At 33.7% G+C, this 47,687-nt stretch carries 48 protein-coding genes, 3 tRNA genes and 2 pseudogenes; 10 read left to right on the top strand and 43 right to left on the bottom strand.

The genetic code is table 11. The features are described from left to right. Positions 1–776: transposase (locus H8911_RS04085; RefSeq protein ID WP_186998789.1), on the top strand; the 776-nt coding region annotated here is incomplete at its 5' end. Positions 777–851: 75 nt separating this feature from the next. On the opposite strand, the gene nagA is transcribed toward H8911_RS04085, so the two are convergent. After that, positions 852–1,991, bottom strand: a complete 1,140-nt coding sequence (gene nagA, locus H8911_RS04080) for an N-acetylglucosamine-6-phosphate deacetylase (RefSeq protein WP_117924209.1) — start codon at positions 1,989–1,991, stop codon at positions 852–854. Between the two features lie 160 nt (positions 1,992–2,151). On the opposite strand from nagA, the gene H8911_RS04075 reads away from it, so the two are divergent. Then, entirely contained in the window at positions 2,152–3,345 is a 1,194-nt protein-coding gene (locus tag H8911_RS04075) for an FprA family A-type flavoprotein (RefSeq protein WP_186998788.1), read from the top strand. A gap of 14 nt (positions 3,346–3,359) precedes the next feature. On the opposite strand, the gene H8911_RS04070 is transcribed toward H8911_RS04075, so the two are convergent. From H8911_RS04070 to H8911_RS04015, 12 genes are all read right to left on the bottom strand, one after another. Next, positions 3,360–4,667, bottom strand: a complete 1,308-nt coding sequence (locus H8911_RS04070; RefSeq protein WP_117924213.1) for an RsmF rRNA methyltransferase first C-terminal domain-containing protein — start codon at positions 4,665–4,667, stop codon at positions 3,360–3,362. After that, positions 4,664–5,851 carry a M23 family metallopeptidase gene (locus H8911_RS04065; RefSeq protein WP_186998787.1) on the bottom strand — a complete coding sequence of 396 codons (1,188 nt, stop codon included), beginning with the start codon at positions 5,849–5,851 and terminating at the stop codon, positions 4,664–4,666. The genes H8911_RS04070 and H8911_RS04065 overlap by 4 nt, the downstream gene beginning before the upstream one ends. 39 nt (positions 5,852–5,890) lie before the next feature. Further along, positions 5,891–7,024 carry an O-antigen ligase family protein gene (locus H8911_RS04060; RefSeq protein ID WP_186998786.1) on the bottom strand — a complete coding sequence of 378 codons (1,134 nt, stop codon included), beginning with the start codon at positions 7,022–7,024 and terminating at the stop codon, positions 5,891–5,893. A gap of 52 nt (positions 7,025–7,076) precedes the next feature. Then, positions 7,077–7,151 (bottom strand) — tRNA-Thr (locus H8911_RS04055). Positions 7,152–7,184: 33 nt separating this feature from the next. Further along, positions 7,185–8,462, bottom strand: coding sequence for a hypothetical protein (locus tag H8911_RS04050; protein ID WP_186998785.1), 1,278 nt, complete (start codon positions 8,460–8,462; stop codon positions 7,185–7,187). 36 nt (positions 8,463–8,498) lie between these two features. Continuing rightward, on the bottom strand, positions 8,499–9,278 hold the full coding sequence (locus H8911_RS04045) for a SagB/ThcOx family dehydrogenase (protein ID WP_186998784.1): 780 nt from the start codon (positions 9,276–9,278) through the stop codon (positions 8,499–8,501). Positions 9,279–9,290: 12 nt separating this feature from the next. Further along, a complete protein-coding gene (locus tag H8911_RS04040; RefSeq protein WP_117924223.1) occupies positions 9,291–10,760 on the bottom strand; it encodes an ATP-binding protein in 1,470 nt (489 codons plus the stop codon). Next, positions 10,757–12,025 (bottom strand): vWA domain-containing protein, encoded by a 1,269-nt coding sequence (locus tag H8911_RS04035; protein ID WP_186998783.1) that lies wholly within the window; start codon positions 12,023–12,025, stop codon positions 10,757–10,759. Before H8911_RS04035 ends, H8911_RS04040 begins: the two co-directional genes overlap by 4 nt. Further along, on the bottom strand, positions 12,025–12,930 hold the full coding sequence (locus H8911_RS04030) for a leucine-rich repeat domain-containing protein (protein ID WP_186998782.1): 906 nt from the start codon (positions 12,928–12,930) through the stop codon (positions 12,025–12,027). The genes H8911_RS04035 and H8911_RS04030 overlap by 1 nt, the downstream gene beginning before the upstream one ends. 62 nt (positions 12,931–12,992) lie before the next feature. Next, positions 12,993–13,076, bottom strand: a tRNA-Leu gene (locus H8911_RS04025). A gap of 72 nt (positions 13,077–13,148) precedes the next feature. Beyond that, positions 13,149–13,397, bottom strand: coding sequence for a hypothetical protein (locus H8911_RS04020; protein ID WP_118115047.1), 249 nt, complete (start codon positions 13,395–13,397; stop codon positions 13,149–13,151). Between the two features lie 189 nt (positions 13,398–13,586). After that, positions 13,587–14,183: an L-threonylcarbamoyladenylate synthase gene (locus H8911_RS04015; protein WP_199593107.1), complete on the bottom strand. Its 597-nt coding sequence runs from the start codon at positions 14,181–14,183 to the stop codon at positions 13,587–13,589. A 71-nt stretch (positions 14,184–14,254) separates the two neighbouring features. Here H8911_RS04015 and mnmE point away from each other — a divergent pair, with 71 nt between their 5' ends. After that, the gene (gene mnmE, locus H8911_RS04010; protein WP_186998781.1) at positions 14,255–15,583 is read left to right on the top strand and encodes a tRNA uridine-5-carboxymethylaminomethyl(34) synthesis GTPase MnmE; all 1,329 of its coding nucleotides are present in this window, start codon (positions 14,255–14,257) and stop codon (positions 15,581–15,583) included. Between the two features lie 16 nt (positions 15,584–15,599). Here the strand turns inward: mnmE and H8911_RS04005 are convergent, their stop codons facing one another. From H8911_RS04005 to H8911_RS03980, 6 genes are read right to left on the bottom strand one after another with little or no spacing between them, the layout of a single operon-like run. Further along, entirely contained in the window at positions 15,600–16,673 is a 1,074-nt protein-coding gene (locus H8911_RS04005) for a M24 family metallopeptidase (protein WP_186998780.1), read from the bottom strand. A 10-nt stretch (positions 16,674–16,683) separates the two neighbouring features. Beyond that, on the bottom strand, positions 16,684–17,916 hold the full coding sequence (locus H8911_RS04000; protein ID WP_186998779.1) for a sensor histidine kinase: 1,233 nt from the start codon (positions 17,914–17,916) through the stop codon (positions 16,684–16,686). After that, the gene (locus H8911_RS03995; RefSeq protein ID WP_186998778.1) at positions 17,909–18,586 is read right to left on the bottom strand and encodes a response regulator transcription factor; all 678 of its coding nucleotides are present in this window, start codon (positions 18,584–18,586) and stop codon (positions 17,909–17,911) included. The genes H8911_RS04000 and H8911_RS03995 overlap by 8 nt, the downstream gene beginning before the upstream one ends. A gap of 23 nt (positions 18,587–18,609) precedes the next feature. Then, positions 18,610–19,278, bottom strand: coding sequence for a response regulator transcription factor (locus H8911_RS03990; RefSeq protein ID WP_186998777.1), 669 nt, complete (start codon positions 19,276–19,278; stop codon positions 18,610–18,612). 1 nt (position 19,279) lies between these two features. Continuing rightward, the gene (locus H8911_RS03985) at positions 19,280–19,801 is read right to left on the bottom strand and encodes a GTP pyrophosphokinase (RefSeq protein ID WP_186998776.1); all 522 of its coding nucleotides are present in this window, start codon (positions 19,799–19,801) and stop codon (positions 19,280–19,282) included. A gap of 59 nt (positions 19,802–19,860) precedes the next feature. After that, the gene (locus H8911_RS03980) at positions 19,861–21,414 is read right to left on the bottom strand and encodes an aryl-sulfate sulfotransferase (protein ID WP_186998775.1); all 1,554 of its coding nucleotides are present in this window, start codon (positions 21,412–21,414) and stop codon (positions 19,861–19,863) included. Positions 21,415–21,657: 243 nt separating this feature from the next. Between H8911_RS03980 and H8911_RS03975 the strand changes: the two genes are divergently transcribed. From H8911_RS03975 to H8911_RS03960, 4 genes are all read left to right on the top strand, one after another. Then, the gene (locus tag H8911_RS03975; RefSeq protein WP_186998774.1) at positions 21,658–22,143 is read left to right on the top strand and encodes an LURP-one-related/scramblase family protein; all 486 of its coding nucleotides are present in this window, start codon (positions 21,658–21,660) and stop codon (positions 22,141–22,143) included. 79 nt (positions 22,144–22,222) lie between these two features. Then, positions 22,223–22,609: an Hsp20/alpha crystallin family protein gene (locus H8911_RS03970; RefSeq protein ID WP_117924250.1), complete on the top strand. Its 387-nt coding sequence runs from the start codon at positions 22,223–22,225 to the stop codon at positions 22,607–22,609. A gap of 63 nt (positions 22,610–22,672) precedes the next feature. Continuing rightward, complete coding sequence (gene pepD / locus H8911_RS03965) at positions 22,673–24,079, top strand: beta-Ala-His dipeptidase (RefSeq protein ID WP_186998773.1); 1,407 nt, start codon at positions 22,673–22,675, stop codon at positions 24,077–24,079. A gap of 49 nt (positions 24,080–24,128) precedes the next feature. Further along, positions 24,129–24,203, top strand: a tRNA-Glu gene (locus H8911_RS03960). Positions 24,204–24,551: 348 nt separating this feature from the next. Here H8911_RS03960 and H8911_RS03955 read toward each other — a convergent pair. From H8911_RS03955 to H8911_RS03920, 8 genes are all read right to left on the bottom strand, one after another. After that, positions 24,552–25,214 carry a hypothetical protein gene (locus tag H8911_RS03955; RefSeq protein ID WP_186998772.1) on the bottom strand — a complete coding sequence of 221 codons (663 nt, stop codon included), beginning with the start codon at positions 25,212–25,214 and terminating at the stop codon, positions 24,552–24,554. Positions 25,215–25,218: 4 nt separating this feature from the next. After that, positions 25,219–25,539: a nucleotide pyrophosphohydrolase gene (locus H8911_RS03950; protein ID WP_003864113.1), complete on the bottom strand. Its 321-nt coding sequence runs from the start codon at positions 25,537–25,539 to the stop codon at positions 25,219–25,221. Beyond that, a complete protein-coding gene (locus H8911_RS03945) occupies positions 25,523–26,410 on the bottom strand; it encodes an AraC family transcriptional regulator (RefSeq protein WP_117924256.1) in 888 nt (295 codons plus the stop codon). Before H8911_RS03945 ends, H8911_RS03950 begins: the two co-directional genes overlap by 17 nt. A gap of 294 nt (positions 26,411–26,704) precedes the next feature. Then, entirely contained in the window at positions 26,705–27,094 is a 390-nt protein-coding gene (locus H8911_RS03940) for a YolD-like family protein (protein WP_117924258.1), read from the bottom strand. Beyond that, positions 27,094–28,530, bottom strand: coding sequence for a Y-family DNA polymerase (locus tag H8911_RS03935; RefSeq protein WP_186998771.1), 1,437 nt, complete (start codon positions 28,528–28,530; stop codon positions 27,094–27,096). The genes H8911_RS03940 and H8911_RS03935 overlap by 1 nt, the downstream gene beginning before the upstream one ends. Then, positions 28,527–28,691, bottom strand: a complete 165-nt coding sequence (locus H8911_RS03930) for a hypothetical protein (RefSeq protein ID WP_158567584.1) — start codon at positions 28,689–28,691, stop codon at positions 28,527–28,529. The genes H8911_RS03935 and H8911_RS03930 overlap by 4 nt, the downstream gene beginning before the upstream one ends. Continuing rightward, positions 28,692–29,171, bottom strand: coding sequence for a GNAT family N-acetyltransferase (locus H8911_RS03925; RefSeq protein WP_117924262.1), 480 nt, complete (start codon positions 29,169–29,171; stop codon positions 28,692–28,694). It abuts the gene before it with no gap. Positions 29,172–29,209: 38 nt separating this feature from the next. Next, positions 29,210–31,777, bottom strand: coding sequence for an ABC transporter ATP-binding protein/permease (locus H8911_RS03920; RefSeq protein WP_186998770.1), 2,568 nt, complete (start codon positions 31,775–31,777; stop codon positions 29,210–29,212). A gap of 96 nt (positions 31,778–31,873) precedes the next feature. Between H8911_RS03920 and H8911_RS03915 the strand changes: the two genes are divergently transcribed. After that, on the top strand, positions 31,874–32,383 hold the full coding sequence (locus H8911_RS03915; protein WP_117924266.1) for a TetR/AcrR family transcriptional regulator: 510 nt from the start codon (positions 31,874–31,876) through the stop codon (positions 32,381–32,383). Here H8911_RS03915 and H8911_RS12660 read toward each other — a convergent pair. The 13 genes and pseudogenes from H8911_RS12660 to H8911_RS03850 all read right to left on the bottom strand — a co-directional run bounded on the left by H8911_RS12660 (position 32,380) and on the right by H8911_RS03850 (position 41,566). Next, a pseudogene (locus H8911_RS12660) lies at positions 32,380–32,901 on the bottom strand (ABC-2 transporter permease). The gene H8911_RS03915 and the pseudogene H8911_RS12660 sit on opposite strands and share 4 nt — an antisense overlap. A 445-nt stretch (positions 32,902–33,346) precedes the next feature. Further along, positions 33,347–33,613 carry a helix-turn-helix domain-containing protein gene (locus H8911_RS03900; protein ID WP_186998767.1) on the bottom strand — a complete coding sequence of 89 codons (267 nt, stop codon included), beginning with the start codon at positions 33,611–33,613 and terminating at the stop codon, positions 33,347–33,349. A 176-nt stretch (positions 33,614–33,789) separates the two neighbouring features. Then, on the bottom strand, positions 33,790–34,083 hold the full coding sequence (locus tag H8911_RS03895) for a hypothetical protein (protein ID WP_186998766.1): 294 nt from the start codon (positions 34,081–34,083) through the stop codon (positions 33,790–33,792). 45 nt (positions 34,084–34,128) lie between these two features. Continuing rightward, positions 34,129–35,019 carry a MerR family transcriptional regulator gene (locus H8911_RS03890; RefSeq protein WP_117926803.1) on the bottom strand — a complete coding sequence of 297 codons (891 nt, stop codon included), beginning with the start codon at positions 35,017–35,019 and terminating at the stop codon, positions 34,129–34,131. 568 nt (positions 35,020–35,587) lie between these two features. Next, a complete protein-coding gene (locus H8911_RS03885) occupies positions 35,588–35,911 on the bottom strand; it encodes an LPS biosynthesis protein (RefSeq protein ID WP_186998765.1) in 324 nt (107 codons plus the stop codon). Positions 35,912–36,475: 564 nt separating this feature from the next. Beyond that, entirely contained in the window at positions 36,476–36,610 is a 135-nt protein-coding gene (locus H8911_RS12655; protein ID WP_255466279.1) for a hypothetical protein, read from the bottom strand. Positions 36,611–36,642: 32 nt separating this feature from the next. Continuing rightward, positions 36,643–37,044, bottom strand: a complete 402-nt coding sequence (locus H8911_RS03880; RefSeq protein ID WP_186998764.1) for an arsenate reductase ArsC — start codon at positions 37,042–37,044, stop codon at positions 36,643–36,645. After that, the gene (gene arsB, locus H8911_RS03875) at positions 37,041–38,087 is read right to left on the bottom strand and encodes an ACR3 family arsenite efflux transporter (RefSeq protein WP_117925658.1); all 1,047 of its coding nucleotides are present in this window, start codon (positions 38,085–38,087) and stop codon (positions 37,041–37,043) included. The genes H8911_RS03880 and arsB overlap by 4 nt, the downstream gene beginning before the upstream one ends. Continuing rightward, positions 38,087–38,479 (bottom strand): thioredoxin family protein, encoded by a 393-nt coding sequence (locus H8911_RS03870; RefSeq protein ID WP_117925659.1) that lies wholly within the window; start codon positions 38,477–38,479, stop codon positions 38,087–38,089. The genes arsB and H8911_RS03870 overlap by 1 nt, the downstream gene beginning before the upstream one ends. 15 nt (positions 38,480–38,494) lie before the next feature. After that, positions 38,495–39,508 (bottom strand): permease, encoded by a 1,014-nt coding sequence (locus H8911_RS03865; RefSeq protein ID WP_186998763.1) that lies wholly within the window; start codon positions 39,506–39,508, stop codon positions 38,495–38,497. A gap of 90 nt (positions 39,509–39,598) precedes the next feature. Then, entirely contained in the window at positions 39,599–39,910 is a 312-nt protein-coding gene (locus H8911_RS03860; RefSeq protein WP_186998762.1) for an ArsR/SmtB family transcription factor, read from the bottom strand. Positions 39,911–40,340: 430 nt separating this feature from the next. Next, entirely contained in the window at positions 40,341–41,054 is a 714-nt protein-coding gene (locus H8911_RS03855; RefSeq protein WP_186998761.1) for an amidohydrolase family protein, read from the bottom strand. Continuing rightward, entirely contained in the window at positions 41,051–41,566 is a 516-nt protein-coding gene (locus H8911_RS03850; protein ID WP_186998760.1) for an ECF transporter S component, read from the bottom strand. Before H8911_RS03850 ends, H8911_RS03855 begins: the two co-directional genes overlap by 4 nt. A gap of 208 nt (positions 41,567–41,774) precedes the next feature. On the opposite strand from H8911_RS03850, the gene H8911_RS03845 reads away from it, so the two are divergent. Both H8911_RS03845 and H8911_RS12905 read left to right on the top strand, forming a co-directional pair. Next, positions 41,775–42,032, top strand: a complete 258-nt coding sequence (locus tag H8911_RS03845; protein WP_186998759.1) for an N-acetylmuramoyl-L-alanine amidase family protein — start codon at positions 41,775–41,777, stop codon at positions 42,030–42,032. Beyond that, entirely contained in the window at positions 42,013–42,207 is a 195-nt protein-coding gene (locus H8911_RS12905; protein ID WP_186998790.1) for a hypothetical protein, read from the top strand. Before H8911_RS03845 ends, H8911_RS12905 begins: the two co-directional genes overlap by 20 nt. Before the next feature lie 14 nt (positions 42,208–42,221). On the opposite strand, the gene H8911_RS03835 is transcribed toward H8911_RS12905, so the two are convergent. The 3 genes and pseudogenes from H8911_RS03835 to ptsP all read right to left on the bottom strand — a co-directional run bounded on the left by H8911_RS03835 (position 42,222) and on the right by ptsP (position 47,459). Then, the gene (locus H8911_RS03835; RefSeq protein ID WP_222620940.1) at positions 42,222–43,985 is read right to left on the bottom strand and encodes an ABC transporter ATP-binding protein; all 1,764 of its coding nucleotides are present in this window, start codon (positions 43,983–43,985) and stop codon (positions 42,222–42,224) included. After that, on the bottom strand, positions 43,966–45,705 hold the full coding sequence (locus H8911_RS03830; protein ID WP_186998758.1) for an ABC transporter ATP-binding protein: 1,740 nt from the start codon (positions 45,703–45,705) through the stop codon (positions 43,966–43,968). The genes H8911_RS03835 and H8911_RS03830 overlap by 20 nt, the downstream gene beginning before the upstream one ends. A gap of 49 nt (positions 45,706–45,754) precedes the next feature. Continuing rightward, positions 45,755–47,459, bottom strand: a pseudogene (gene ptsP / locus H8911_RS03825) (phosphoenolpyruvate--protein phosphotransferase). Positions 47,460–47,687: the final 228 nt, after the last annotated feature.

Raw genomic sequence — 47,687 nt, 5'->3', positions numbered from 1 at the left:
AGGAGAAATGTTTTGCGTACTCGCATCAAACTTTCTGCGATAAGAATTCGTTCGTACTGGCAGTTACAACAGTTCCTGGAAATGTACATGATAGTGTTAGTTTTTTTGATGCCTATGAAGAATTGATCAATGGAAAATATGGATACCTGATAAAGAATGTTTCGTTAGATGCCGGATACATGACACCTGCAATATGCAGAGCCATTGTACAAAATGATCAGATTCCTTATATGCCATATAAAAGACCAATGACCAAAAAAGATTTCTTTAAAAAATACGAATATGTCTATGATGAAGAATACGACTGTTATCTATGTCCAAATGATAAGATCCTAATGTATACAACTACTACAAGAAATGGATACAGACAATATAAATCTGATCCAAAAGACTGCAAGGATTGTCCTCTTAGAAACAAATGTACAAAGAGTAAGAACATGACAAAAGTTATTGAACGTCACCTATGGGAAGAGTATAGAGAATATGCCGACGAGATCCGTCATACTATGGAATGGAAAGAAATTTATCCACAGAGAAAAGAAACCATTGAACGAGTATTTGCGGACTGTAAAGAAAACAATGGACTACGTTTCACAAGGTTAAAAGGCTTGAAGAAAAACCAACAGAATGCTTGGTTGATTTTTGCGTGTCATAATCTGAAGAAAATGTCCCTTTGGAGAGGAAAAAATAGAAGAAAACCATCGAAATCTTCTATATATCCTTCAAAATATACAAAAAAAGACAATTTCATTTCGAAAATTGCCTATATACAATAAAAAGCCTATGCCCTTACGAAAAGGTATAGGCTTTTGTCAACAATCTGAAAGCACATTAAATGTGCTTTTATTATATTAGAATGCTTTTTGACCTTTTACATATGTCATTTCAACAGAATAGTCATCATTTAATACAACTAAATCTGCATCTTTTCCAGTTTGAATCGATCCTTTACGATCATCTACATTCAACATACGAGCCGGGTTCAATGTACAAGCATTGATAGCTGTTTGCCAAGGAACCATTGCTTTTTCTACTAAAATACGAAGTCCATCGTTGACATGCAATGTAGATCCCGCAAGACCTTTCGTATCTGTTAAGTGTGCACTTCCATCTGGATATAATTCGATCTCATTTCCACCAAACAATACTTTTGTACCAACAGGTAGTCCCTTAACCATTAATGAGTCAGTGATCATAATACAGTGGTTTGCTCCTTTAGCTGTAAAGAAGTCGTTTAATGCTTCATAAGTTGAGTGGTTTCCATCACAGATGATTTCACCATATACATCTCTATAACGCATTGCAGCACCAACTAATCCTGGTTCACGGTGATGGAATTTAGTCATACCATTGAATACGTGAGTCATTGAGTTTGCACCATTCGCAATGGCTAAACGAGCCTGTTCAAAAGTGGCTCCTGAGTGACCTTGACTACACACAATTCCATTTGCGCGTAAGAATTTAGTTAATTCATAGTTATCATCGTGTTCACAAGCCATAGTCACGATTTTAATTAAATTATTAGAAGCTGCCAAGTAACGTTTGAATTGTTCAAGATCTGGTTTTACACAATACTGTTCAGGTTGTGCTCCCTTATATACTTGATCCAAATAAGGTCCTTCAAAGTGAATACCTAAAATTTCTGCACCTTCATACCCTTCTTCAACAACTTTCGCAACATTTTTAACCGCATTTGTCAAAACTTCTTCAGACTGTGTGATTGTTGTTGGAAGAATACCTGTAACCCCTTCTTTAACAATATTTTTCATCCAGTTACGAAGGCCTTCTTCATTCGCATCATTAGTATCAAATCCATAAGCACCATGTGTGTGTACATCGATAAATCCTGGGATAATTCGTTTATCTCCATAATCCTCATCCACTTCTTTTTCGCCATATGGATAGATATTAACAATCTTTCCTTCTTCTACTTCAACTTGGGCTGCCAACCATGTATTTACGACCCAAATTCTTTTACTTTGAATAATCATATCGACAATTCCTCCTAACTATTATTATACTCTTTATAAAAGAAAACACTTACACTTTTTAGTTGACTTTTTATAATTTTTATTCAAAAAATATAAAAGATGCAAATGAATAGACATATTCTCTAAATAATTATACAATAAAAAAAAGAGGTGAACAAAAATGAAAAGAGCTAAAAAAATTATAGATAACGTGTACTGGGTTGGGGTTAGAGACTTAAATAACCGCCACTTCCATGGTGATTTATATCCAATTGATGAAGGTTGTACATATAATGCCTACTTAGTTGTAGATGATGAAGTCACACTTTTTGATACAGTTGAAGAAGAATTCACAGAAGAACTATTGGAAAGAGTTGAATCTGTACTTCAAGGAAGAGAAATTGACAATATTGTTGTTCAACATACAGAACCAGATCATTCGGGTGGATTTAAAAAAGTATATGCCAAATATCCAAACGCAAAAGTTTACGCATCTATTTCTGGAAAGAAGAATATGATTGAACAATACTTTGATCAAGTTCCATATCAGGTCGTAAAGACAAATGATACAATCAACACAGGAAAATATGACTTTGTCTTTGTCGAAATGCAAATGATTCACTGGCCAGACAACATGTTGACATATTGTCCACAGTTAAAAACTGTATTCTCAAACGATGCCTTTGGACAGCACATTGTAAACTTTAATCTAACCGATGAAGGATTGGATAAAGCATATTGTTTAAAACAAGCCAAAGAATACTTTGCGAATATTGTTTTACCATATACAACACCTGTGCAGGCTAAATTAAATCTAATTCTAGGCATGAATTTAGACATTGAATATATCATGCCGGCACATGGTATTATCTGGAAAGACTATATTGCAGATATTATTGAAACATATAAAGATATCGCAACACAAAAAGCCGCAAACAAAGCTGTTATTGTATATGAATCCGTATGGAAACATACGCAACAGATTGCTGAAAGCTTAGCCGAAGGATTCAGCGATGCCGATATGGATGTAAAAGTCTATCAATTATCGGATACAAAATCTAGTATTGTGATGCGCGAAATCATGGATGCCAAAGTTGTATGTATTGGATCTGGAACCTACAACAATGTCATGGCACCAAGTGTAGCCGCTTTCCTTGAACACATTCGTCCATGTAAATTTAAGAACAAAAAAGGGTTGGCCTTTGCTGCATACGGATGGTTTAACCAAGTTGCCAAAGAAATCGATACAAGAATGCAACAATCTGGAATCGAATCATGTCACGATGTGATCAATCAATGTTACACACCAAGTGACGATCAATTAGAAGACTATTTTAATGTCGCAAAAGAAATCGCAAAAAAATGCCGGGAATAAATTTCCTGGCATTTTTAGTCTATATTTACACGTGAATTTGGCAATAAACGAAGTCCTTTAGGAATCTTGTTTTTAATTTGTTTTCCATCACTCTTGCCAAAGCCAAACGGATGTCCCTTAAAACATACAGCCACATACCCTTTTTCGCATTCCTTTTGTAAAACTTCACCATGCATAAAAAGGTCCATTTCTTCTAGAGTTACATCCACTTTTCTTTTATAGTCAAAATCTGCAACCATATAAAAAGAATGACATGGCTCAAAACGATTCTTAATGACATCCCCCAAATATACGCCTTGACGTAATACTTTTATCTTTTTAAAATCCACAAACGGAACATCCATACCATATACTCTATCCTTATCTATATAGTAATAGTTTGGTAATGTATTCAATTGTTCCTTTAAAAATTTCTGAGTCACATTATCTATTTTTTTTGATTTTAGAACTGGAAGTTTACCTGCAACACCTGATTGTTTCTTGAATTTCGCAATGAAATGACCCTCGCCACCATCCATCGGAAAGATACGACGCACATTCAAGTCTTTTAACCCTTTTCTTCCCCACGAAACTTCAGGATCCATCAAGACCATATCCTCATGTTTTTCTAAAAAATCTAAGACAACATCTTCATCTTCTTCTAAAGCATATGTACAGGTTGAATACACCAAAGTACCGCCCGGTTTCAACATGGAATAGGCATGTTCTAATATTTCTTTTTGACGAGTCGCACAAAGTTCAATATTTTCAATGCTCCAATTATTTAGGGCAATATCATGCTTTTTGATCATCCCCTCACCACTACAAGGGGCGTCCACTAAAATCTTGTCAAAACAAGCATCAAACACCTTCGTAAGCTTATCTACACTTGTATTAGTTACTGCCACATTTTTCACACCCATACGCTCAATATTAGACAAAAGGATCTGGGCACGCTTCGCATCAATTTCATTTGATACTAAATAGCCACTTTTTAAATGTGATGCGATCTGCGTACTCTTTCCACCTGGTGCTGCACATAAATCCAATACATAATCATCTTCTTGTACATCTAAAATTTCAACAGCACTTGAAGCACTTGGTTCTTGCAGATAAAAACAGCCACAAATATGGAAAGGATGATTTCCCAACGGCTTATCTACATAATAGCTTTCCTTACAGAACTGACTCGGATTATCCAAATAATCAAATTCATTCAATTCTGCCTTCTTTAAATTAATACGCATACCACGATATAAAGGTTTCGATAAAGATTCAATATAGGCATTATATTCATCTTTTAATAATTCTTGCATGCGAGAAAAATACATTTCTTGACTCATACACCCTCCAAAACGGTCTCAGGATCAATGCGACAAGCATAGCCTGAGCATGTTGCAGCCTCACTATAGCCACATCCAAAAGAAAAATCAGCACCGCTGTTTCTAAAATATTCTACGATTGAATTGAGATCCTGTTTTAATTCAAATACCTCTACATGCGTATGAGGCCCCGTTGAATTGCCACTGTTCCCACTTTTCGCTATAACTGTACCTTGACTGACTTGCTGGCCACTTGTCACATAGATTTCATTGGATAAATGCGCATAACTAATCGCATAAAGTCTATCATTTACGGCAACCACCATACAAATGGTATTTCCACCACCATTTGGCCATCCACACCAGTTTCCTAAATATCCATTGTTCGAATCCACTGGTGCATGGGCATACAATATGATACCATTGGCAACCGCTAACACATCACTATACATGGCACTTGCGATATCCAAACCTAAATGAAGACCTCCATCCGGATAGGACCAGCATCCAGCACTGATTGTACCATTTTCAACCGGATTTTGCCAAAAAGAACTATATGAATCAATTTCATAATTTCCATCCACCAAACAAGACATACCATTTTGTTGCCACGATTCATAACCACCAAAATCAGGCAAATGCTCAGTTCCTGAAATCATAGAATCTTCATTATGTTGCCCAGATTCATTGATTTGTGCTAAATGTGAAAATCGTTTTAATAAACGACTTTGACAATTCGATAATCTTTCAAGATATTCATCATATAACAATAACGTATTTTTATTCTTATCGAACTGTTTTTTATATTTCAAATATTCTAATTCAACATTTCTATATTCATCAAAGTACAACGTCATATTCTTTTGAATCTTATATGGATACAAGATAGAGTTGTTTCTTTGAATCGCTTGTAATTCCAAGCCATATTCCATTTTTTTCAATTCATAATAATTCTTTTTTTGTTTATACCTACGTTCAAGTTCATCCACAAACTTTTCTTGTTTATCCATTTCAATCCGTAAATCCGTTTTTTTAGATGTAACATCCATCGCAATATCCCTACATTTTAAAGATAAAAAACTAGCCCTATCTTCATGAATTGTATCGACTTTGGATTCTATATTTGAAATTAAAACTTCATAACTTGGCACAATCATCGATTGTAAACCAATAAAAAAACAGACAAAAAGTGATATACATTTCATAAAACTCCTTCTACTGTCTGTCTTCTAAAATTATTGTATTTATTTTTCTAAGTACATGCAAGCACTATTTAAAATGATAAAACATAAAGTTCCTGTTGTGACAATATTTAATGTACAATCCAACAATCCATATATCAACACAATCGCAATAAAACACATCATCATGCCAAATAGTGCAGGATTTTCTTTTCTTGTATTCGAAGTAAAGATTTCCTTATTTAGCACAAATGTATATGCCAAAAGCACTACTGTTCCAACAACTCCATACGACAAAATGGAATCAATATAAATATTATGGGCATGAGGTGCCTTATGACCATGTACTAATGGATAAAACTTCTGATATGTCTGCGGACCCCATCCAAAGAATGGATACATTGAAATACACATAAATGCTGTCTTCCAAATCTTAATACGAGAGGCAAAAGTTGACATATCACTGATTCTTGGAATCAATGTTGGTTTTAAAAATACTAAACCACATATACCAAGTTCGAATACAATGGATGTGATAAACAGTTTTTTCCATCGCACACAATAAAGAAAGATAGGAAAAATCACCACAAATGGTAATAATGCCGTTCTAGATCCCGTTAAATATAGAACAAAGAAATTAAACAGTGCAATTATAAAATAACAAATCTTACAAAGAATATTGTCGTTTTTCACAAAACGATACATACACATCACGCATACAAAATCAATGACCATCGCATAGATATTCGCATTCATAAATGTCGAAGTAATTCTTCGTTTTGGTGAATTGAAGATATGAAATTCTAAAAATGTTCGTCCATTCGCAAGGGAAATCTGATTAAACTGATACAAACCGTAGATAGCCGCAAATACCGACAAAATAATAATAAGATCACACATCTTTTCAAATGTACTTTTTGTGATACTTCTACGATAATAGGCTCCATATAAACCAATCAACACAAATAACCATGTATTGCCAAAACCTGTCCAGTTCGAATGGAAGATGGAAACTATAAATTCCAATACGTTAAAGCTGTAAAAGAGAATTGCGCCCGTTTGATTCTTTATGGCATCCACCATTTTATGTCGGCATAATGCTTGTATTAAAACGCATGCGATTCCTACACTTGCGATTTGATAGGGCAAAAACAGAAAGGCAGTTGCCAATAAAATCATTTTTTCATCTAAATTCATAGATTCTCCCTTCAAAAAAATAAGCTGGTTGAACCAGCTTAATTTCAAAACATGGTGCCGACTATCGGATTTGAACCAATGACCTACGCGTTACGAGTGCGTTGCACTACCACTGTGCTAAGTCGGCATAAAGACTACCCTATTAGAATAGTCTTATTTTTTAAGATTGTAAAGCAGAAATCTGTTGTTGATAATATGTAATTTGTTGCTGCAAAGAAGACAACATCTGATTATTTGTATCAATCTGAGATTGAATATCTGCAGTATCTTCTCCATTTTGTTGCGCATATGCCAAATCAGACTCTAGACTCTGTGCATATTGTGCATACGTATTGTAGTCTTGCTGCAAACTATTCAAGCTTGTTTGATATTCTTTAACCTTCTTTTCATTCTCTGCTTTTTTAGCTTCTTCTTCCTGACGAGCCTTTTCCTCGGCAGCCGCCTTTAATTCACCCTGTTCTTTACATAGATCAATAAAGTCTTTGCCTGTCTTTGATTTTGATAAAGTATCCACTTCATCTTTTAAATTTTTAGATAATGAACTATATGTAGACTGCATATCGGCTACAGCCATCTTTTCTTCATCCGATTTTGATTCCCAACCATTTAATAAACCAACAATTTGTTGATAAGCAGGAAGTTTAACTTCTTCTTTATCATGATGAAGCTGCTTCATATCTTTCAACAAAGCCTTATATGTTTTGCCAGTCTGTTCTTTAAAATATTCATTGATTGAAGTCTTTTGTTTATCCAAAAGCTTTTGATAATCTTTATCCAAATCTAGAAGCTCTAATTTCTCAGCATCTGACATCATATTATCTCCATACTCATCCGCATAAGACACTAATTTATCATATGTTTTTTGTTGCGTTTCAGAAACAATATTTTGTGGATCATACACCAAAACCTTATATGCATATCCACCTAAGGCAACCAAGCCTACTAAGATTACGCATAACACAATTTTTGTAATCTTCTTCAACGGTTTCTTTTCTTTGACTTGTTTATTCTTAGACTTCTTTTCTTTTGGTTTATGTTCCTTTTTTTCTTTCTTTTCGTTTGGATTCTTTTCCTTTTGGATAACTACCTCTTCATTTTCGTCACCCTCATTTGACATATTCTTTAACATCGCATGCACAAGATCTAATGCCTCATTGGATTGTTCCTTTTCAATCGAAGAAGTTGTAAAATCATCATCCATGTCTTTTAAATCATCTTCATGCTCCTGATAAAACTGTTCTTCTTCCTCAATTGTTTTTTGACCACGCTCTTTACGAAGCATATCTAAAGCTGAAGACATTGTCTTTTCAGCCTGTCTTCTTTCTGCTTCAGACATCTGATGAACCACTTTAGGCTTTTTTAATTCATCGTTATATTCTGTTTTTTTATCTAAAAGTGCTTTTGAATAAGCATCTATATTCTTATCATTTTTACTCATAATATATTTTCCTTAGTTCGAATCTATTTTAACACATTATAAGCCTTCTTTTTCAACAAATTCATAAAAAGATTTTTCTTCCACAAAATCCTCTTTATTCACCTTCCCAATCGGCTGCGCATAAATAATGAATTCATTTTCGCCTTCCAATTCAAACATTTCATCACAAATCCTTGTCACACACGCTCCAATTCCACAAGTTCCTAAACCAATACTTGTGCTTGCCAAATATATATTTTCTCCAACATGGCCTAAATCCACTAAAGCTATTCGATGCGCAAGATATCCATAGCGCCATTCGGTACGATATGGAATATAGCTGAAATAGAAAATCACATTGGCTTTTAAGGCCCATAATTGATCACATAAGGAAGATGCCAAAACATCACTTATCTTTTCAATTGGATTTAAAAACTCAATACGATGTTCCATAGGCAAATAATGATAGGTTCCAGAGATTAACCCTTCTACATTTTGACATACAAAATACAATTCAAAACCATGTCTAGCTCCTCCAGAAGGTACAGTACGCAAGGTCGCATATTTCTTCCCACGAATTTGTTTCACACCTTGGCAAGTCCACAACATATAAGATAGTTCCAACAAAGACATAGGTTCTTGCGTATATACACGACTACTATGGCGTGTATTTATGATATTTAAAAAGTTAGAACAAATGGATAACGCATCAAAATTTTTAGGAAGTTCTATCGATTCCGTTCGCATTGCATCCTTTACCAATGGGGGGTGTGGAAGTTTTTTATCTTGGTCCGATTCAAATTCTTCCATATCATATTTCAAGTCTGAATAATCCATACTCTTCTCCTTTTAATGCGCTAACTCATCCAATAATCTTGCCTTTTGTGTTCCTATCAACAAGACTTGTTTGTACTTTTCATATACATCAATCGTATGTGAACTTAAATATAAAGCCATTTCAGCTGACATTGTTAGATTGGTCACAAATATTGTCATTTCCTGACCATCCTTAAATGCACTTTCCATAAATTCAAACGCATTTTCAATCTCCAGCTTCAATTGACTATCCAACTTTTCCATTTTTTCCTTTTGTTCAAAGAAAGGCTTTGTACAAGAATCAAAACGTGACTTTGGATCTAAACTTTCATCCACCATTACTTTTTGTATGTTATTTAACACAAATTCATGTTCATGTTTTTGTGAAATACTTAATAATTCTGCCTGCAATTTATCACGATAATTTGCCATAAATACCTTTGTATGGTCCAAATAAGAAGAATCCATATCTTTGCGATATTCTTTCAAGAAACTAAACCAAAGATCTGTACAATGTTTTTCAAAAGAATATAAATTCACTTGTCGTAGTAAACCATCCATCACCAAATTAACAACAGAGACTCTTTCATCAAAATCGGCATTAAACAATCGAGCGTAGATTGTACTCGATACATTTCCGTTTAAGATATCATCAATGCCATAATCATCCTGATATTTTTTATACACCAAATAATAGGCGAAAACATCTTCGGCAATATCTTCATGATGCAGATATTCATAAATCGTATCTTGAGAGATTTCTAGATGCATCTTTTCATAGGTATAGAGTAAATAAGATAGATCTTCCCAGCCTCTTGCCGTCACAAATTCCATACCATCTACACTTGTTGAAACAGTATAGAAATGATTGGGCTTTAATTCCAAATAGCTTAAGATCATCGGATGTATATGTTTTGAAATCGCATACTCTTTCCATACATAGTAATCCGTTTCAACATGAATATAACGAATACGATCCATTGTCACGACATCAAAATCACGAACCGATTTATTATATTCACTCGGATTTCCTGCTGCTACAATGATCCAGCCACAAGGAACCTTCTGATTTCCAAAGGTTTTATTCTGTAGAAACTGCAACATAGTAGGTGCTAATGTTTCCGATACACAATTGATTTCATCAATAAATAAGATACCCTCTTTTAATCCTGTATCTTCCATTTTTGAATAAACACTCGCAATGATCTCACTCATTGTGTATTCCGTAATCGAGTATGTCTTTCCTTGAAATTCCTTTTCTTGAATAAAAGGAAGGCCCACAGCACTTTGACGTGTATGATGCGTAATTGTATAGCTGACAAGTCCAATTTGACATTCCTTTGCGATTTGTTCCATAATCTGTGTTTTACCAATACCAGGAGGACCAATCAACAATAAAGGTCGTTGATTCTTCGCTTCAATCTCATATTCACCAAACGAATTCTTCGATAAATATGCCTGTACAGTATTTTTTATTTCATTTTTTGCCTGTAATATATTCATAACTTTTCTTCCAATCTATATTGAATTGCCCATGAAGGCACTTTACTTTGATCATAATCCTCTAAATAAATAAAGGCTGTTTTATAGGCCGGACTCTTTTTGGGATAGATTCCCTTGCCATCGGTAAAATAAAGCAGGCCACAAAGATTTTGAAAAACTTTTTGATCTATCAAATCATTCACATAGCTAAATACCGGTCTAAAATCGGTATTGCCTTTACCCACTAGAGTAAATGAATTCAATAATTGATCCATCTCATTTTGATTTGAGATAACATCGTCTTTGCGGATTCTGTCATCACATTGAATAATATGCACCTTGCACGATTTATAAAACATATTTGAAGTGCTTAAAATACTATATGTATTGGATATAAAACGCTTCGCAAGATTTTCATCAATAGAATAACTCGTATCGAGTACAATCACAAACTCATAGATTTTTTTGACTTCTTTTGTCTCTAAAGGCTCAATCAATGGCATGTTCTTATAGATCGACATTCCATATGTGTAATAGGACAAATCAAATTCATCCAAATCTATTTGCATTTCTTCTTTCACAATACTAAATCGTTTTAAAAACTGTGAAAAAGAGTATTTCGATTTCTTTGCCTGTAAACTCGACACAAGAAAGGCATCCCCATCCTCATTATCCTTCCCTTTTTGTTTATGATCAAACAATGTTTGTTTGGCAACACTTTGCCACTTTTTTTGAACAGTAGAAGATTGAGGTACGTTCTCATCCTGCTCTTTAGGCCATGCAGCATGATCATCCACCACAAATTCATAATATAAATCTTGAATATCACCACGTGTACAAAGCCATTCATAAACTGTAATGCAACTCAGCCCATCTAAACTTTCAATTTCACGATATACATCTTTTCGAACATATGACAAGATTCGCGAAACGCTTTTTTTATGCATCGAATCCAATGTATACTCCACGATAATATCGCAAGCTACATTCCAAATAAATTCAACACGATTTTTTTTAAGCCAAATATGACTATATAAACAATGCAGAACACTATGTAAAAAACTACGATTTAAAAACACTGCATTCTTCTGAAATAAATCAATAATCTTTAATGGATTATAGTAAAAATACACGCCATTTGTCGCACATATAGCTACACGCTCATCTTCCTTCAACACCAACGTATTTAAAGCTGTTAAAAAATGTGGCATATCCATATAGAGTTCGGATCGAACTAATTCTAAGATATGAATCGCCTTTTCCTTTTCCCATTCACTTTGTCGCATTAAAAATCCTCAAAAGAATATGTCGATGATGATTTAAACATCTTATTCTTTAATTCCATCAATAGAGTACGAGTTTCTAAATCCTTTTCCATAAAAATCAATCGATCTAGATCGGATTGACCAAGACATTCTTTTTTTAACAATTTTTCTACCATAGCACATATATCTTTATATACATGTAAATAAGAAGTCAAATCATGTGCCCTTAAATAAGGAATGTATTGTTCAGATCCCATCATAAAGCGAAGAATCGCTACATGAAAGATGCAAGATTCACTTTCTTCAGCGCATAGCTTTTCAAAACAAGCATCATATCCGTCAAAATCGATTTTCCCCTCTTTAAAACATTGACGCATACGAAAACCTTCCCCTTCAATATTCAGGGCAAAGATATGAGCAGGGCCCACTTCATCATAACCCCCATTGTATTCTGGATAGAATATAGAACTATCTAAAAAGTGAACTTCTACATCCCATGTGATTTGCGTTAAGATTTGTTTCAGGAAAGTAACATCAAAAATTGAACAATCATAATAAATATGATTGAGTCTTAAACAATTCATAAACACATCGCTACCTATACTCATTAAAGAAAAAGGTAAATATATTTCTTTTAGCTTCCGACAATTGTAGAACGCATAATTCCCAAGTTTTTTTAAAGTACTCGGAAACTTAACACTTTCTACATCAACCCCACTACATTCATGATAATTCGAAGGAATGTCACAACTTAAAATAGCTTTCGATAAATCGACTTTTTTTGAAGAAAAACAATAATTTCCAATTTCATGAACAACATATCCATCAATGGATTCTGGTATTTCTATCTTGGGACTTAATGAATACACTCGATTGATACGAATGGAATCTTCATTTATTTTCTCATAATATACACAAACATTCATAGAAAAATTATAACATAAAACAAAAAAAGACAACTACCGAAGTAATTGTCTAAATTTACAAGTGGTGCGGGTGAAGGGACTCGAACCCCCACGCCGAAGGCGCCAGATCCTAAGTCTGGTGCGTCTGCCAATTTCGCCACACCCGCATTTCCAACGCGCTCACTTATAATACACTAACATAAAATAAAATGCAAGTGTTTTTTTAAATTTGTGGCTTTTTAATGTAGTACAGTTGGCTTATGCATCATTTCAATCTCTTCTTGGATATAGGCTTCCACTTTTTCTAAAAGCTCATCTGTAACCTCAATGTCACCTATCATAAAAGGACCATCTCCCATTTCAGATTCCTTCACAAATTTAATTTGCGGAAGCTGCGGCATCCGATGGTTTCCAAGTTCCTTTTCGATTTTTTCCAATTGTTTAAGTATAGGCTCGGCAATTTGTCTAATCATTTCTTCTTCTGTCATACATAGTATTATAATCAACACCCCTCATTTTGACAAGTTTTAACATATGTTTAAATTTAAACCCAAAACATTGAATCTTATCCAATTCAGAGTAACATACTAGATGAACTGCTAGAAGCATACTACTTCTAGATGTGTTCGTATGCACCCTGGCCTATGCCCTACAACATAGGTTCTGGGTGTTTTTTTCTATAATACGGATTCTAGTTCTTCTAAAGAAATAGGTCCAGGTCTTAAGATTTGTAACTTTTCTTTTGTACAGTCAACAATCGTACTTGCCTGTAACGCTTTACACGTTCCAAGTACAATACCATCAATTTTTGGAAGCTGTTCATACACATCATCACTTGTAAGTGCTGTTTTTTCTCCAGACTGATTGGCACTTGTGACCAAGATTGGACAATTCAACTCATCAATCACATCTAATATAAATTTTTCATCTGGAATACGAATCGCAATTGTACTTAAGCCATTTGTGTATACTGAATCAACACTGTCCTTTACATTCACAACGAGCGTCAATGCACCCGGTAAAAACTTAGCCGCAATCTTTTCAATTCTTTCATCCACTAACGCAACTTGCTTCATTTGTTCTACATTTGAAACCATCATTGGGATTGGTTTCGTTTCTGGACGATGTTTTGCGCGTTTCAATCGTTCTAAATCTTCTAAATTCCCATATTTTACTCCAACTCCATATACTGTATCTGTAGGAAGAGCAATAATTTTATGTTCATTAAATGCACACGCTACTTCGTGTACTTGATTTTTAGTATATTCTTTCATGTTTACACCTCTGTCTAAGACATTATACATCTTTTATGATAAAATACACTAAGAAAGAAAGGATGTTAACAATGTTTGAAAATACAATTGCAGCCATCTCCACTTCTTTGCAGGATGGTGCCATTTCCATCATTCGTTTAAGTGGTGACAAGGCTATTGAAATCACGCAAAAAATATTTGACCGTAATATCATAAATGCGAAAAGTCATACCGTTCATTATGGTTTTATTATAGATACCGATAAAAATCCTGTTGATGAAGTTTTAATTTCTATCTTTAGAGCTCCAAAAACATATACACGCGAAGACATTGTCGAAATCAATTGTCATGGTGGTACTTTTATTACTCGTAAAATCTTATCGATGGTATTAAGTGCTGGAGCAGATCTGGCAAAACCGGGAGAATTTACGCAACGTGCCTTCTATCATGGAAGAATTGATTTATCGCAGGCGGAAGCCGTTCAAGATATGATTGAAGCAAGCAACAATACCGCAGCGAGTATGGCCATTCATGGAATTAAAGGAAGTGTAAAAAAGCTACTACAGCCTTTGATTGATGATTTAATGGATATCATTGCGCAGATCGAAGTGAATATTGATTATCCTGAATATGAAGATGTAGAACAATTAACGACGAATGATTTACTTCCAAAAACTAACGAATGGTTAACCAAGATCGATCGTATTCTTGCTCGTGTACAGACGGGGCAAATGTTAAAAAAAGGTATTGATACCATTATTGTGGGTAAGCCAAATGTTGGTAAATCCAGCTTATTAAACGCACTTCTTGAAGAAGATAAAGCCATCGTTACAGATATTGCGGGGACCACAAGAGACTTGGTGGAGGGGCAAATTCATATTGGCAGTGTACAATTGAATTTAATTGATACAGCTGGTATTCATGAATCCAGGGATAAGATTGAACAGATTGGCATTGAAAAAAGTCAGGAAAGATTAAAAGATGCCAAATTGGTTCTTTTAGTTTTCGATGGTTCAAAAGAGTGGGATGAAGAAGATAAACAATTATTAGAACTGACAAAAGATAAGATGCGTTTAATTATCTATAATAAGTTAGATAAAACTGAAGCTGATAAAGATGGCATTTGGATTTCAGCTGCCAATAAAGAGATTCAACCTTTAATTGATGCCTTGGAAAACTTGTATCATGAAGATTTATTAAAGGAAGATCCACTACTTTCAAATGAGCGTCAAATTGGTTTATTGAATCAAGCCAAAGAAGATATGTTACGTGCCAAAGAAGCCATGGATATGATGGTAGAACCTGATTTAATTGAGATTGACATTCAGGCTGCTCATGATCATTTGAAAGAAATCTTAGGTGAAGTTCATAGAGAAGACTTGTTGGATACATTATTTTCTAAATTCTGTTTAGGTAAATAGTAAAATGCGATGATTATTAACCAATCATCGCATATTTTTTATCTAGTTTATTTAATACAATACAACCATCTTCAGTAACAAGTACTAAGTCTTCAACACGAACACCCATCTTTTCTGGTAAGTAGATACCTGGTTCAATCGAGAAAATCATGCCTGGTTTTACAGTTTCTGTATTGGTTGAACTTACATCCCCAAATTCATGATCCGTTTGACCAATGAAATGTCCTAGGCGATGTGTAAAGTATTCGCCATAACCAAAGCTAGAAATATAATTACGAGCCGTTAAATCGATATCGCATAGACGAACGCCTGGACGAATAATTTCTTCCGCTTTTTCATTGGCAACACGTACAATATCATGAATCTTTTTATATTCGTCACTTGCTTCTTTACAGAAATAAGTACGTGTCATATCCGAACAATAACGATCTTTTCTTCCCCCAATATCAATGACAATACTCTCACCTGCATTTAACACAGAATCATCTGGCATATGGTGAGGATCTGCACCATTAGCTCCAAAAGAACAAATAGGTGAGAATGATACGTCTTGACATCCTAGCAATTTATATTGTTCAAGAATAAAAGCTTCCACTTGTTTTTCAGTCATACCTTCTTCAATAAAATCTCTTGTACGTTCCATCACAACATCATTGATCTGTGAGTTTTCAATCATACATTCAATTTCTTTTTCATCCTTAATGGCACGAGTATCATCTACATATTTTGATCCAAGAACAACTTTTAATCCTTCGCACTTTTCCATTAAAGGAATCAAGAAACGTGCTGTCCAATCTTTATCAACACCTAGCGTTTCACTGGAATTAATAACACTAGCTAAAAGTGAAGTGGAATCGTCTGTATCACTAAACCAAATTTCTTCACAATCCTTTTGTTCAACCGTAAATAATGTATTTAAAAATAATACTTTTCTTCCTTCATCATTCAAGTATAGCGCAAACAATCTTTCTCCTGGACCTACATCAACACCTGTTAAATAATAAATGCTGCATGGTTCACTAACTAAGATTTGTTTAAGCCCATCCGCCTTCATTTTTGCGATCACTTGATCGACTCTTTTTTGAAACATAATTATCCTCCTAGAAATTCAAAGTAAATTCTGTACCTTGTTTTTCATCACTTGTCACATTTAATTTGATTTTATGACTTTGCGCAATTTGACTTGCGATGGATAAGCCTAAACCGGCTCCCCCTTGATACTTTCTTGACTTATCAACACGATAGAAGCGTTCAAATACATGTTTTAAATCTTCTGGTGGAATGTAGCTATCTGTATTACGAATTGTAATGACGGGTTTATTTTGTATCTTACATAATTTAAAATAAATCTTTCCGCCTGAAGGTGTATATTTGATCGCATTGTCCAAGAAAATTAATATCAATTGTCTTAACTGTGACTCATTACCATGTACCTCTATATTCTCTTCCACTTCATCGATTAAATCAATACCTTTTTCAAACGCAATGGATTCAAACGGTAAAACACAATGAAAACATATATCACTAAGCGAACAATTCTGCATTGAAATTTCAATTCGATTCGCATCATTCTTGGCAAGAAACAGCATATCCTCTACAAGTTTTCGCATGCGGTTCGCTTCGCTTTGAATCGATTCTATCCATTGTTTTTGTGAAGAAATGGTTTCTGTCGAATGATTGGTTAATACATCACTATCCGCTAAAATAACCGTTAATGGCGTTTTTAATTCATGACTGGCATCGGCCACAAATTGTTTCTGTTTATCCCATGCCTGTTCGACTGGTTTTAGTGCCCATTTACTTAAAATACAACTTAGTATAAAGAATACCAGTAATACACTCGATCCAATTTGAATAGATATAATCAACATTCTTTGAAAAGAAGACTGCATATGAGATACATCCACAAAGGCTACGGCATAACCTGAAGGAATAATTGTGTTTTCATCCACTTGATAGTTGGTAATTTTTTCTTTTTTATACGCAAACCCTTGTCTTTTCAAAATTCCGATATCGTCTTTATTTTTTACACTCTCAATTAAGCTTTGCGCATCTTCTGCATAAATATTCCATACTGAACGGCTTGTGATCATATATTCATAATTTGAATCCGTATAAATCACGAAGGAATTCCCATTAAAATTTCGACTGTTTCCAAATGAAATCGAAAAATCTTTATCCTTTAATCGTAAAGCCATTTCTAAACTTCGCTCAACATCCTTTTTATCATGAATATAGTTTGAGCAACAAACTATACCAAATACAGATAGTAAAATCACACTGACAAAGGACATTAAAATCAAAATGAATTTAGTCTGTAGTTTTTTAAGCATCACAAACCTCTAGTCGATATCCAACTTTTCGAATCACCTTAATTGAAACTTTGCTTTTTAAAAATTTTAGTTTCTTTCTTAAAAAAGAGATATAAACCTCTACATTATTGTCCATCGCATCACTTTCACTACCCCATACCGAAACAATTAAATCATCTTTAGAAGTAATCATTTCAGGATGTGACATTAAATGTTTCATGATTTCAAATTCTTTATATCCTAAATGAATATGTTGACTTGCACAATACAACTCACAAGTATCAAGTTGTAACGCTAAATCATCATACTTCAATTCATGTACAATGACTTCTCCTTTACGTCTTGTCAGTGCATTAATTCGAGCAACAAGTTCTGCAGCCGAAAATGGTTTAGTCATATAATCATCGGCCCCTACATTTAGGCCTTTCACTTTATCTGGAATTTCATCCAATGCCGACAACAACAAAGTTGGAGTTTCAATCTTATTGGCACGCATTTTCTGTACAATCTCAAAACCATTCATAACAGGGAGCATAATATCTAAAATAGCTACATCATAATATCCACTAAGGGCTAAATCTAAACCTTCTTGTCCATCATAAGCCATAGTTACTTGCCATTTTTGTTCTTCTAAAATTTGTGCAATCGCATACGCAATGTTTTTTTCATCATCCACAACTAATATATTCATAGTGCACGCCCTTTCTTCTTTTTTTATATATTAACACACAGTTCTATATTTTCTTTACTCATTTTTATAGATACACAAGATTGCAATGCCGATAACTTTCGATTTAAATAGGATATATGAAGTGAAACCGTATTCTGATTCACATCTACACAATTGTTCCAAACTTTTTCAATCACAAGCCAAACAGCTACTCGATTCGATTCACTTCGAATCAATAAAGAAAGAATACTACATTCCAACTTAGTCAATTGATATTTTGTATTCTTACACGCAAGTGTTTCTTCTTTCTTATTCAATAGAATATCTTGATATTGTAAATAAGAATCGTCTATCACATTTTCTTTTAACATCACTTTGACTCTTGCAATCAATTCCTTTGTCGAAAAGGGTTTGGATAGATAATCGTTGGCACCAAAATCAAAACCTGTAACTTTATTATCCACTTCATTTAACGCACTTAAAAGTAATACCAGAATATCATTTTTTTGTTTACAAATCTGATTTAGCACTTCATAACCATTCTTTTCAAGCATCATAATATCCAAAATCAATCCATCATAAATTTCTTGGAAAATCAAACGAATGGCACTATTCCCATCAAAACACACATCGCAATTATAGCCCGCATCTTCTAAGACGGCTTGTAGTGCTTTAGCCAAATTCACTTCATCATCCGCTACCAATAATCGCATATTATCCCTCGACTCTATCTTTGATTGTCTGAAATGATAAGTCTAAAGAAGCAATTTCATCGGCACATCGTTTTAATTCACTACATATCAAATCTTCATCTTCAATATGTTTCTTATAATGAATTTGATGTTCTAGATTTGCCCAAAAATCTAATGCAATCGTTCGTACTTGGATTTCAACTAAACATCCATCCACTTCACAAATCACATGTAGACTGCGATACCCACTGGGTTTGGGTTGGCTTAAATAGTCTCTTACTTCCACCACTTTAAAGCATGAATGAATCCAATCCTTTACTTCATAGATTTCATCCACAAACGAACAAATGATGCGAACTCCAATAATATCATGAAGCAAAGAATATTCATTGCCTATCTTTTTCATAACACTTTCTGATGACTTAATTCTAGAAGTCGTATATTGTATACAAGCTAATACACTCGAATGAATTGTATTTAAAACCTTATCCAAAACATTTTTAAACGTATCATAGTCAGATCCATAAAATTCTTTATATGTCATACCATAAACATACTAAACAACACTTAAAATTTGCTTAAAAAAAGTTAGAGAATTACTCTCTAACTAAAATAATATCCTTTATAGTCATAAAAATAAATTCGATAAATAAAACGATCATTTTTCTTTATACTGAACTGTTGTTCAAGATTTCCATCCGTATCGTAAATGGATAATAGTCCTGCAATTCCTGAATTTACGACAATATGATCACCTAAATTTTGTGCACTCGATACATAGGCGCTAAACGGAACTTCAAATGAATTGGCCAATGTATATGTCCCTTCATTTTCATCCACTAAATATTGATAGTAATAGGATGTCGTGCCTTCTGTAATACTTGTTTGAATTCCATCATTGACAGTCCAATCATAATCTTTTCTTGTCTTAGAATATCCAAAATTATTATCAAACATGTATAGATAATATTGACCAGATTCTAATGCATCATCTTCCATATATGTTACGGTATGTTGTCCTCCACTCGTCAAGAAGTCCCCTACTTTTGTATATAAATACTTTGTATAGTCTGTATCTTTCCAGAAATCTTCATTGCCTATGATATAGCCAATACTTGGATTTGTGCTTATATCATTAATTTTAAAGATCGAACTTGTTTCTCGAGAAGAAAGAATAACACTATCATCACTTAAGTATTGAAGTGTATTGATATGCAGCCAATCCCATTTTGAACCTTCTTTATGATCCGTACTCTCTTTGTAGCTTTTAAACAAATCTTCTAAATCTAATACTTCACTTACTTCTTCGCTATCTACATCCAATTTAATAATACAATCTTCTACACTATTCTTTTCCTCATTTGTAGCTAATAAAATCAAATTTCCATCCTGATCAAATTGATAATCGTGATGAACCATATAATTACCCAAATTATAAATGTGTTCAATCATACCTAAATGATTGATGGCAGCCATTCTATGTGTAGATACACTCATATATAAGATTTGATTTTGCATCAACATACGATGAGAACGATATCCAATAATTGGAATTTCCCCACGCAAAACGCCATTTGTATCATACACATAGACAAAGTCTTGATCATCCGCATCATTTCCTAATAGTGTATATAAAGCATTGCCTAAATCTTGTTTAGAACCAGACACTTGTTTAAGTTGTATATCTTCATCACCTAAAAGTGATCCCATTGTATAGTTTGTACTTACACTTTGACTTGTTCCATCCTTATAGGTGGCTGTAATTGTGATTGTATTTGTACAATTTGGAATCAAACCAATCAATTGAAACTCATGTTCCTTTTGATATTCTTTAGCCTGATAAGCCGTAGCTGTAAAATCCGTGTAATCGCTGCAACTCACTGTATATGTAATTTTAGCCACTTTGGATGTATTAAAATAAACATACATCGATTGTGTATTGGTTGAAAAAGGATTGTATTTCATAAATATATTTTGAAGTGTATAGTTCCCATTTCCTTTTTCATTTTCTAAATCCGATAATGCTTGTTCTTGAAACTCCATCGTATAAATTTTATTGACTGTGACTGTAGATTGACTATCTTTATAAATTCCATATCCAATCGTGAGTCCAATAATCAGCACAAAAATCAATATATTTCCAAGTTTTTTCTTCATAAATAATCCACCTCGAAAATATTGTATTATGTTTTTCTTAAGTTTTACTTAAGTTTTCTTAAGATTTTAATGGAAATTTCTGTCAAAAAAAAGAAATAGGCTTGATTATTTTAAGGGCATGAAAAGTATAATCGCCTATTTCGTAAGTGAGTATACTGATTCAAACTTAAATAAACCTTAAAAGATGTGAAGATACAAATTAAGAATTCTAGAAAATGTTATAATTTATGTGGTGATGATACTATGAAACTATTATTTAAACAAAGATTCTTTTCCTGGTTTGACAGCTATGATATTTATGATGAGTCAGGTCAAATCATATATCAAGTTGAAGGAAGGCTTTCTTGGGGACATAAGCTAGTCATTTATGATCAAAATGGAAATGAAGTGGGTACTGTATTAGAAAAGGTAATAACTCTTCTTCCTAAATTTGAAATCTATAAGAATAATGAATATATTGGATGTCTATCGAAAGAATTATCTTTCTTTACTCCACATTATAATATTGACTACAACGGATGGCATATTGATGGAACTCTTACTGAATGGAATTATACAATTGTGGATGAAAACTATGATACTGTAGCGATTATTCGTAAAGAAATATTTAATTTAAAAGATACCTATGTCATTGATGTTAAAGACCCAGAAAATGCATTGGATGCGCTTATGTTTGTCTTGACTATTGATGCAGAAAAATGTTCTAGAAACAAGCGACAAAATTATTAGCACTCACCTCTTGACTGTGCCAAATAATTGTACTATGATACTAGCAGTTAAAAGATATAAGTGCTAAGGAGGATTCAATATGCGCTATTACCCTAATTATTTTGATGACTTTTTCAATGATACTAAAAAACAAGATACAAGTACTGTATTAAGAACAGATATTTATGAAAAGGATGGATATTATCAAATCTGCATGGAGGTTTGTGGGATTCAAAAAGAAAATATTCAAATTGAACTAAAAGATGGCTACTTAAAGATCACAGCTACTCGTAATATCAACAAAGAAGATACGCGTGTACTTCGTCAAGAAAGATTTACTGGAACTTATTCTCGTTCTTTCTATATTGGTGAAGGCTATAAACAAGAGGATATCAAAGCTAGTTTTGACAATGGTGAATTATTTATCTTATTACCTACAAAACCAGTGAAGCGTGAAGAAGAAACAAGATATATCAATATTCAATAGTGAGAGACTTGCGTCTCTCATTTTTTGGATTATACTATTTTTAATCAAGTGGAGGTACAAACAATGAGTGTATTAGATGAAAATGTTGCGATCTTCAAATATTTTGAAGAAATCTCAAAGATTCCTCATGGATCATTTCATGAAGAAAAAATCGCAGACTATGTAGAAAATTTTGCGAAGGAACATGATTTTAAATATGTTCGTGATGACATGAATAATGTGATTATTTATAAAGAGGCTACACCAGGCTACGAAGATCACGATACAGTTATGTTGCAGGCACATATGGATATGGTATGCGAAAAGAATAAGGATGTCGACTTTGACTTTGAAACCGATGCTTTAAATTTATATGTTGAAGATGGCTGGTTAAAAGCAAAAGGAACAACATTAGGTGCCGATGATGGATTTGGCGTTAGCTACATGTTGGCCATTCTTAGTGATGATACTCTAAAACATCCAAACTTAGAATGCGTATTTACTGTACAAGAAGAAGTAGGTCTATTAGGATCTATCCATTTAAAGAAAGAATACTTCCAAGCCAAGAAAATGATCGGTTTAGATGGTGGTGGTGAAGTTAGTACTTGTACCACTACAAGTGGTGGTCGCTATGCCTATGTCGATAAAACATGCACGTTTGAAGAAGTTGACAAACCAACCTACAAACTTACTGTCAAAGGATTAGATGGAGGGCATTCAGGTGCTTGCATTGATCAAGAGAAGGGTAACTCCATTAAAATCTTATTTAGAGTTCTGCAAACATTAAAAGATATTCAAATCGTATCTGTGAATGGTGGACTTAAAGAGAATGCGATTCCTAGAGAAGCAGAGGCAACTTTCGTTTCAGACATCAAGCCAAATATAGATTCTATCGTAAAAGATTTAAAAACAGAATTTGAATTTAGTGATAGTAAACTCGATATTCAATTGGAAGAAACAGACAAAGCCACTAAAGCTTTTACTTCAAAAGATTCAAACGAATTGATCACACTATACTACTTACTACCAAATGGTTTACAACATAAATCTATGGCTATCGAAGGATTAACTCTAGCTTCACTTAACTTAGGTAAGCTAAGAACAGAAGACAATGTTGTAAAATGTGCATTCTGCATCCGTTCCCCATTAGAATCTATGAAGGATGAATTAGGAAATAAAATCAAAATTATTGCACAGTTATGTCATGCTTCTGAACATGAAGATACAAACTTCTGTGGTTGGAACTATGAAGCTAACAGTTCATTAAGAGAAAAATTAAAAGAAATCTTAAAAAAACAAGGTGTAGAAATGGAAACGGAAGCATCACACGGCGGTATGGAAACGGGTATTCTAAAAGGATTGATTCCAGATTTAGATATCATCACATACGGTCCTATTGCCCAAGGTTGTCATACACCAGAAGAAAAATTAAACCTAGAATCTTTTCAAAAAGCCTATAAAAACTTATGCGATTTAATTGCAGAATTGTAAGAGAAGTCTATACTTCTCTTTTATTTTGTGCTATAATACTTAAGCACATGGCGCGTTCGGCAAGCGGTTAAGCCACAGCCCTCTCAAGGCTGTATCACGGGTTCAAATCCCGTACGCGCTACCATTAAACAATTACTCCTTTACATAAAGGAGTTTTTATTTTATGTACAAATCGTGTAAGATATATTAAGAATATACCAGGATTTATACAGTTATATGTTTGGTAATATATTAGAACTTTTAGGAAGACTTTTAGTACTTAGTGTATTCATGAAATTACTTTACGCTATGTACTTAAAATACAGAGATTGGTAAATCTTAGAAAGGACTAATCTTTATAATGTTATAAAAATTAACTTAATTTTTATAGCGATTGGAATCGCCAAATTTATTTACGCCATGTATTTAAAACACAAACAAAATTAAGTCTAGCAATAGGATTTTTTACTTTAACAAAAAGAAAAAGCACATCCTAAGATGCACTCTCTTCAATCTTACGCTTTTCTAGATACTTGATTTTTTCATCATGAACCCATTCCATAATGACACGATAATTAGTCATTAAGAAATCTCTCCATTCTGGTTGAACAATAACTCTTCTTTTAAGACCTCTATCATTTTCAATAATATATGGAAGTCTATATTTCTCATTATAATCTTTGATTGTTTCTATAATATCTTTAGGACGATTCCAAATTGGATTATTACCACCTACATCCACCAAAAAGCTCGATAGCAAACGATATGGTGTCTGCATGATCAATAGTTTCTTATATTCCTTTAAATCTTCATCATGTTGTTTCACACAAATAATAATTTCTTGTTTCGAACAATTTTCAGGCAAATACTTTTGGATACTTAAAATCGCATTTTCCAATGCGTTTGTACGCTTTTGATGAATCAACGGACCCAAATGATATCCTTTTTCTACCACATCCTCATAGGCTAAAGAAATCATTTCATCCAAGATTTCATCAAATTCAATTGTATCCTTATAAATCATTAAATTTAACACTGCCTCTAACCAATAGAAAGAATAAGAAGAACTTGTAAATTCTAGAATCTTCTCAAAATAATCCAATCGTAGTTCAAAACTATATAAATCTAAGAATTGTAATCGCTCGACATCTAACATACCCTTATTTTATCAGTTCTGTGTACTTTTTAGAAGATGCTTTACACTTTTCTACCGGATATTTCTTCTTATTTTGTTCTAATTTCATCAACAAAATCTCTTCCATATCCACGCCCAATTTATTGGCCATCAAAATACAATAATTCATCACATCGGCAAGTTCTTCACAAACATGTTGCTTATCATATTCATTGTTCCATTGAAAACATTCCAACAACTCTCCTGCCTCAATACTAATCGATTTAGCTAAATTTTCCGGGTTATGAAATTGATCCCAATCTCTTTCCTCATTAAATTTTAAGATTTCTTCAACTGCCCTTTTCATCTTGCCCCTCCATTATTCGATACTTCTTTGGCGATATGCCATACACCTTTTTAAACGTCTGAATAAAATGTGTCACATTATTAAAACCTACAATCTCTGATATTTCCGTTACATTCAGCGTGGCATCTTTTAAAAGATTTGTTGCCTTCTGCAACCGATACTGAATTAAATACTCATATGGTGTTATATTTAACATCTTATTGAAACAACGATTACACTGCGCAATACTCATCATCCCTGCGTCCGCAATATCTTTTAAAGATAACTCATCGGCGTAATGCGTATGAATATATACAAGCATCACTTGTACTCGTTCTTGTCTTTCGACATCTTTTTTGTTTGGAATAAAATCGATTTCAGATAAACTCTTCACCAATTGTCTCCAAATCATTGTGATCAAAATAGAAACATCATATTCAAACATATCCGAACCATTTAAATAAATATTATAAATATCATACAAACATTTAATAATCTGATTCTTTTCCTTGATTCCATAACATCTTAAAAAATCCATACGCGTATAAGGCCATACATACTTATATTTCATTCGACTCTCTTTAAAGAAAAAAAGTAATTCTTCAGGAAAAGTAAGTGTCACATATTCTCCATCCTCACTCATATCGCTCGACATATGCAAAGCACCCTTATTAATAAACAATGCCTCTTTTTCTTTGAGCTCATACTCTATTCCATTCACCTGATAACTCACATAGCCCTTAGTACATAGCACAAACTGCAAGTCTTCATGCCAATGCAAAGACTTAAAGCCACTGCCAATCGGTAAATCACTATATTTTCTAACAACACAGATATTTATGGGAAATAATTCATCCGAATATCCGTTTATAATGTGTAATTTATTCTCCATAAATTAAATATAATACAAAAATGATAATATATCTATATTTTTTGACTATTTATCATAAGACAAAGCTCTATACTGTAATTATAATTATAAATGTATTCAGAAAATTTCTATCTGATACTCATGTTCGATATCCCATAATAAAAGATATCATCTTTCCAGTAACAAGTATTCTATTTAAAACGATTGAAAGGCATAAACTTCACAAGACAACAATACAATTGTTTTAAATTAGGAATGCAATCTCTATGAAACAGCCAATGGCTGTTTTTTTATTTGGAAAGAAAAAAGAACAAGTCAATGTTCCAATATTTCAATATCTACAATATCCTCTATTTGTATCTGAATATTCTCTTTAAAAAATAGAGTCTTATTTAATTCATCTATACGCTTAAAAGACAAAACGCTCTCCATGTACTGACCACCACTTTTTGTCTTATCCTTCTCAAAATAAGTGATTCTGCATTTCGATTTCAAATTTATCAATTCAATGATTTTCTCATTGATTCTAAGCTTTTCTTCATTCGATAAAATGCGTTTTGTCTGAGTTATTCTTTGTTGCTCTAATATCGCCTCTTTATGACCTGTTAAAGCTGCAAAAGGTGCAAATTGAGCGGCACGATCTGACATAGACATCTTTGGATATTTACTTTTAGGGCGATTCATTGTATACCATCTTTCATCCATTATGCCTTATGCCCTCCAATCTGCGCATTTCTTTCTTTTGCCTTAGCTCCCTTTTCAAAATCCGTTCCCTTTAAGATTGAATTTTTGCCATACTTATTCTTTATTTTTAAAGTCACCTTTTGAAGATCGTTTTCCTTCTTTAATTCTTCTTCATCCACATTTGAAAATAAATCAATCTGTTCAAAGCCACGATTCTTTTCATCTATCACTTCAACAGCCGCCACATTGATTCTTCGCACCAATAAACTAGAATCCACATACCGATCAAATACATCCAATATATTTTGAATTAGAATTGAATTCGCATTTGTCTTTTGAGGCAAATGAACAATTTTATTTAAGCTTTTCGGCAAGACTCTCCCATAAAAATCAACCATCGTTTCGCCCGTATAATCCTCATTTACTTCATAACCAATAGTAAGAACCACTTTATTTGTCACCAAATGCTTATCCACCAAACTTAAAGCTAAAGATTCCACCATTTCCTTTACTAAAATCTTAGCCTTTTCTTTTTCATACCCACAAGATAAGACTTGTCCCGAACCTATACTATTCTTTTCTGGCTTATATGCCTTGATATCTTCAATCGTACAAGGTTCATATCCCCACGCATGATCAATCAATAGTTCGGCATTTACACCAAATGTCTTAAACAAAACATCCTCATGTTCCAAGCTAAAGGCACAAAGCTTTCCCATTGTATCAATACCTAGTTTATGCAATCTTTTCTCATACCCTTTTCCAACACGCCAAAAATCAGTCAATGGCTTATGATTCCACAACAATTTACGATACCTATATTCATTTAAAGCCGCAACACGAACCCCATTCTCATCTGGATTTTTATGTTTGGCCACAATATCCATCGCCACCTTGGCAAGATATAAATTCGTACCAATACCTGCAGTAGCCGTGATGCCTGTTGTCTCATAAATATCTAAAATCATTTTCATTGCGAACTCTTTGGGTGTTAAATGATACGTATTTAAATATGGCGTCGCATCAATAAACACTTCATCAATGGAATATACATGAATATCTTGGCTTGAAACATATTTCAAATAGATATTATAAATTTGTGTACTGATATCCAAATAGTATTTCATTCTTGGAGGTGCAATTAAAAAATCGACTTCAAATCTAGGATTCTGTTTTAAAATTTCATCATCTGCTGATTTACCATCAAAACGCAAAAGCCCCTTTTTCCTTTTTGCATTCACATCTCTTACCTTTTTATTCACCTCAAACAAACGACACCTTCCTCCAATTCCATACTGTTTCAAAGAAGGCGATACAGCCAAACATATTGTCTTTTCTGTTCTAGAAGTATCTGCCACTACAAGATTAGTTTTTAATGGATCCAATTCTCTAGATACACATTCGCAAGAAGCATAGAAAGACTTTAAATCGATAGCCAAATAAATTTTTGACTTCATGAACGCGTAATCTTTTTAAGAAGACCATTTAATTCATCCAAACCAGAAGTCACTTCATTCAATTGACCTCTTAACGTAGGAATCATCTGTTTCAACTCTTCTTTTGCGGCTTTTTTTGCTTTTTTCTTCTGATATTTCTTTACCTTTTGAATTATTTTCATCTAAAACTCCAATCGCATTTGATACCAAACTACACCACCATGAACACTTGAGGATACACCCTCATTTTTAAACCCAAACTTACTATAGTAAGGCACCAATCTATCTTTACAAGTTAACACTAATCCTTTTCGGTTCTCTTGTCTAGCCAAATCAATCATTGCACACATGATCTTCGCGGCATAACCATTTTTTTGATAATCTGGTAATGTATTTAATCCAAATATCATTTGCCAGTCACCATCTTCATCATGCATCGAAGCATCACTATACATTTCATCCGTTAAATCTCTTTGGTTTGTACAAAAACCATCGATAAAACTAATCAATTGATTTTTTTCGAACAATAAAAGAAAATGGTTCGCATATACATTTAATCTTTCTTGAATCTCTTTTGAAGTCGCTGCTTCATTGGGTGGAAAACAAGTTGCTTCTACCTTAGATAATATTTCTGCATCTCCAATCGTTCCTTTTCTAATCATGAAATCACCTCGCAGGTATTATACCAAAAAAGAAGTGATTACTCACTTCTTAATGCCTCTACAGGATCTTTTTTACTCGCAATCTTGGATGGAATCAAACCTGCAAGAATCGTTAATACTAAATCAATGAAAATCAAGAATATAGCTCCATTGACTGGTAATTTGGCAATATGCGCAACACCAGTCATATTCTCAACGACCACACTAATTGGAACATTCAATACAAGTGTAATTAATATGCCTAATACACCACTAATCAATCCAATAATAAATGTTTCTGCATTAAATACACGCGTAATATCTTTTTTACTAGCACCAATTGAGCGTAAGATACCAATCTCTTTTGTACGCTCCAATACCGAAATATACGTAATTATACCAATCATGATGCTTGATACAATCAGAGATACAGATACAAAGGCAATCAAGATATAACTAATGATATTCACAACACTTGTTACTGAACTTAACATTGTCCCGATAAAATCGTTGTATGTGATCACATTACTCTTTGTCTGTTTCTTATTATAAGAAGTAATCAAATCACTCAGCTTTTCTTTTCCATCAAAACTTGACGCATACAAAGAAATCTTTGTCGGAGTTGAATAATCTACAACGCCAAGTTTTGTCAAATTCGAATCATATGTCGCATTGATATTCTCATTATACGTATTCATATAATTCATCAATTCTTCTTGCGACATACTTGAAAGCTGCATCATCTGCTCATTTGTAAGATTTGACATACTAATCTTTTGGCCTGAGGCAAATTCAGTCTGCGTAAAAATATTGATATTTGGATTTGCCTTTTGTTCTTTTACAATTTGAGAATTCTCCGTCTTAGAAGTTACATACTCTTCCATAGCCTTTGTATAATACACACCACCCATTGTTGGTTGTGATACAGTTGAATCGCTTGGTTTAATAATTCCAACCACCTTGATTTCAGGACTCTTCGAAACAACATCCTTCATATACGATTCATTTTCACTTTGGTTGATCCATAAACCATTTACCTTTTGATATAAATCGCTATTTAGAACCAATCTAAACTTCAAATTTAAGATATCATCCACACTATACGATTCTAGGTTTGTCTTTGAAATCTTATCCGTCTCTCCATTTAAAATCTTTTGATAATTCTTAACCAATTCATCCTGATCCAATAATCCTAAAGAATAAAGTGCATAATCGGTAATCTCATTATTTTCATCGACCTCTAAAACCACCTCATTATAGTTTGTTGGCCACTTACCTTCGACAAGCTGATATTCATCATCTCGAAGCTTTTTCGATTCGGGTAAAGAAAGCCATACTTGATCATTGGTCATAGCACTTGAATCCACAAATTGAGATTGCAGGGACATCATATCCGACATGCCTAATTTATCCAACAAACCATTTGGCGATACTTGCACTAAGCCAGAATCTGTATTCTCATTATAAACTTGTAAATTTAAATTATAATCATACTCAATTGCCTTCGCCGTCTTTCTAAATTCTTTACCCTTACCACTTTCAATATAGGATTTAAAAGCCGATAGATTATTCTTCTTTGAACTCGATAAAGATTCTAATACATCCTCTACATAAGGACGAGAATAGATTTTAGAATCCTTATGTTCCTCTGTCTTTTTCTTCATGCCCATCATCGTTGTCATCAATGTAGACACATCACTCGAACTCGATTGAATCTCAATCGGATAACTGGCCATTGTATCATTTTCCATTTGATCAATATACGACTGCATACCATGCGACAATGACATAATCAAAGCAATTCCAATAATTCCAATGCTTCCGGCAAAAGAGGTTAAAAAAGTACGTGCTTTTTTTGTCATTAAATTATTTAAACTTAATGAGCAAGCCATTTTAAAAGACATGCCAGGTCTTTTTAACACACTCGTATCCACATTTGTTTCTGTTTCATTAAAAGGATTGGAATCCGAAACTAAAGTGCCATCCTTTAAACGAATGATTCGGCTTGAATATTCATCGGCCAATTGCGGATTGTGTGTAACCATAATGACAAGCTTATCTTTAGAGATTTCCTTTAAGATCTCCATAATCTGCACACTTGTGGCACTATCCAAAGCACCAGTTGGCTCATCTGCCAAAATAATATCCGGATTATTGACAATGGCACGGGCAATCGCAACACGCTGCATTTGTCCACCCGACATCTGGGTTGGCTTTTTATGAATTTGATCCGAAAGTCCAACCTTATTTAAAGCCTCTATAGCTCTTTTTCTTCTTTCCTCTTTATTGACTCCCGTTAGTGTTAAAGCCAATTCTACATTACTTAAAACACTCTGATGCATGATTAGATTATAGGATTGAAACACAAAACCAACCTGATGATTACGATACGTATCCCAGTCTTTATCACTATAGTCCTTTGTACTTTTTCCATTAATAATCAAATCACCCGAAGTATAATGATCCAAACCACCAATAATATTTAGAAACGTAGTCTTGCCACATCCACTCTGTCCAAGTATTGAAACAAATTCATGTTCACGAAAAGAAAGTGATACACCTTTTAATGCATGTACAATTTCATCTCCTGAAACATAATCTTTTATAATATTTTTACATTGAAGCATAAAATCCCTCCGCTTGAGTTAATTATAAAAAAATATCTCTTGATTTTTCAATCGACTGATTTTAACATATTGTTACGAAAGCAACAGGTGTTGATTATGAACAGAAAAATACAAATGACAAAAAAATTCATTCGTCTAGCTTTATTTGAATGTCTAAAAGAAAAAGACATCAATAAGATTACCATTTCTAGCTTATGTGAAAAGGCCGATATCAATCGTTCCACCTTTTATAAGTATTATGGAAGTCAATATGATGTCATTAAAGAAATGGAGCAAGAAGTCATTCAATTGATCAATGAACAATTAAATGATCAACCAAAAGAAACTTCTTTTATCCAATTACTCCAATTTTTAAAATTTAATAAAGAAACCATCAAAATCTTTTTTGAATGCAATGTCGACAATGAATTTCCTAAACAAGTTCTAGCACTCGATTCCATCAACAATCAGCTTGAACAAGTCTCTCAAAACAATCCATACATCAAAAACTACATTCTTTTTGGATCTCTAGCCACCATTCAACAATGGATCGATGCAGGATGTATTGAATCTTGTGAAGAAATTGCGAATATCATCAACAGTATTGTAGATAAATTAGTACGTTAATCAAGAATTCGCTTATTGTATACACGAATTGAAATCCTCATAGAAATAAAGTATAGAATAAAACTTGTAATCAATAAACCCACACTAAACATAATAGGATCTAATGTGTTCAATAACGATTCAATCGATTGAAAGAACTTAGGAATAAATTGATTTAAGAAAGCGAATAAGAAAGTACATCCAAACACAACTACAAACAATACAATTCTTCCTTTTTCGTTGCCTTCCTTTAATTGAAAAGGCAAAGATAAAGCTAACAACAACTCTTCCTTTTTCGTTGCCTTCCTTTAATTGAAAAGGCAAAGATAAAGCTAACAACAACAAATCTGTTGATAAAATTATAAGTGTTTCCATAAAGCACTTTTACGGAAACAACCTAATATTGTGACAAACACAAAACCAATTCCCGTAATAATCAAAGAAAACAAATATTTTTCTTTCACATAATCCGATTTAGAAATAGGCAAAGTAAACAAAGTCTTTAAGCCGTGATTGGCTTCATCATACGAAAAAACTATTCTAATTCAAATGTCATCGTTAAACTATAACGTGCATATAGAAACTAAGCCGTGCATTTAGCGAGACAGAACACAAATCGTTAAAGTAAGAACGGATAATACTCACTTGAAACGGTGAAACTAAAAACAGGTAACACAGTCTAGAATTAGACTACAAAGACTCCTTCTCGTGTTTGTTTAGAGTATTCTCTGAGTAAACATAAAAAAACAAAGAAACATATAAAGTCTCTTTGTTCTATGCATTCGAGATGTAATCACAGATGTTCTTAGATACAGGTGCTTTCAATGAAGGTCTTCTCTTTTTACAACTTGGACAAACCATCCTCACAGAAACCTCCAAAACACTCCCCATAGTTAAATAGAAGGCATAAAAAAAGTGGGTAAATTGATGAGGTTTACCCGTTACTAGTTTTGTCTATACATCGACAAACTGGGATTTATTAATTTAATACTTATTCCATTTGCATTTTGTCCCATCCTCATTTCTTTGAAGCATTTCAACCTCTCCACCGCCGTGAAGCAAAACTATCAACGGAATATCCAAAACATTTGAAATCACTTCCAATTCTTTTACTGTTGGTTTTTTTTCGCCTTTTTCATAAGATTGCACAGATACAATATCAGTTTTAAGAAGTTGTGCTAACTGTAGTGTAGTTAAACCTTTTCGCTCCCTATTTTCTTTGATACATTGTCCTATTTTTTTTATGTTCATAAAATACCTTCTTTAATCATATATCAACTTCAAATTCTAATTTATCTAGCTAAATAATATCATACACCTTAGTTTTTAAACATTTGCTATATTAACCAATTTAGCTAGAATTACAATTCTCTTATTGTTATCTCTTGTATCACAAGTAACCAATGTCATTAATTGATCATCTTTATTTACTGAAACACCAGTTTTATATAATCCTCTATTAATGAAATCTGATATAAAGGCATTAATCTGATTATCAAGTTATATGCAGTAACTACATAGACAAAAATTGCTACACCTGCAAATATCATAGCATCTTTCTTTGCACCATTATCATAACACTCCCTTGCATTCGTCAAAAAGGTTAATCCCATAAAAACAAACATAATTGGCAGTGTTATATCAGTAGACACTATGTTCATCAGTCCAAGAGAACCGAAAATAATCGTTAAAACACTAAATATTACTTTCTTGGTACGCATAAGTACTTCTCCTTCCAACTTCTGTTTCTTTTTAGATACACTAATTTATTCGAGATTTTTTATAACTAAGTTGTAATTGCTATCATAATGCAGTCCAAGTTCTCTACACATTCTATCGTTTACCTTATCTAAGGCTTTTTTGTATTCTGCGTACTGTGGAGATAGCACCATCAAATTAGGAATGAATATGTCGTTATATCCTTTATCTTGGAACTCTTTCTGCATTTTTCTCTGGGCAATAAATGACGGATGATATTTCATAATGCCAGTTTTCATTTTAGCACCTTTCTTTACCATTTCTTTTAATTTTTCATATTCGCTTTCACTCATATCACGATAATAAGCTATCATCTCATCTGCAGTTCTTGTTTCCGGTGCAATCCCACCTGCTATTTTTACACCTATTCCCATAATAAAAGGAACTTTCAATGTCGTTTCATCACAATACTCTAATATGTTCCGTAAGGCTTGCTTCTGCTCCAGAGTCTTTAATCTCACATTAAGAAATGGTTTGAAGTGACTTTTTAAGTGACTTTTTAAGTAATCTCCCCATTCTTTCCCCGGTAATAAAGACTCAATCGCATTTTCGACAGTTTGGTAATCAAGTATCTCATTTGCCTTGTCTGCATTACCATCATCTATAAATTGCTTCAACGCTTCAAGTTCTGAGTCCTGTAAAATTTTTTCCTGTAATTTTTCCTGATAAATACGTAAAAGAATACTTTTATCATCTTTTTCCAAAAGGGTTTGTATATCTTTAATACCAATCCCAAGCTTTCTATATACCGAAATTTTTTTCAAAGTTTTAACGTCTTGCATTGAGTAGTTTCGATAGCCGTTGCTATCTTTATCTACTGACAACAATCCTTTTTCTTCATAGTATTTAACTGCACGCTTTGTCATTCCGACTTCCTTAATAATTTCATTTAATAACATCGGACACACCTCCTTGTGATGATAGTATAAGGGTGTACGTTACGTACAAGTCAATATATTTTTGAAGTTTTCATTTCAATCATACAAATTCGATTTATTTATTTATTTTAACACAAAATATAAGTGGTTTGTAGAGAGGAAATATATCGTGTTTAATTTTCATACAAAAAATTTGTAACACCATCATATTACCAATAAAAACTTGTAAAACCTATATCGCTTTATAACTGTTTTCATGAAACTAACAGCTTCTTTTAAGAAAAAGATTTGTTCTCACTTCATGAAACTAAGAATTACGTTTGCTTATTCGTGCTCAATAAAGCACAAAAAACAAAGAAACATTAAGTCTCTTTGTCCTTAGGCGTTCAAGATGTAATCACAGATATTCTTAGATGCAGGTGCTTTCGATGAAGGTCTTCTTTTTTTACAACTTGGACAAGCCATCCTCACGGAAACCTCCAAAACACTCCCAATAGTTAAATAGAAGGCATAAAAAAAGCGGGTAAATTGATGAGGTTTACCCGTTACTAGTTTTGTCTATACATCGACAAACTGAAATTTGACTTTCCTATTTTCTTAAAATCTCATGTGGAGCTTCTATTTCATTTGCCAAGGTATGCTCTGTTAATTCTGACATCAATTTCAATTTTTTATTAATCAATGGTCGCATACAATTAGGAACATGTTCCTGATGCGCTCTGTGGATTGCTACACATTCCTTACAGTTTCCGTGATAACGACAGGCTTTCAGGCAAGGACAGTGATCTTTGTCTTTATACTCCTTACGAAATTCTGCTGCAAATTCTTCTTGCAGTCTCAGCCCCTCGACACGGTTTCCCTTATGAAATTCTACCATCGCATTCAGTTCTTTCTGGTTCCCTTCAATCTTCATGTTATTATAGCGCCTCCATTTCAACTATTCCTCATTTTTTGATAAATTCCGATTTATTAATTTATTCTAACACAAAATATAAGTGGTTTGTAGGGAGGAAATATATCGTGTTTAGTTTTCATACAAAAAATTTGTAACACCATCATATTACCAATTTGTAAACGTAATTCTTAGTTTAACGATTTTGAGCACTTTTATCGGAATAGATTTCTAAATACATTTTATAGTTTCACATAAAGAAACCATTCAATGCGAAAAGGAGATAAAAGCGCACGCCTAAGTTTCATAAAAGAAACGAAAAAAAAAGGGAAAGCCGTTAAGCTTTACCTGTTACTAGTTTTGTCTATACATCAAATGTCATCGTTAAACTATAACATGCATATAGAAACTAAGCCGTGCATTTAGCGAGACAGAACACAAATCGTTAAAGTAAGAACGGATAATACTCACTTGAAACGGTAAAACTAAAAACAGGTAACATAGTCTAGGATTAGACTAAAAAAGCAGTTTCAATTTAGTCATTATCTAATTTTTATACACTTTTCCATCCTCAAGATGGCACGATTAACTTAATTCTGTAACTTCCAAGTTATATTCCTCCATGTCTAATCGCACCTTAACTTTATATATTACAAACCATTTGGTTGATAAATTCAATCCTGGCATATTTCCACCATGTAAATTTTCTAAAAATGACAAAAAACCCCTGCATTGCTGCAAGGTGCTAATGATTATAAACTATTCTTCAATTTAATAATTCTTTCTTCAATTTCACGAATCACTTTAATAAAATCCACATCATCTTTTCCTGTAGGGTCATCTAGTCCCCAGTTATCATCAAAAGGTCTACCGATAAAAGGACATCCAACATTACATCCCATTGAAATTACGATGTCTACGTCTGGGATATCTGTAATTAACTTGCTGTATTGACCATTTGTTTCCATATCAATTCCATAGAGTTTTTTCATTATACGAACAGCATCCTGATTGATTTGTGGCTTTGTTTCTGTCCCGGCAGAATAGCTTTCAAACACATCCGATGCTAGATGTTTCCCAAGTGCCTCGGCAATCTGACTTCTACAGGAATTGTGAACACAGATAAATGCTACCTTTTTTCTTCCATCTATCATTTCTTAAACCATCCTCTTGTACTATTGGCAACCTTTACAAGCGCAAGCATAACAGGAACTTCTGTTAATACACCTACAGTTGTTGCAAGTGCAGCCGGACTCGTTGTACCAAATAATGCAATAGCTACGGCTACAGCTAACTCAAAGAAGTTTGATGCCCCTATCATTCCTGCCGGTGCTGCTATATCATGTGACAATCCAAATATCTTTGATGCTGAATAAGCAATAAAGAAAATAAGAACAGTCTGAACCGTGAGCGGTACTGCTATCAACACTATGTGCAAACGATTTGATAAGATAACCTCTGTTTGTGATGCAAATATTAAAACCAAAGTAAGAAGCAAGCCAACTGTAGTTGCCTTATCAAACTTATGAACAAAAGTGTTTTCAAAATACCCTATTCCTTTATTTTTAACTACAACTATTCTTGTTAATACACCCCCAACAAGTGGAATCACCACAAACAGAATCACACTGATAAACAATGTTCCATAGGGTACTGATACATTTGATACTCCAAGCAAAAATTTTACAATTGGCACAAATGCAATCAGTATGATTAAATCGTTCGTTGCTACCTGTACCACAGTATAAGCAGGATTTCCTTTTGTAAGAGTACTCCATACAAATACCATTGCTGTACATGGTGCTGCTCCAAGAAGCACTGCTCCTGCAAGATACTGAGTAGCAAGTTCTGGTGCAATAAATCCTTTAAATACTGTAAACAAGAACAATGATGCAATTCCATACATGGTAAATGGTTTTATTAGCCAATTTGTAATCCATGTAATGAAAAGCCCTTTGGGATTCTTTCCCACTTGTTTAATACTCTGAAAATCCACTTTAAGCATCATTGGATAAATCATAATCCAGATAAGTATTGCAATCGGAATAGAAATCCCAGATATTTCAAGACTACCGAGTGCATTAGGTATGGCCGGTAAAAGCTTACCAATGATTACTCCGACTACCATACATATAAATACCCAGATTGTAAGATACTTTTGGAAAAAATTAATTCCTTCACTCTTTTTCTTTGCCATTAAAATCCCATCTTTCCAAGCAGCTTAATTACTTCACAGCTCTTTAATACCTTACCCATTGAAGCAACTGTTTCATTCACAACAATGGCAGGCATACTCATAACACCGTAAGCCATAACCTTTTCCATATCTGTGATATATTCTACTTCAATTTCTAACCCTAGTTCTTCAATGGCCTTTTTAACATTTTCATACTGATCATGACAGCTTTTACACCCAGCACCAAGCACCTTAATGCTTGTAAGCTTATTATCTCCACCACAACAGTTATTTACCTTTTGATTGCCACAGCAACATGATGATGCTTCATAAGTAGCTACTTCTCCATTGCAAGCACAAGCTGGCTCTATCTTAACTTCTTCTTTTTTCTTTCCTAATCCAAATAATGACATAATCTTTTCCTCCTGTTAAATAAGTAAATATTGAAATGCATTAAATGCATAACCAACAATAATAATTCCTACGGTACAAATTCCAATGAACAGACCTAAGAGTTTTGGTTTGATTGCCTTTTTCAGCATAATCATGGATGGAAGAGACAGTGTGGTTACTCCCATCATAAATGACAACACAACGCCCAATCTTGCACCTTTAGTAAGCAGTGCTTCTGCAATAGGAATACATCCAAAGATATCTGCATACATCGGAACCCCTGCAATTGTAGCAATAATGACACCAAATGGATTACCAGTACCAAGAAATCTCACTATGATATCTTCTGGTATCCAGTTGTGAATAAAGGCTCCTATTCCAACACCAACAAGAATATATGGGAAGACTTTTTTAAATGTTTCAACAACCTGCTCCCACGCATATTTCATTCTGTCTATAACCGTTAGTTCTTCCAATGGAATATCGATTTGCTTTGCATTTCTTATAAATTCTTCTACCTGATTTTCAAGGTGAAGTTTTTCGATAAGTGTTCCGCCTGCAACTGCAATCACAAGACCGAGCAACACATAAACTACTGCCACTTTCGTTCCAAAGATACTCATCAATAGCACCAGCGACCCAATGTCTACCATTGGAGATGAAATAAGGAAACTGAATGTAACTCCTAATGGTAATCCAGCACTTGTAAATCCAATAAAAAGAGGAATGGAAGAACAAGAACAAAAGGGAGTAACTGTTCCTAGTAATGCTGCTAAGATGTTTGCACCAATTCCATGAAATCTTCCAAGTATTCGTTTAGTTCTTTCTGGCGGAAAATAACTCTGAATATAACTAATGATAAAAATCAGCACACAAAGCAAGAAAACAATTTTTATCACATCATAGATAAAAAACTGAACACTGCCTCCAATCTTCCCGGATGTATCAAGACCAATAGAGTATAAGAACTCTCCAATCAATAAACTAAGCCATTTCATTCCTAAAATTTGATCTTGTATGAATATCCAAATCGTAGTCAAAAATTGCATATCTAGCCTCCTGTTAGTTTTATAGTTTTACATATATCAATGTTTTCGTTTAAGAGAAAGGCAATCTTACCTGATTGCCTAATGTATATATTATTCGCACTTATCGCAGTTGCATCCACCATCTGAATCAATGGTTTCAACATAATGAGAAAACATATCCTTAAAACGGTTTTTCCCTTCCTCTGAAATTGAGTAGTGCATCCATCGCCCATCTTTTCTAGAATCGACAAGTCCACAGTCGCAAAGCAATTTCATATGATGAGAAAGAGTTGATTGGGTAATGGATAACTCTTCAAGTATAACACAGGCACATTTTTCTCCATGATGCAAACATTCCAAAATACGAAGTCTGTTTTCATCTGCCAAAGCCTTAATCATACGAACATCTTCTTTATAACTCATAGTATCCATTCCTTCCTGTAAAACTATACTTAGTCTATCCCATACATTTACGATTGTCAATATATCGAACTATAAATTTTCTATGAATGAAAAAACACCCTTCCGTAACTTAGAAAAAGTCACCTGATATGAAATAGTAATTCGATTCTTCTTAGAACTTTTATAAACACAAAAGCTAAACAAATAGGATTTTTCTTCCTACCTGTTCAGCTCTTTGTTTACCTATGGAAGCTCTTAGTTTAAGGGAGACGTGTTAAATCACTGTTTCACTTTTCTAAAAGAAACTCTTAGTTTAAGAAAAACGAGCAAATGGACATAAAAAAGACTAACAACGGAAGTTGTTAGTTTTGGAGAGGCATCACATAAGTTTCATATAAAAAAAGAAAAAAAAGCGGGTAAATTGATGTGGTTTACCCGTTACTAGTTTTGTCTATACATCAAAAAATTTCTTTGCGTTGTTATAGAAAATATCTTCTATACCCTTTTCATCAACTCCGCTCATTAATACTTTTTGCATCTCAACTGTAGGATGATGGAAAGGACCATCCGTTCCAAACAGGATACGATCATGTCCAACCGTATCATACGCTTCTTTAATTTTTGTATGCATATGCATACCCGACATTTCCAAGTAAATATTTGGATACCGTCGAGCCATTTTTAATGCTGCATCAATATAAACTCCATGACCATGTCCCATATGAATCATTAGTACTTTACAATTTGGATGTCTTTCGGCAAGTAATCCAATTTGCCAAGGAAGTGAATAAGGAGGATGCCCCGAATGTATACAAACAGGAATTCCATATTCTTCGGCTTTATCTAATACAGGATCTACAATTTCACTATCCGCACAATACGCATGGCGTAATGGCTGTAGCTTAATGGCTTTAAAGCCAAGTTTTACATATCGATCAATTAAATCTAAACAATCTGGCTCTAAAGGATTCACATAGACACACCCTTCAATACGACCTGGATATTTCTGCATAGCCTTATATGCTTCTTCATTATCCAAAACACAAATCATTGTCGTTTCAATTTCATACATGTCCATTAATGAAATCAATTCGTCTGCATCCATTTTTACATTGGCCCATCCACCGATGTAGCCTAAATGTGCATGTGCATCGATTTTTTTCATGCGACAACTCCTTGTAAAGATAGCACTTTAGATTTTTCCAAAACATTCGCAACGATCGCATAAATAATTAGACCCATAATCGTTTGTGCTAAAAGTCTAGGTACAGACGCAAAGGCGACTGCTGCTGTAAATAAAGGAATCTTAAATAGTGTATATGCGAAACATTGAAACAAGCCACCAAGGCTAGCTCCAGCAATCCAATCTAGTTTTTCATTGTTTCCCTTTTCAAGTACAACACCCATAATATATCCCATAATGAATTTAAAGATAAATGTAGGAAGCACCCAAATCATGGCTCCAGTCAATAAATCACTTAATGCGGCTCCTAAGCCTGCAGCTAAAGCCCCGTCTTTTTTACCTAAAACTAGCACCGCAAGAAATGCCATACAATCTCCCATATGTGTATATCCACCAGTTGCAGGATTTGGAAGTTTAATTGTGAATGTACATACAAAGATCAATGCGATCATTAAAGCTGTTTTTGCGATTCTTTTTGTCGTTTCATTTGTCATAATCGTTTCTCCTTTTTAAAACTTAACCCTATATTATCATTTCGCTGTATTCTTTAAAATGTACAGTTTTAACTTAGTTTTAAGGGACAGTAATTCAAGAAACATTTAAGGATTACATGCTTTCATAAACACATGAAAAAATTATTCATAACACTTCTACTTACATAACGATATTACCGTTTCTGCCAAAAGCACAAAACAAACCATTATGATCGATGCCGTTCATGGAGGATATGATGTAGGAGCTGAAAGCAACTATGGCGATTATGAAAAAGATATCAATTTAGATATCGCATTACTTGTTGGAAAACAACTGAAATCATACGGCTATAAAGTTGTATATACACGTACAAGTGACTCTGTTTCATGGTCAAATGATAATAAAGAAAATTTACAAACGCGTTGTGATTTAGCCAAAGAAAAAGAATGCCGATCTCTTTGTATCCATACATGTAAACTCAAGTGAATATGAAGCCAATGGATATGAAATCTATTGTGATTTCAACAATAAGAATACGGTGAAATTGTTCAACTCCATTCTTAAACAACTCGATAAACTCGATTATTCAATCAATCGAGGACTATTGGACACAAACGAAACACCATTGTATGTCATTGCCAAGGGCATCAAAAAAGTCTGAACTAAATCAGACTTTTACTTTGCGAACTGAGCATTATACAATCTAGCATAAACTCCATTCTTATTTAACAATTCTTCATGACTACCATGTTCAACAATATCCCCATGTTCAAGCACAAGAATCTTGTCTGCATTGATAATAGTAGATAAACGGTGTGCAATCACAAAACAAGTACGATTTTCCATAACTCGATCCATTGCACCTTGAAGACGTCTTTCAAGTCTTGTATCTACACTACTCGTAGCTTCATCTAAAATCAAGACTTCCGGATTTTTTAATAGAGCTCGTGCAATCGTTAATAATTGTTTTTCCCCTTGACTCACATTACTTCCCTCTTCATTGATCAAAGTATCATAGCCATCGGTTAAAGTACGTATAAAGTGATGGACATTGGCTTGTTTTGCGGCTTCTACAATTTCATTCTTTAACGCCTTCTCATTTCCATACGCAATATTTTGTTCAATACTTCCCTCAAACAACCACGTATCTTGTAGAACTAACGCAAATAATTTTCTTAATTCATGATATGACAATTCTCGAATATCAATACCATTAATTTTAATACTTCCACCCTTTACATCATAAAAACGTAGTAATAAGTTTGTCAATGTTGTCTTACCTGCTCCTGTAGGACCTACAATAGCGATGGTTTGACCTTGATGTACATCAATATTAACATCCTTCATTAATAGATTATCATCATATCCAAATTGTACATGATCAAATTCAATAGTGCGAACTTCATCAATTTGACATTTGGATATAACATCCTCTTCAATTGGTTGATTTAAGAAAGTGAATAAACGAGACATGGCACTAAAGGCAGATTGTACTGCACTTGATAATTGAGATATTTGAGAAATTGGATCGTTGATTTGCCAAATATAACGAATAAATGCTTGTAGTTGCCCTAATGCGATAGTTCCATTTAATACTTGAAGACAACCAACAAGGCTTGCACAACCAATACTTAAATAGGTAATCAAAGAACATAATGGATTGATCAAACTTGATACAAACTGCGCCTTAAAGCTAGATACACGCATTCTTTCATTATCTTTTTGAAATCTTTCTAAAGCATGTTCTTGTTGATTATAAGAAAGAATCTCACTATATCCATCATACAATTCATTGATGGTACCATTCAAATCGGCTAATGTATTTTGTTGATCATCAAATAGAGGCTGTGATTTCTTAACGACAAATTTTGATAAGAGCGCAATAACAGGTAATGCCACTAAAATGATACACGTCATTAGTACATTGATTCTTAACATCATGAATAGCACAAAAGTGAATGTACATATAGCTGAAATTACTCGTGATAAAGTTTGTTGCAACGCATTCGATAATGTATCCACATCATTTGTGATTCGTGATAATAACTCTCCCGTTTTTTCTTGATCAAAATAAGATACAGGTAAATGATGAATTTTATTCTCAATCGCATTGCGCACATCAAACATCGTCTTCTGAATCGCATCGGTCATAAAAACAGCCATTAAAAATTGAGATATTGTCTTCACAATATAGATGGAAAATAAGATACATAAGATATGTACAACTTTATCTACCTGAATTGGTTGATGTGCTGAAATATCTGCAGCTAATTGCGTAGTGATCATACCTTCAACAGTCGGATTTAAGGCAAAAGTCACTTGGGCTGTAATAATCATTAAAATTCCAAATAACAATTTAAAGCGATATGGCTTTATAAACACAAACAGATGAGATAGACATTCAGTAAACTTCATTTTCTTAGTTTCTTTCATAATCATCCAACTCCTTTTGTGTTAATTGTGAATGAGCAATCTCTTGATACACACTACAATCCTTTAACAATTGTGCATGTGTTCCCATTCCAATAATCTGACCTTCATCCAAAACAATGATCATATCCGAATCCATGATGGTAGAAATTCTTTGGGCAACCACAAAGAAAATCGCATTCTTTACTTCAGGTTTCAATGCCTTTCTTAATGTTGCATCCGTTTTAAAATCTAAAGCACTAAAACTATCATCATAAATATAAAGGGATGGCTTTTTTAAGATAACACGAGCAATCGATAACCTTTGTTTCTGACCACCCGAAATATTCGTTCCATCCTCTGCAATTTCATCTTCATACCCATGCTCTCTTGTCGAAATAAAATCGCTAGCTTGCGCAACCGTTGCTGCATGAACCATCTCTTCAACACTAGCCTCAGGCTTACCAAAACAAATATTCGATTGAATACTTCCCTTAAACATATGTGCCTTTTGTGCAACGTATCCAATTTGGGCACGTAAACTCTCTAAATTATATTTACGAATATCAACACCATTGATTTCAATCGATCCACGACTTACATCATAAAATCGATTCATTAATTTTACTAATGTACTCTTACCAGATCCTGTACTTCCAATCACGGCGATCTTTTGACCTTTTTGACATTCAAAATCAATATTTTTTAAAACGGCCTCTTCTCCATTTGGATACGAGAACGTAACATCTTTAAAACTCAATGTTTGAATAGATTCCAATTGAATAGAATTTTCATCATTGACAATACTTGGTTTTGTATCTAAAACCTCCAGAATACGCTTGGCCGATACATTCGCTCTAGGATACATCATAAACACCATACAGAAAATCAATACAGACATCATAACATGGAATAAGTATTCTACAAAGGCCACTACATTTCCTAAAGTGATGGCATTTGTATTTAATAAAGTACAACTTAAATAATATACAATGACTGTGGCGATATTCATCAAAAAGAAAAAAGATGGTTCTGTACAAGACATCAATTTAAATAATTTTGCACTTTGATCTCGATAGAAATCATTTTCATTAGAGAAACGTTTCTTTTCATACTCTTGTTTATTAAAAGAACGAATAACGCGAATTCCAGTAATATTTTCACGCAAAATTTGATTAATGTGGTCAATCGACTTTTGTTGATTCTCACTCAATGGTTCACTTACTTTGGCAACAATGATCACGCCCAAAATCACAACAGGAATCGTAGCTAAGACTACATAAGATAGTTCTAAAGAGATCTTTAAAATTAACATAACCGAAACACACATCATAACCGGTGTTAATAATGCAGATTTTAAAATCACATTTAAAAATAACATAATTTGATAGGCATCATTATTTGTACGTGTAATCATACTGGATACACCAAATTTTTCCATTTCAGCAGCCGAGAATGCTTGTGCATGTTCAAAAACGTCATTACGAATATCACGCGTAATATTTGTCGATATTTTTGAGCAGCAATAGCCAAGTAGCACAACCCCACTTACACCAATCACACTAATGAATGCCATCAATACAAAACGACTATATAAATAAGTTGTATCTTGTGTTTCAATACCATGATCAATCATATCTGAAATGATAGTTGGAATTCCAAGTTCAACAAGGGCAAAGCCAAATACGCTTATAAAATCCAACAAGAACCATTTTTTATATTTCATTAAATATTTCCATATAAGCTTCATAAATTCCCCCCTACAAAATAAAAGGGGGTCAATAGAACCCCCGAATTAATTATTCACCTAATTTAGTTTTAACTGTTTCTAAAACTTCATCAGCAGTGTCTTTATTTAAGCATTCTTGAGCTAATCCTTGCATTTCTTCATAGCTTAAAGATTTAACAACCTTACGAGCCTTTAAAATTTGAGTAGCACTCATTGAGAATTCGTCAAGACCTAAACCTAAAAGAATTGGAACTGCATGTGGTTCACCAGCCATAGCTCCACACATTCCAACCCATTTACCATGTTCGTGAGCACCTTTGATTGTGTTAGCAACTAAACGTAATACACTTGGGTTGTATGGTTGATACAAGTATGAAACGTGTTCAGACATACGGTCAGCAGCCATAGAGTATTGGATCAAGTCATTTGTACCAATTGAGAAGAAGTCTGCATATTTAGCAAATTGATCAGCAAGAACTGCAGCAGCAGGAATTTCAACCATCATACCTACTTCAATGCTGTCACTAACTGCAACACCTTCAGCGACTAATTCAGCCTTAACTTCTTCAAAGATTGCTTTCGCATCACGGAATTCTTTAACTGTAGCAATCATTGGGAACATGATGCAAAGTCTTCCGTATACAGATGCACGGCATAATGCACGTAATTGAGTTTTGAAGATATCTGTTTCTTTTAAGCAAAGACGGATTGCACGATATCCTAAGAATGGGTTCATTTCTTGTGGGAACTCATAGTAAGATAAGTGTTTATCTCCACCAATGTCTAATGTACGTACAACAACTTTTTTACCTTGCATACCTTCTAATACTTGTTTGTATGCTTCAAATTGTTCGTCTTCTGTTGGGAAGTGATCTGAATCCATGTACAAGAATTCTGTACGGAACAATCCGACACCTTCACCACCATTAGTCAATACACCTTCAACATCTTTGAATCCACCGATGTTACCAGCAAGTTCAACTTCGTGTCCATCTTTAGTTACTGATTTTTCGTTTTTCAATACTTTTAATTCTTCTTTTTCTTTTAAGAATGCTTCAGCCTTAGCTTCATATTTAGTAATTGTTGCTTCATCAGGATTGATTTCAACAACACCATCTAATGCATCTAATGCCAAAGTATCACCAGTCTTACATGCATCACATACACCAGGGCATCCTACAACTGCAGGGATTTCCAATGAGTTAGCCATGATAGCTGAGTGAGATGTTTTACCACCGATTTCAGTAGCGAAACCCTTAACAAATTCATTTAACTGAGCTGTATCGCTTGGAGTCAAGTCGTGAGCAACGATGATTGAATCTTCTGCAATGCTTGTTAAATCAGGAATTGTTAATCCTAATAAGTTACATTTTAAACGGAAAGTAACGTCTTTGATGTCAGCTGCTCTTTCACGGAAATAATCATTATCCATGCTTTCGAACATTTCAACCATTTGGTTAGCTACTTGTTCAGTTGCATATTCAGCATTTACATCATCATTTTCGATCATAGCTTTAATTTGACCAGCTAATTCAGGGTCACCAGCCATCATTAAGTGAGCATCAAATACAGCTAATTCTTCTTCACTTAAACGTTTAGCTGCTCTTTCTTTTACTCCTTCGATATCTTTTTTAGTTTTTTCTAGAGCATCTTCGAATTTTTTAACTTCTTCTTCAGCTACTCCTGCTTTTTTTTTCAATAACAACTTTTGGTGTTTCCAATTTGTAAACTTTAGCTACAGATACACCAGCACTTGCTGCTATCCCTTTTAACATGATAAATTCCTCCTAAAACAAGCGAAAAACGCTTTCATCTACAGATAAAATTTTAACACTTTTTTTTCAAAGATACAAGAAAGTAGGCGGCAGAGTTTAAATTCTGCCGCCCCTTATCAAACCATACGTGCCCTATTAAGGCATACGGCTTACCAATGTGAGTTACATTTTAGAAAAGACTTAAATGTTGTGATTCGACTTATTTAGTGTATGCATACTGAAAGAACC

The sequence above is a fragment of the Holdemanella hominis genome (assembly GCF_014306155.1).
Taxonomy (GTDB): Bacteria; Bacillota_I; Bacilli_A; order Erysipelotrichales; family Erysipelotrichaceae; genus Holdemanella; species Holdemanella hominis.
This window is presented reverse-complemented; position numbering and strand designations above follow the sequence as displayed.

Excerpts from the sequence above, each read along its gene's own strand:
- pepD (WP_186998773.1), top strand. The coding sequence starts at position 22,673 with ATGAGTGTATTAGATGAAAATGTTGCGATCTTCAAATATTTTGAAGAA.
- H8911_RS03980 (WP_186998775.1), bottom strand. The coding sequence starts at position 21,414 with ATGAAGAAAAAACTTGGAAATATATTGATTTTTGTGCTGATTATTGGA.
- H8911_RS03995 (WP_186998778.1), bottom strand. The coding sequence starts at position 18,586 with ATGAATATATTAGTTGTGGATGATGAAAAAAACATTGCGTATGCGATT.
- H8911_RS03955 (WP_186998772.1), bottom strand. The coding sequence starts at position 25,214 with ATGTTAGATGTCGAGCGATTACAATTCTTAGATTTATATAGTTTTGAA.
- H8911_RS04030 (WP_186998782.1), bottom strand. The coding sequence starts at position 12,930 with ATGAATGTTTGTGTATATTATGAGAAAATAAATGAAGATTCCATTCGT.
- H8911_RS04065 (WP_186998787.1), bottom strand. The coding sequence starts at position 5,851 with ATGAAATGTATATCACTTTTTGTCTGTTTTTTTATTGGTTTACAATCG.
- H8911_RS04075 (WP_186998788.1), top strand. The coding sequence starts at position 2,152 with ATGAAAAGAGCTAAAAAAATTATAGATAACGTGTACTGGGTTGGGGTT.
- H8911_RS03950 (WP_003864113.1), bottom strand. The coding sequence starts at position 25,539 with ATGAAAAGGGCAGTTGAAGAAATCTTAAAATTTAATGAGGAAAGAGAT.
- H8911_RS03890 (WP_117926803.1), bottom strand. The coding sequence starts at position 35,019 with ATGTTATTAAATGAAATTATTAAGGAAGTCGGAATGACAAAGCGTGCA.
- H8911_RS03850 (WP_186998760.1), bottom strand. The coding sequence starts at position 41,566 with ATGACAAATGAAACGACAAAAAGAATCGCAAAAACAGCTTTAATGATC.
- H8911_RS03885 (WP_186998765.1), bottom strand. The coding sequence starts at position 35,911 with ATGAAGATTGAAGGGAACCAGAAAGAACTGAATGCGATGGTAGAATTT.
- H8911_RS03900 (WP_186998767.1), bottom strand. The coding sequence starts at position 33,613 with ATGAACATAAAAAAAATAGGACAATGTATCAAAGAAAATAGGGAGCGA.
- H8911_RS03930 (WP_158567584.1), bottom strand. The coding sequence starts at position 28,691 with ATGAAAATAATTCAAAAGGTAAAGAAATATCAGAAGAAAAAAGCAAAA.
- H8911_RS04035 (WP_186998783.1), bottom strand. The coding sequence starts at position 12,025 with ATGCGACAAAGTGAATGGGAAAAGGAAAAGGCGATTCATATCTTAGAA.
- H8911_RS03855 (WP_186998761.1), bottom strand. The coding sequence starts at position 41,054 with ATGAAAAAAATCGATGCACATGCACATTTAGGCTACATCGGTGGATGG.
- H8911_RS04040 (WP_117924223.1), bottom strand. The coding sequence starts at position 10,760 with ATGAATATATTACAGGCAAAAAATGAAATAAAAAATACTGTACAGGCA.
- H8911_RS03925 (WP_117924262.1), bottom strand. The coding sequence starts at position 29,171 with ATGATTAGAAAAGGAACGATTGGAGATGCAGAAATATTATCTAAGGTA.
- H8911_RS03945 (WP_117924256.1), bottom strand. The coding sequence starts at position 26,410 with ATGGAGAATAAATTACACATTATAAACGGATATTCGGATGAATTATTT.
- H8911_RS04015 (WP_199593107.1), bottom strand. The coding sequence starts at position 14,183 with ATGAAAGAATATACTAAAAATCAAGTACACGAAGTAGCGTGTGCATTT.
- H8911_RS03835 (WP_222620940.1), bottom strand. The coding sequence starts at position 43,985 with ATGATTATGAAAGAAACTAAGAAAATGAAGTTTACTGAATGTCTATCT.
- H8911_RS04070 (WP_117924213.1), bottom strand. The coding sequence starts at position 4,667 with ATGAGTCAAGAAATGTATTTTTCTCGCATGCAAGAATTATTAAAAGAT.
- nagA (WP_117924209.1), bottom strand. The coding sequence starts at position 1,991 with ATGATTATTCAAAGTAAAAGAATTTGGGTCGTAAATACATGGTTGGCA.
- H8911_RS03870 (WP_117925659.1), bottom strand. The coding sequence starts at position 38,479 with ATGTCATTATTTGGATTAGGAAAGAAAAAAGAAGAAGTTAAGATAGAG.
- H8911_RS03920 (WP_186998770.1), bottom strand. The coding sequence starts at position 31,777 with ATGCTTCAATGTAAAAATATTATAAAAGATTATGTTTCAGGAGATGAA.
- H8911_RS03865 (WP_186998763.1), bottom strand. The coding sequence starts at position 39,508 with ATGCAATTTTTGACTACGATTTGGATATTCATACAAGATCAAATTTTA.
- H8911_RS03895 (WP_186998766.1), bottom strand. The coding sequence starts at position 34,083 with ATGCGTACCAAGAAAGTAATATTTAGTGTTTTAACGATTATTTTCGGT.
- H8911_RS03975 (WP_186998774.1), top strand. The coding sequence starts at position 21,658 with ATGAAACTATTATTTAAACAAAGATTCTTTTCCTGGTTTGACAGCTAT.
- H8911_RS04050 (WP_186998785.1), bottom strand. The coding sequence starts at position 8,462 with ATGAGTAAAAATGATAAGAATATAGATGCTTATTCAAAAGCACTTTTA.
- H8911_RS04005 (WP_186998780.1), bottom strand. The coding sequence starts at position 16,673 with ATGTTTCAAAAAAGAGTCGATCAAGTGATCGCAAAAATGAAGGCGGAT.
- H8911_RS03915 (WP_117924266.1), top strand. The coding sequence starts at position 31,874 with ATGAACAGAAAAATACAAATGACAAAAAAATTCATTCGTCTAGCTTTA.
- mnmE (WP_186998781.1), top strand. The coding sequence starts at position 14,255 with ATGTTTGAAAATACAATTGCAGCCATCTCCACTTCTTTGCAGGATGGT.
- H8911_RS03985 (WP_186998776.1), bottom strand. The coding sequence starts at position 19,801 with ATGACATATAAAGAATTTTATGGATCTGACTATGATACGTTTAAAAAT.
- H8911_RS03940 (WP_117924258.1), bottom strand. The coding sequence starts at position 27,094 with ATGGATGAAAGATGGTATACAATGAATCGCCCTAAAAGTAAATATCCA.
- H8911_RS03830 (WP_186998758.1), bottom strand. The coding sequence starts at position 45,705 with ATGAAGCTTATATGGAAATATTTAATGAAATATAAAAAATGGTTCTTG.
- H8911_RS04000 (WP_186998779.1), bottom strand. The coding sequence starts at position 17,916 with ATGCTTAAAAAACTACAGACTAAATTCATTTTGATTTTAATGTCCTTT.
- H8911_RS04060 (WP_186998786.1), bottom strand. The coding sequence starts at position 7,024 with ATGAATTTAGATGAAAAAATGATTTTATTGGCAACTGCCTTTCTGTTT.
- H8911_RS04020 (WP_118115047.1), bottom strand. The coding sequence starts at position 13,397 with ATGACAGAAGAAGAAATGATTAGACAAATTGCCGAGCCTATACTTAAA.
- H8911_RS04045 (WP_186998784.1), bottom strand. The coding sequence starts at position 9,278 with ATGGATTATTCAGACTTGAAATATGATATGGAAGAATTTGAATCGGAC.
- H8911_RS03990 (WP_186998777.1), bottom strand. The coding sequence starts at position 19,278 with ATGCGATTATTGGTAGCGGATGATGAAGTGAATTTGGCTAAAGCACTA.
- H8911_RS03935 (WP_186998771.1), bottom strand. The coding sequence starts at position 28,530 with ATGAAGTCAAAAATTTATTTGGCTATCGATTTAAAGTCTTTCTATGCT.
- H8911_RS03880 (WP_186998764.1), bottom strand. The coding sequence starts at position 37,044 with ATGATAGATGGAAGAAAAAAGGTAGCATTTATCTGTGTTCACAATTCC.
- H8911_RS03860 (WP_186998762.1), bottom strand. The coding sequence starts at position 39,910 with ATGAGTTATAAAGAAGATGTTCGTATGATTAAGGCTTTGGCAGATGAA.
- H8911_RS03845 (WP_186998759.1), top strand. The coding sequence starts at position 41,775 with ATGATCGATGCCGTTCATGGAGGATATGATGTAGGAGCTGAAAGCAAC.
- arsB (WP_117925658.1), bottom strand. The coding sequence starts at position 38,087 with ATGGCAAAGAAAAAGAGTGAAGGAATTAATTTTTTCCAAAAGTATCTT.
- H8911_RS03970 (WP_117924250.1), top strand. The coding sequence starts at position 22,223 with ATGCGCTATTACCCTAATTATTTTGATGACTTTTTCAATGATACTAAA.